This is a genomic window from Leifsonia sp. 466MF (assembly GCF_900100265.1).
Classification (GTDB): domain Bacteria; phylum Actinomycetota; class Actinomycetes; order Actinomycetales; family Microbacteriaceae; genus Leifsonia.
This window is the reverse complement of sequence record NZ_LT629696.1, coordinates 2,376,277-2,431,148: the sequence shown is the minus strand read 5'-3', so window position 1 is coordinate 2,431,148 and position 54,872 is coordinate 2,376,277. Positions and strand designations below refer to the sequence as shown.

General features: G+C 70.5%; 58 protein-coding genes (2 of these 58 only partly in view). 36 read left to right on the top strand and 22 right to left on the bottom strand.

The genetic code is table 11. The features are described from left to right. The 6 genes in view from atpA to BLR91_RS11585 are tightly spaced (at most 38 nt apart) and all read left to right on the top strand, a layout consistent with a single transcriptional unit that may run on beyond the window. Positions 1–100 carry the 3' portion of a F0F1 ATP synthase subunit alpha gene (gene atpA, locus BLR91_RS11610; RefSeq protein WP_018190351.1) on the top strand. It extends 1,538 nt beyond the left edge of the window, so only the last 100 of its 1,638 coding nucleotides appear in the window; its start codon lies off the left edge, out of view; it ends in the stop codon at positions 98–100. Positions 101–138: 38 nt separating this feature from the next. Next, positions 139–1,038 carry a F0F1 ATP synthase subunit gamma gene (locus tag BLR91_RS11605; RefSeq protein WP_089875228.1) on the top strand — a complete coding sequence of 300 codons (900 nt, stop codon included), beginning with the start codon at positions 139–141 and terminating at the stop codon, positions 1,036–1,038. 25 nt (positions 1,039–1,063) lie between these two features. Next, complete coding sequence (gene atpD, locus BLR91_RS11600) at positions 1,064–2,527, top strand: F0F1 ATP synthase subunit beta (protein WP_026307115.1); 1,464 nt, start codon at positions 1,064–1,066, stop codon at positions 2,525–2,527. Positions 2,528–2,529: 2 nt separating this feature from the next. Further along, positions 2,530–2,790 carry a F0F1 ATP synthase subunit epsilon gene (locus tag BLR91_RS11595; RefSeq protein ID WP_018190354.1) on the top strand — a complete coding sequence of 87 codons (261 nt, stop codon included), beginning with the start codon at positions 2,530–2,532 and terminating at the stop codon, positions 2,788–2,790. A gap of 1 nt (position 2,791) precedes the next feature. Next, positions 2,792–3,352: an AAA family ATPase gene (locus BLR91_RS11590; RefSeq protein WP_018190355.1), complete on the top strand. Its 561-nt coding sequence runs from the start codon at positions 2,792–2,794 to the stop codon at positions 3,350–3,352. Position 3,353: 1 nt separating this feature from the next. Further along, positions 3,354–4,163, top strand: a complete 810-nt coding sequence (locus tag BLR91_RS11585; RefSeq protein WP_089875230.1) for a YaaA family protein — start codon at positions 3,354–3,356, stop codon at positions 4,161–4,163. A 320-nt stretch (positions 4,164–4,483) separates the two neighbouring features. On the opposite strand, the gene BLR91_RS11580 is transcribed toward BLR91_RS11585, so the two are convergent. Together BLR91_RS11580 and BLR91_RS11575 are read right to left on the bottom strand one after the other, a co-directional pair. Next, on the bottom strand, positions 4,484–5,083 hold the full coding sequence (locus tag BLR91_RS11580) for a DNA-3-methyladenine glycosylase I (RefSeq protein ID WP_089875231.1): 600 nt from the start codon (positions 5,081–5,083) through the stop codon (positions 4,484–4,486). Beyond that, positions 5,080–5,577 carry a methylated-DNA--[protein]-cysteine S-methyltransferase gene (locus BLR91_RS11575; protein WP_089875234.1) on the bottom strand — a complete coding sequence of 166 codons (498 nt, stop codon included), beginning with the start codon at positions 5,575–5,577 and terminating at the stop codon, positions 5,080–5,082. Before BLR91_RS11575 ends, BLR91_RS11580 begins: the two co-directional genes overlap by 4 nt. 144 nt (positions 5,578–5,721) lie before the next feature. Between BLR91_RS11575 and BLR91_RS11570 the strand changes: the two genes are divergently transcribed. Genes BLR91_RS11570 through BLR91_RS11555 form a run of 4 tightly spaced genes read left to right on the top strand, consistent with a single transcriptional unit; the run spans position 5,722 to position 11,089 of the window. Then, the gene (locus BLR91_RS11570) at positions 5,722–6,693 is read left to right on the top strand and encodes an aldo/keto reductase (RefSeq protein ID WP_089875237.1); all 972 of its coding nucleotides are present in this window, start codon (positions 5,722–5,724) and stop codon (positions 6,691–6,693) included. A 54-nt stretch (positions 6,694–6,747) separates the two neighbouring features. Next, complete coding sequence (locus BLR91_RS11565; RefSeq protein WP_231918893.1) at positions 6,748–7,380, top strand: TetR/AcrR family transcriptional regulator; 633 nt, start codon at positions 6,748–6,750, stop codon at positions 7,378–7,380. Beyond that, on the top strand, positions 7,371–9,104 hold the full coding sequence (locus BLR91_RS11560) for an ABC transporter ATP-binding protein (protein WP_089875239.1): 1,734 nt from the start codon (positions 7,371–7,373) through the stop codon (positions 9,102–9,104). The genes BLR91_RS11565 and BLR91_RS11560 overlap by 10 nt, the downstream gene beginning before the upstream one ends. Positions 9,105–9,115: 11 nt before the next feature. Further along, positions 9,116–11,089: an ABC transporter ATP-binding protein gene (locus BLR91_RS11555; RefSeq protein ID WP_089875241.1), complete on the top strand. Its 1,974-nt coding sequence runs from the start codon at positions 9,116–9,118 to the stop codon at positions 11,087–11,089. Between the two features lie 13 nt (positions 11,090–11,102). Here BLR91_RS11555 and BLR91_RS11550 read toward each other — a convergent pair whose 3' ends face one another. Further along, positions 11,103–11,894 carry a DUF1206 domain-containing protein gene (locus BLR91_RS11550; protein ID WP_018190363.1) on the bottom strand — a complete coding sequence of 264 codons (792 nt, stop codon included), beginning with the start codon at positions 11,892–11,894 and terminating at the stop codon, positions 11,103–11,105. Between the two features lie 108 nt (positions 11,895–12,002). Here BLR91_RS11550 and nusA point away from each other — a divergent pair, with 108 nt between their 5' ends. The 5 genes from nusA to BLR91_RS11525 all read left to right on the top strand — a co-directional run bounded on the left by nusA (position 12,003) and on the right by BLR91_RS11525 (position 17,111). Then, complete coding sequence (gene nusA, locus BLR91_RS11545; RefSeq protein WP_018190364.1) at positions 12,003–13,010, top strand: transcription termination factor NusA; 1,008 nt, start codon at positions 12,003–12,005, stop codon at positions 13,008–13,010. Positions 13,011–13,025: 15 nt separating this feature from the next. Beyond that, positions 13,026–13,352, top strand: coding sequence for a YlxR family protein (locus BLR91_RS11540; RefSeq protein WP_331710720.1), 327 nt, complete (start codon positions 13,026–13,028; stop codon positions 13,350–13,352). A 103-nt stretch (positions 13,353–13,455) separates the two neighbouring features. Further along, the gene (gene infB / locus BLR91_RS11535) at positions 13,456–16,230 is read left to right on the top strand and encodes a translation initiation factor IF-2 (protein ID WP_020075214.1); all 2,775 of its coding nucleotides are present in this window, start codon (positions 13,456–13,458) and stop codon (positions 16,228–16,230) included. A 57-nt stretch (positions 16,231–16,287) separates the two neighbouring features. Next, on the top strand, positions 16,288–16,788 hold the full coding sequence (gene rbfA / locus BLR91_RS11530) for a 30S ribosome-binding factor RbfA (RefSeq protein WP_089875243.1): 501 nt from the start codon (positions 16,288–16,290) through the stop codon (positions 16,786–16,788). Positions 16,789–16,820: 32 nt separating this feature from the next. Further along, positions 16,821–17,111 (top strand): YciI family protein, encoded by a 291-nt coding sequence (locus BLR91_RS11525; RefSeq protein WP_089875245.1) that lies wholly within the window; start codon positions 16,821–16,823, stop codon positions 17,109–17,111. Between the two features lie 13 nt (positions 17,112–17,124). Here BLR91_RS11525 and BLR91_RS11520 read toward each other — a convergent pair whose 3' ends face one another. After that, positions 17,125–17,988 (bottom strand): A/G-specific adenine glycosylase, encoded by an 864-nt coding sequence (locus BLR91_RS11520; RefSeq protein ID WP_089875247.1) that lies wholly within the window; start codon positions 17,986–17,988, stop codon positions 17,125–17,127. Positions 17,989–18,027: 39 nt separating this feature from the next. Between BLR91_RS11520 and BLR91_RS11515 the strand changes: the two genes are divergently transcribed. Then, positions 18,028–18,612, top strand: a complete 585-nt coding sequence (locus BLR91_RS11515) for a hypothetical protein (RefSeq protein ID WP_089875248.1) — start codon at positions 18,028–18,030, stop codon at positions 18,610–18,612. A 9-nt stretch (positions 18,613–18,621) separates the two neighbouring features. On the opposite strand, the gene BLR91_RS11510 is transcribed toward BLR91_RS11515, so the two are convergent. Next, positions 18,622–19,626, bottom strand: a complete 1,005-nt coding sequence (locus tag BLR91_RS11510; protein WP_089875249.1) for a ketopantoate reductase family protein — start codon at positions 19,624–19,626, stop codon at positions 18,622–18,624. 96 nt (positions 19,627–19,722) lie between these two features. Beyond that, complete coding sequence (locus BLR91_RS11505) at positions 19,723–21,210, bottom strand: DHA2 family efflux MFS transporter permease subunit (RefSeq protein ID WP_089875250.1); 1,488 nt, start codon at positions 21,208–21,210, stop codon at positions 19,723–19,725. A 75-nt stretch (positions 21,211–21,285) separates the two neighbouring features. Here BLR91_RS11505 and BLR91_RS11500 point away from each other — a divergent pair, with 75 nt between their 5' ends. Genes BLR91_RS11500 through BLR91_RS11475 form a run of 6 tightly spaced genes read left to right on the top strand, consistent with a single transcriptional unit; the run spans position 21,286 to position 26,015 of the window. Further along, entirely contained in the window at positions 21,286–22,011 is a 726-nt protein-coding gene (locus BLR91_RS11500; RefSeq protein ID WP_089875251.1) for a TetR/AcrR family transcriptional regulator, read from the top strand. Continuing rightward, positions 22,008–22,919, top strand: a complete 912-nt coding sequence (gene truB, locus BLR91_RS11495) for a tRNA pseudouridine(55) synthase TruB (RefSeq protein ID WP_089875252.1) — start codon at positions 22,008–22,010, stop codon at positions 22,917–22,919. Before BLR91_RS11500 ends, truB begins: the two co-directional genes overlap by 4 nt. Further along, a complete protein-coding gene (locus BLR91_RS11490) occupies positions 22,916–23,284 on the top strand; it encodes a hypothetical protein (RefSeq protein WP_089875253.1) in 369 nt (122 codons plus the stop codon). The genes truB and BLR91_RS11490 overlap by 4 nt, the downstream gene beginning before the upstream one ends. Positions 23,285–23,314: 30 nt before the next feature. After that, positions 23,315–23,836, top strand: a complete 522-nt coding sequence (locus tag BLR91_RS11485; protein WP_089875254.1) for a hypothetical protein — start codon at positions 23,315–23,317, stop codon at positions 23,834–23,836. Further along, positions 23,833–24,795: a bifunctional riboflavin kinase/FAD synthetase gene (locus tag BLR91_RS11480; protein ID WP_089875255.1), complete on the top strand. Its 963-nt coding sequence runs from the start codon at positions 23,833–23,835 to the stop codon at positions 24,793–24,795. Before BLR91_RS11485 ends, BLR91_RS11480 begins: the two co-directional genes overlap by 4 nt. Further along, positions 24,795–26,015 carry an MFS transporter gene (locus BLR91_RS11475; RefSeq protein ID WP_089875256.1) on the top strand — a complete coding sequence of 407 codons (1,221 nt, stop codon included), beginning with the start codon at positions 24,795–24,797 and terminating at the stop codon, positions 26,013–26,015. Before BLR91_RS11480 ends, BLR91_RS11475 begins: the two co-directional genes overlap by 1 nt. Positions 26,016–26,105: 90 nt before the next feature. On the opposite strand, the gene BLR91_RS11470 is transcribed toward BLR91_RS11475, so the two are convergent. After that, on the bottom strand, positions 26,106–27,080 hold the full coding sequence (locus BLR91_RS11470; RefSeq protein ID WP_089875257.1) for an ROK family protein: 975 nt from the start codon (positions 27,078–27,080) through the stop codon (positions 26,106–26,108). Between the two features lie 91 nt (positions 27,081–27,171). On the opposite strand from BLR91_RS11470, the gene BLR91_RS11465 reads away from it, so the two are divergent. From BLR91_RS11465 to BLR91_RS11445, 5 genes are all read left to right on the top strand, one after another. Beyond that, complete coding sequence (locus tag BLR91_RS11465; RefSeq protein ID WP_018190379.1) at positions 27,172–28,140, top strand: sugar-binding transcriptional regulator; 969 nt, start codon at positions 27,172–27,174, stop codon at positions 28,138–28,140. Between the two features lie 29 nt (positions 28,141–28,169). Then, complete coding sequence (gene deoC / locus BLR91_RS11460) at positions 28,170–29,207, top strand: deoxyribose-phosphate aldolase (protein ID WP_089875258.1); 1,038 nt, start codon at positions 28,170–28,172, stop codon at positions 29,205–29,207. A 14-nt stretch (positions 29,208–29,221) separates the two neighbouring features. Next, complete coding sequence (locus tag BLR91_RS11455; RefSeq protein WP_089875259.1) at positions 29,222–30,727, top strand: aldehyde dehydrogenase family protein; 1,506 nt, start codon at positions 29,222–29,224, stop codon at positions 30,725–30,727. Continuing rightward, positions 30,724–31,584, top strand: a complete 861-nt coding sequence (locus BLR91_RS11450) for an aldehyde dehydrogenase family protein (RefSeq protein ID WP_089875260.1) — start codon at positions 30,724–30,726, stop codon at positions 31,582–31,584. The genes BLR91_RS11455 and BLR91_RS11450 overlap by 4 nt, the downstream gene beginning before the upstream one ends. 73 nt (positions 31,585–31,657) lie before the next feature. Then, positions 31,658–32,251 (top strand): SGNH/GDSL hydrolase family protein, encoded by a 594-nt coding sequence (locus tag BLR91_RS11445; RefSeq protein ID WP_089875261.1) that lies wholly within the window; start codon positions 31,658–31,660, stop codon positions 32,249–32,251. Positions 32,252–32,354: 103 nt separating this feature from the next. Here BLR91_RS11445 and BLR91_RS11440 read toward each other — a convergent pair whose 3' ends face one another. The 9 genes from BLR91_RS11440 to BLR91_RS11400 form a co-directional block, all read right to left on the bottom strand. Continuing rightward, positions 32,355–33,869, bottom strand: coding sequence for a PucR family transcriptional regulator (locus BLR91_RS11440; RefSeq protein WP_089875262.1), 1,515 nt, complete (start codon positions 33,867–33,869; stop codon positions 32,355–32,357). Further along, on the bottom strand, positions 33,866–34,894 hold the full coding sequence (locus tag BLR91_RS11435) for an S-methyl thiohydantoin desulfurase domain-containing protein (RefSeq protein ID WP_089875263.1): 1,029 nt from the start codon (positions 34,892–34,894) through the stop codon (positions 33,866–33,868). Before BLR91_RS11435 ends, BLR91_RS11440 begins: the two co-directional genes overlap by 4 nt. Before the next feature lie 38 nt (positions 34,895–34,932). Then, on the bottom strand, positions 34,933–36,078 hold the full coding sequence (locus BLR91_RS11430; protein ID WP_089875264.1) for a DUF917 domain-containing protein: 1,146 nt from the start codon (positions 36,076–36,078) through the stop codon (positions 34,933–34,935). Further along, positions 36,075–37,169 carry a DUF917 domain-containing protein gene (locus BLR91_RS11425; protein ID WP_089875265.1) on the bottom strand — a complete coding sequence of 365 codons (1,095 nt, stop codon included), beginning with the start codon at positions 37,167–37,169 and terminating at the stop codon, positions 36,075–36,077. Before BLR91_RS11425 ends, BLR91_RS11430 begins: the two co-directional genes overlap by 4 nt. Further along, the gene (locus BLR91_RS11420; RefSeq protein WP_089875266.1) at positions 37,166–38,719 is read right to left on the bottom strand and encodes a hydantoinase/oxoprolinase N-terminal domain-containing protein; all 1,554 of its coding nucleotides are present in this window, start codon (positions 38,717–38,719) and stop codon (positions 37,166–37,168) included. Before BLR91_RS11420 ends, BLR91_RS11425 begins: the two co-directional genes overlap by 4 nt. A 44-nt stretch (positions 38,720–38,763) precedes the next feature. Then, positions 38,764–40,149 (bottom strand): purine-cytosine permease family protein, encoded by a 1,386-nt coding sequence (locus BLR91_RS11415; protein WP_089875267.1) that lies wholly within the window; start codon positions 40,147–40,149, stop codon positions 38,764–38,766. A 264-nt stretch (positions 40,150–40,413) separates the two neighbouring features. Then, positions 40,414–41,739 carry a M20/M25/M40 family metallo-hydrolase gene (locus tag BLR91_RS11410; protein WP_089875268.1) on the bottom strand — a complete coding sequence of 442 codons (1,326 nt, stop codon included), beginning with the start codon at positions 41,737–41,739 and terminating at the stop codon, positions 40,414–40,416. After that, positions 41,736–42,272: an O-acetyl-ADP-ribose deacetylase gene (locus tag BLR91_RS11405; RefSeq protein ID WP_018190391.1), complete on the bottom strand. Its 537-nt coding sequence runs from the start codon at positions 42,270–42,272 to the stop codon at positions 41,736–41,738. Before BLR91_RS11405 ends, BLR91_RS11410 begins: the two co-directional genes overlap by 4 nt. A 9-nt stretch (positions 42,273–42,281) precedes the next feature. Then, complete coding sequence (locus tag BLR91_RS11400; RefSeq protein WP_018190392.1) at positions 42,282–42,560, bottom strand: metal-sensitive transcriptional regulator; 279 nt, start codon at positions 42,558–42,560, stop codon at positions 42,282–42,284. Positions 42,561–42,753: 193 nt separating this feature from the next. On the opposite strand from BLR91_RS11400, the gene BLR91_RS11395 reads away from it, so the two are divergent. The 3 genes from BLR91_RS11395 to BLR91_RS11385 all read left to right on the top strand — a co-directional run bounded on the left by BLR91_RS11395 (position 42,754) and on the right by BLR91_RS11385 (position 45,970). Continuing rightward, positions 42,754–43,182: an RbsD/FucU domain-containing protein gene (locus BLR91_RS11395; protein WP_018190393.1), complete on the top strand. Its 429-nt coding sequence runs from the start codon at positions 42,754–42,756 to the stop codon at positions 43,180–43,182. Between the two features lie 110 nt (positions 43,183–43,292). Further along, positions 43,293–43,640 (top strand): DUF6804 family protein, encoded by a 348-nt coding sequence (locus BLR91_RS11390; RefSeq protein ID WP_020075192.1) that lies wholly within the window; start codon positions 43,293–43,295, stop codon positions 43,638–43,640. A gap of 170 nt (positions 43,641–43,810) precedes the next feature. Continuing rightward, complete coding sequence (locus BLR91_RS11385) at positions 43,811–45,970, top strand: DEAD/DEAH box helicase (RefSeq protein ID WP_020075191.1); 2,160 nt, start codon at positions 43,811–43,813, stop codon at positions 45,968–45,970. Between the two features lie 85 nt (positions 45,971–46,055). On the opposite strand, the gene BLR91_RS11380 is transcribed toward BLR91_RS11385, so the two are convergent. Further along, positions 46,056–46,256, bottom strand: a complete 201-nt coding sequence (locus BLR91_RS11380; protein WP_018190396.1) for a hypothetical protein — start codon at positions 46,254–46,256, stop codon at positions 46,056–46,058. A 43-nt stretch (positions 46,257–46,299) separates the two neighbouring features. Further along, the gene (locus BLR91_RS11375; RefSeq protein WP_020075189.1) at positions 46,300–46,692 is read right to left on the bottom strand and encodes a DUF3224 domain-containing protein; all 393 of its coding nucleotides are present in this window, start codon (positions 46,690–46,692) and stop codon (positions 46,300–46,302) included. Positions 46,693–46,768: 76 nt separating this feature from the next. On the opposite strand from BLR91_RS11375, the gene BLR91_RS11370 reads away from it, so the two are divergent. The 4 genes from BLR91_RS11370 (at position 46,769) to BLR91_RS11355 (ending at position 49,964) form a co-directional block, all read left to right on the top strand. Further along, positions 46,769–47,383: a CYTH domain-containing protein gene (locus BLR91_RS11370; RefSeq protein WP_089875269.1), complete on the top strand. Its 615-nt coding sequence runs from the start codon at positions 46,769–46,771 to the stop codon at positions 47,381–47,383. A 117-nt stretch (positions 47,384–47,500) separates the two neighbouring features. Continuing rightward, the gene (locus BLR91_RS11365; protein WP_018190399.1) at positions 47,501–48,529 is read left to right on the top strand and encodes a 6-phosphofructokinase; all 1,029 of its coding nucleotides are present in this window, start codon (positions 47,501–47,503) and stop codon (positions 48,527–48,529) included. 87 nt (positions 48,530–48,616) lie between these two features. Beyond that, positions 48,617–49,540, top strand: a complete 924-nt coding sequence (locus BLR91_RS11360; RefSeq protein ID WP_018190400.1) for an NADP-dependent oxidoreductase — start codon at positions 48,617–48,619, stop codon at positions 49,538–49,540. A gap of 16 nt (positions 49,541–49,556) precedes the next feature. Beyond that, entirely contained in the window at positions 49,557–49,964 is a 408-nt protein-coding gene (locus BLR91_RS11355; protein ID WP_018190401.1) for a hypothetical protein, read from the top strand. Here BLR91_RS11355 and BLR91_RS11350 read toward each other — a convergent pair. From BLR91_RS11350 to BLR91_RS11340, 3 genes are all read right to left on the bottom strand, one after another. Continuing rightward, positions 49,961–50,437 carry an acetyltransferase gene (locus tag BLR91_RS11350; RefSeq protein WP_089875270.1) on the bottom strand — a complete coding sequence of 159 codons (477 nt, stop codon included), beginning with the start codon at positions 50,435–50,437 and terminating at the stop codon, positions 49,961–49,963. The two genes, BLR91_RS11355 and BLR91_RS11350, sit on opposite strands and share 4 nt — an antisense overlap. A gap of 36 nt (positions 50,438–50,473) precedes the next feature. After that, positions 50,474–51,772 (bottom strand): alpha-hydroxy-acid oxidizing protein, encoded by a 1,299-nt coding sequence (locus BLR91_RS11345; protein WP_089875271.1) that lies wholly within the window; start codon positions 51,770–51,772, stop codon positions 50,474–50,476. A gap of 117 nt (positions 51,773–51,889) precedes the next feature. Then, on the bottom strand, positions 51,890–52,537 hold the full coding sequence (locus BLR91_RS11340) for a LysR family transcriptional regulator substrate-binding protein (RefSeq protein WP_089875272.1): 648 nt from the start codon (positions 52,535–52,537) through the stop codon (positions 51,890–51,892). 33 nt (positions 52,538–52,570) lie between these two features. Between BLR91_RS11340 and BLR91_RS11335 the strand changes: the two genes are divergently transcribed. Beyond that, positions 52,571–52,963, top strand: coding sequence for a DUF5997 family protein (locus BLR91_RS11335; RefSeq protein ID WP_018190405.1), 393 nt, complete (start codon positions 52,571–52,573; stop codon positions 52,961–52,963). A 15-nt stretch (positions 52,964–52,978) separates the two neighbouring features. Here BLR91_RS11335 and BLR91_RS11330 read toward each other — a convergent pair whose 3' ends face one another. Beyond that, positions 52,979–53,404 carry a DUF1622 domain-containing protein gene (locus BLR91_RS11330; protein WP_018190406.1) on the bottom strand — a complete coding sequence of 142 codons (426 nt, stop codon included), beginning with the start codon at positions 53,402–53,404 and terminating at the stop codon, positions 52,979–52,981. Positions 53,405–53,433: 29 nt separating this feature from the next. Between BLR91_RS11330 and BLR91_RS11325 the strand changes: the two genes are divergently transcribed. Continuing rightward, positions 53,434–54,872, top strand: partial view of an SDR family NAD(P)-dependent oxidoreductase gene (locus BLR91_RS11325; RefSeq protein WP_018190407.1) — the 5' portion only. Its footprint extends 64 nt past the window's final position; the window shows 1,439 of its 1,503 coding nt (coding positions 1–1,439); its start codon is at positions 53,434–53,436; its stop codon lies beyond the right edge, outside the window.

Here is a 54,872-nt window from a genome sequence, read left to right as displayed (position 1 = left end):
CGGTGAGGGCAAGCCGCTCGCCTCGGTCGGACGCGAGGAGTTCCAGGCCATCGACGAGGACGAGGTCGACCAGGAGCGCATCGTCAAGGCCCGGCGCTGAGCGCTGAGGCCCTGAGAGACTAGGTAACAAGGAGAGACATGGGAGCACAGCTTCGGGTCTACCGGCAGAAGATCAGATCTGCCCAGACGACCAAGAAGATCACCCGTGCGATGGAGCTGATCTCCGCCTCCCGCATCCAGAAGGCGCAGGCGCGGGTCGCCGCCAGCTCGCCGTACGCCCGCGCGATCACGCGCGCGGTGTCGGCGGTGGCGACGTACTCGAACGTCGACCACGTCCTGACCACCGAGCCGGAGAAGATCGAGCGCGCCGCGATCGTTATCTTCTCCTCCGACCGCGGTCTCGCGGGCGCGTTCAACTCGAACGTGCTCAAGGAGTCCGAGAAGCTCGCGGAACTGCTGCGCGGCCAGGGCAAGGAGGTCGTGTACTTCCTCGTCGGCCGCAAGGCGCAGGGCTACTTCAGCTTCCGCCGCCGTGCGTTCGAGCGGGTGTGGACCGGCAACACGGATGCCCCGGAGTTCGAGCAGGCCAAGGAGATCGCCGACGCGATCCTGGAGTCCTTCCTGCGCGATGCGTCCGACGGCGGTGTGGACGAGATCCACATCATCTACAACCGCTTCATCAGCATGCTGACCCAGGAGCCGCAGGTCGTCCGCCTGCTGCCGCTGGAGGTCGTCGAGGGCGTGGAGGAGCCGGACCGCACGCAGGTCCTGCCGCTCTACGAGTTCGAGCCGGATGTGGGGACGGTGCTCGACTCGCTGCTCCCCGTCTACATCGAGAGCCGCATCTTCAACGCGATGCTGCAGTCGGCCGCCTCCAAGCACGCCGCGACGCAGAAGGCCATGAAGGCTGCGAGCGACAACGCCGACAAGCTCATCACCGACTACACGCGTCTGGCCAACAACGCCCGTCAGGCGGAGATCACTCAGCAGATCTCCGAGATCGTCGGCGGCGCGGATGCGCTGAGCTCGTCCCACTGATCGTCCAACGAGAGAGATAACAATCATGACTACCGCTACCGCCGAAGCCCAGGCTTCGACCGCGCAGCCGGCCGGTGTGGGACGAATTGCCCGCGTGACCGGTCCGGTCGTCGACATCGAGTTCCCGCACGATGCGATCCCGGGCATCTACAACGCCCTGAAGACCACGATCACGATCGGCGAGGAGTCGACCGAGATCACGCTCGAGGTCGCTCAGCACCTCGGCGACGACCTGGTGCGCGCGATCGCGCTGAAGCCGACCGACGGCCTGGTCCGCGGCGGCGAGGTGCGCGACACCGGTGCTCCCATCAGCGTGCCCGTCGGCGACGTGACCAAGGGCAAGGTGTTCAACGTCACCGGTGACATCCTGAACCTCGAGCCGGGCGAGAAGGTCGAGATCACCGAGCGCTGGCCCATCCACCGCAACCCGCCAGCGTTCGACCAGCTCGAGTCCAAGACTCAGCTGTTCGAGACCGGCATCAAGGTCATCGACCTGCTCACCCCGTACGTCCAGGGTGGAAAGATCGGCCTGTTCGGCGGCGCCGGTGTCGGCAAGACCGTCCTCATCCAGGAGATGATCCAGCGTGTGGCGCAGGATCACGGTGGTGTGTCGGTGTTCGCCGGTGTCGGCGAGCGCACCCGTGAGGGCAACGACCTCATCCACGAGATGGAGGAGGCGGGCGTCTTCGACAAGACCGCGCTCGTCTTCGGCCAGATGGACGAGCCGCCGGGGACGCGTCTGCGCGTCGCCCTGTCCGCTCTGACGATGGCGGAGTACTTCCGCGACGTGCAGAACCAGGACGTGCTGCTCTTCATCGACAACATCTTCCGGTTCACGCAGGCCGGTTCCGAGGTGTCCACGCTGCTCGGCCGTATGCCGTCGGCCGTGGGTTACCAGCCGAACCTCGCCGACGAGATGGGTCAGCTCCAGGAGCGCATCACCTCGACCCGCGGTCACTCGATCACCTCGCTGCAGGCGATCTACGTGCCGGCCGACGACTACACCGACCCGGCGCCGGCGACCACGTTCGCCCACCTCGACGCCACGACCGAGCTCTCGCGTGAGATCGCGTCGAAGGGTCTGTACCCGGCGGTCGACCCGCTGACCTCGACCTCGCGCATCCTCGACCCCCGCTACCTGGGTGAGGACCACTACCGCGTGGCCACGACGGTCAAGCAGATCCTGCAGAAGAACAAGGAGCTGCAGGAGATCATCGCGATCCTCGGTGTCGACGAGCTGTCGGAGGAGGACAAGATCACGGTGTCGCGTGCGCGCCGGATCCAGCAGTTCCTCTCGCAGAACACCTACATGGCGAAGAAGTTCACCGGCGTGGAGGGCTCGACCGTCCCGCTGAAGGACACCATCGAGTCGTTCGACGCGATCGCCAAGGGCGAGTTCGACCACGTGGCCGAGCAGGCCTTCTTCAACGTCGGACCGATCTCCGACGTCGAGGAGAAGTGGGCGCAGATTCAGAAGGAGAACGGCTAACAATGGCTGTCCTCAACGTCAGCGTCGTCGCCGCCGACCACGAAGTGTGGTCGGGCGAGGCGAGCATGGTCGTCGCGCGCACCGTGGAAGGGCAGATCGGTATCCTGCCCGGCCACGAGCCGCTGCTGGCCATCCTCGCGCAGGGCGAGGTGCGCGTGACCCTGAACGGGGGCGAGTCGATCACGGCCAACGCCGATGACGGCTTCCTCTCCGTCGAGAACAACACGGTCACCATCGTGGCCCGTCAGGCCGAGCTGGTCTGACATGTCCGGGCAGCAGGGAGCCCCGCTGGAGCGCCAGTTCGGAGACGTCCGCGTCCCGATGCTGGTGGCGATGGCGGGGCTTCCTGGTTCCGGGAAGTCCACCATCGCGGAGATCCTGGCCGGGCGCATGGGCGCGACGGTGATCTCGGTGGATCCGATCGAGGCGTCGATCATCCGTGCGGGGATCGATTCCGACCAGCCGACCGGGCTCGCGGCCTATCTGGTGGCAGAGACCATGGCGGAGCAGGTGCTGCTCTCGGGCCATTCGGTCGTCGTCGACGCCGTCAACGCCGTGGAGCCGGCGCGTCTGCAGTGGCGCGATCTGGCGGAGCGGTGCGACGTGAAGCTCCGCGTGATCGAGACGGTGTGCTCCGACCCTGAGCTCCACGAGGAGCGGCTGGGCAAGCGCAGCGGCCTGGTCGCAGCGTACGCCGTCGAGCAGAGCACCGACGAGTACGACGAGTGGCGCGGCGCGTGCGGCACGCTGCCCCGGGTGACTCTGGACACTGCGGCGCCGCTGGGCGAGAACGTCAATACGGCACTGAACTTCGTGGAGGGCTAGCGTGCTCATCCTGCTCCCGCCCTCCGAGACGAAGAGGGACGGGGGAGCGGGGTCTCCGCTCGCCGTGGAGCGGTTGCGCTTCCCCTCACTGAACCCTGTCCGCCGCGAGGTGGTGGATGCGGTGGTCGAGCTCGCCGCGGACCGCGATGCGGCGATCCGCGCGCTCAAGCTGGGGCCCAAGCAGGCCGGCGAAGTGGAGCGGAACCGCGGCATCCCGTCGGCTCCCACCATGCGCGCGCTGGAGCGTTACACGGGCGTCCTGTACGACGCCCTCGATGCCGAGTCGCTCTCCTCTGCGGACTGGGAGGTCGCCGCAGAGACGGTCGCTGTGCAGTCGGCGTTGCTCGGTCTGGTCGGTGCGGGCGATCCGGTGCCGGCGTACCGGCTGTCGTTCGACTCGCGCCTGTCGCTGCATCGTGGCGCGGCGTCGCTGAAGAAGCGGTGGTCGCAGGCAGGGGCCGCGGCTCTGGCGGAGCGGAACGACCTCCTGCTCGATCTCCGCTCCGAGGGCTATGCCGCTCTGGCGCCGCTTCCCGAGCGCGACGGCGCCCACTACGTGCGCGTGCTCGCTCGCGACGAGTCTGGCCATGTCCGCGCGCTGAACCACTTCAACAAGCAGGCGAAGGGGCTGCTGACGCGCGCTCTGATCGAGGCGGGAGCGGGGTTCGAGACGACCGCGTCGCTTCTGGACTGGGCGGGCGCCGAGGGCTACGAGCTGCGGCCCGCGGGGGATGGCTCCGCCGACCTGGAACTCGTCGTCCCGGAGGTGCGCGGTGCTCCTGGCAAGCTCATGGCGGCGCTGCGGGTCTGACGACACTCCCGGCCAACTTTCAGTGGTGCAGGAGTGAAAAGTGAGATAAGCTCACAACCAAGAGAGAGGATCAACTGATCCGAGGCGTGCGCGCACTGGTTGTGTGTCACTGTCTCAACAAGTCGGGCCGACGTGTGGTGGCCGACGCGTCATCCCCATGCGTCGTTTCCTTCGCCGGAGTGTGAGGCACCAAGATTCCGCCTGCGGTCGGGCACGAGCGGTACGCCCTCACCAGCGAGAATCCGGTGTCGGAGTCCATATCCGCCGTCGGCCCGACTCTCTCGGTCCTCTCTCGAGTTCCTTGACCGCGCCTGCATCGCTCACGCCGCGCGGAAGCAGCCTTCGAAATGGTCGTCGACCATCCCGGTCGCCTGCATGAGTGCGTACATCGTGGTCGGGCCCACGAATCGGAAGCCCCGGCGCCGGAGTTCCTTGCTGAGTGCGGTCGACTCGGCTGTCACGGCGGGGATCTCGCCCCATTCCCGTGGTCGGTGATCGGCACGCGGCTCGGGGGCGAAGCTCCACATGAGTTCTTCGAGCGGCACGTCGAGCTGCAGCACGGCGCGCGCGTTCGAGATGGTCGCCTCGATCTTGCCGCGGTGACGGATGATCCGTTCGTCCTGCAGCAGGCGCTGCACGTCGGCCTCCGTCATGGCGGCGACCTTCTCGGGGACGAAGCCGAGGAAGTCCTCGCGGAAGGCCGGCCGTCGCCGCAGGATGGTGATCCACGAGAGGCCGGCCTGGAATCCTTCCAGGCAGAGCTTCTCGTAGAGCGCTCGCGGGTCGTGCTGCGGGGTGCCCCACTCCTCGTCGTGGTAGCGGCGGTACTCCGTGTCGCTCGCCGACCAGGAGCATCGGGCGATGCCGTCCTCGCCGACCACGAGAGCGGAGCGGGCGGGGGTCGTCGTCGTGTCGCTCATGCGGCCAGCAGGATCCCCTCGTGCTCGAGGAGCCAGATCTTGGTAGGGATGCCGTCGCCACCGCTGTATCCGGTCACGCGACCGCTGGAGGAGAGCACGCGATGGCAGCCCACGATGATCGGCACCGGGTTCGCGCCGACCGCACCGCCGATCGCGCGGCCGTAGCCCGCATGGCCGAGCGAGGCGCCGAGTTCGCCGTACGACACGAACGTGCCGAACTCGAGCGACGACAGCCTCTCCCACACCGCCTGGCGGAACGGGGTGCCCTGCAGCCGGACCGGGACGTCGAACGCGCGCCGCGACCCGGAGAAGTACTCCTCCAGCTGCGCGGCCGCGTCATCGAGCACCGGCGTGCTGCGTTCGGGATGGTCTTCGAGCGGGAGATGCCCCGACCGTTCGATGGAGAGGGACGTGACGGCCGTGCCGTCACTGGTCAGTTCGAGCCGCCCGATGGGGCTCGCGGTGCGGAGGAGATAGGCGAAGGAACTGCTCATGGGACGACTCTAGGGCGCGCCACCGACGCGCACTCGCGGGAATCGGACATCGGGGGATAACTCGCTCCGGTCTCGGCCTGTGGACGGTTTCACCCCGTCGCCGTCGCATCCGCAGCCGTCCTCCGCCCTGCCTAGACTCGAGGCATGGCGAACATCGAATACCGCACTCTCGGCCCCTCCGGCCTCGTCGTCTCCACGATCGGTCTCGGCTGCAACAACTTCGGCCGGAAGGACACGCTCACCGAGACGCAGGAGGGCACCGACGCGGTGATCGGCGCCGCGATCGATGCCGGCGTCACGCTGTTCGACACCGCCGACATCTACGGCTCCGAACGCGGGCTGTCCGAGACGCTGATGGGCAAGTCGCTCGAAGGCAAGCGCGACCGCATCGTCCTCGCCACGAAGTTCGGGATGGACATGGCCGGTCTCAACGGGCCCGACTGGGATGCGCGCGCCTCCCGCCGCTACATCCGCCTCGCGGTCGAGAGCTCGCTCCGCCGGCTCCGCACCGATTGGATCGACCTCTACCAGCTGCACCGTCCCGACCCGGTGACACCCATCGAGGAGACCCTCGCGACGCTGGACGACCTGATCACCGAGGGCAAGATCCGCTACATCGGGCACTCCAACCTGTCGGGGTGGCAGATCGCCGAGGCGGAGTTCACCGCTCGCCTCAGCGGGCATCCGAAGTTCATCTCGGCGCAGAACGAGTACAGCCTTCTCGCGCGTGATGTCGAGCGGGAGGTGCTCCCGGCCGTGAACCGCTACGGCCTCGGCTTCCTGCCGTTCTTCCCGCTCTACAACGGCCTGTTCACGGGCAAGTTCACGCGCCAGGGCGGCCCCGCCGACAGCCGGATCATGCACCTCCGCCGTCACCTGCTGGACGAGGCGCCGTGGGACAGGATCGAGCGCTACCAGGCGTTCTGCGACGACCGCGGGGTCACGATGCTCGCGGCGACCTTCGCCTGGCTGCTCGCTCAGCCGGGACTGTCGAGCGTCATCGCGGGGGCGACGAAGCCGGAGCAGATCGTCGCCAACGCCGAGGCGGCCACCGCGTGGAAGCCGACGGCGGAGGAGGTCGCCGAGATCGGGGAGATCTTCGCTCCGGCGGGCTGAAATCGCCCACGAAAGACCTTGTGAGTGAGCACTCACTCCGGGTAGAGTCGCCGCGTGACGAACGACGCAGCGACCGAAACCCAGTCGCGCTCGCGCGCGCAGCCGATGGCGGTGGACGACCGTAAAGCGATGATCATCGACGCGGTCATCCCGCTGCTGCTCGAGCACGGGCGCGCGATGACGTCACGCCAGATCGCCGAGGCCGCCGGCATCGCCGAAGGCACCATCTTCCGCGCCTTCGGTGACAAGGAGACACTCGTGCAGGCGGCGATCGAGAAGTACCTCGATCCCGAGCCGCTGCGCGAGGCGCTCCGCAACATCGACCCCGCGCTCCCGCTGGAGAACAAGATGCGCGCGATCCTGTACCTGCTGCGTGAGCGCTTCCAGAGCGTCATGCGGATCATGCCGGTCATCGGCGCACAGCGTCCGCCCGTGCCGCAGGAGCGCGGGGAGTTCGCCCGCATCATCGCCCAGATCCTGGAGCCGGAGGCCGGTGAGCTCAACTGGCCGCCGGAGCGCGTCGCCCACCTGCTGCGGCTGATCAGCTTCTCCTCCGCGTTCCCCGCGCTCAACGAGGGCATCGAGTTCAGCATCGACGACCTCGCCCGGATGACGCTGGTCGGCGTCGCCGGGACCTCGCCCCACGTTCTCTTCCCGTCATCCGACACGGAGGCATCATGCTCCTGAGACTGCTCGGCCGGTTCCTGCGGCCGCACTGGCCGCTCCTGATCGGGGTGATCGTCTTCCAGCTGGCGCAATCGCTGCTCTCGCTGTGGCTGCCGACCCTGAACGCCGACGTCACCGACAACGGCATCGCCAAGGGCGACACCGGCTACATCATGGCCGTCGGCGCCGAGATGCTCGGCGTGACGCTGGTGCAGGTCGCCTGCGCCATCACCGCCGTCTACTTCGGCGCCAAGGTCGCGATGCTGGTCGGACGCGACCTGCGCGAGGCGATCTTCCACCGGGTCGGGGAGTTCTCCGAGCGCGAGGTGTCGTCCTTCGGCGCGCCCTCGCTGATCACCCGCAACACCAACGACGTCCAGCAGGTGCAGATGCTGGTGATGATGACGTGCACGCTGCTCGTCTCGGCGCCCATCCTCGCGGTCGGCGGCATCGTGCTGGCGATGCAGCAGGACATCGACCTGTCGTGGCTCATCGCCGTGAGCGTCCCCGCACTGCTGGTCGCGGTGAGCATCATCATCGCGCGCATGGTGCCGCTGTTCCGGCGGATGCAGGACAGGATCGACCGCGTCAACCGCGTGCTCCGCGAGCAGCTGACCGGCCTCCGCGTGGTGCGCGCGTTCGTGCGCGAACGCGTCGAGACCGACCGGTTCCGGGTGGCGAACGACCAGGTGACGGAGACGGCGCTGAAGGCGGGCCGGTTGTTCGCGCTGATGTTCCCGATCGTGATGCTCGTGCTCAACGTGTCGAGCGTCGCCGTGATCTGGTTCGGGTCCTTCCGGGTGCAGGACGGCACACTCCAGGTGGGCACGCTCACGGCGTTCCTGCAGTACCTCATGCAGATCCTCATGGGCGTGATGATGTCGACGATGATGGCCGTGCTCGTGCCGCGCGCGTCGGTGTGCGCCGACCGCATTGGCGAGGTGCTCGGTACGGAGCCGTCCGTTCGCGCGTCCGACACCCCGGTCACCGAGGTGGAGACGCACGGAACGGTGGAGTTCGTCGACGTCGGCTTCTCGTATCCGGGAGCCGAGCATCCCGTGCTCACCGACATCACCTTCCTCGCCGAGGCGGGGCGGACGACCGCCATCATCGGCAGCACCGGCGCAGGCAAGACGACGCTGGTGAACCTCATCCCGCGCCTGTTCGATGCGACCAGCGGGATCGTGCTGGTCGACGGTGTGGATGTGGCCGACCTCGACCCGGAGGTGCTGTGGTCCCGCATCGGGATCGTGCCGCAGCGCCCCTACCTGTTCTCGGGCACGGTGGCGTCGAACCTGCGCTACGGCAATCCGGATGCCACCGACGACGAGCTCTGGCACGCGCTCGAGGTGGCGCAGGCGCGCGACTTCGTCGAGGCGATGCCGGAGGGTCTCGACGCGCCGATCGCACAAGGCGGCACCAACGTCTCGGGTGGTCAGCGGCAGAGGCTCGCGATCGCTCGCGCACTGGTCAGGAAGCCGGAGATCTTCGTCTTCGACGACTCCTTCTCGGCGCTCGACACCGCGACCGACGCGCGGCTCCGTGCGGCGCTCGCGCGGGATGTGACCGACGCGACCATGATCGTGGTCGCCCAGCGGGTGTCCACCATCGTGGATGCCGACCAGATCATCGTCCTCGACGACGGCCGCGTGGTCGGTCGCGGGACGCACGACGAACTCCTCGAGAGCAACGAGACCTACGCCGAGATCGTCTCGTCGCAGCTCGCGGCTCAGGATGCGGCATAGGGAGAAGCGGGATGAGCGACAAGACGACGACCCCCGAGCGGCCGGCCGGCCCTCCGATCCGGCGCGGACCCGGCGGGGGAGGGCCGTTCGCCGGTTTCGGCATGCCCGTCCAGAAGTCGATGAACTTCGGCCCGAGCGCGAAGCGCCTGCTGGGCCGTCTCCGCCCGGAGTGGCTGCCGCTCGCCGCGGTGACGCTGCTCGCAGTGGTGTCCGTGACGTTCGCGGTGCTCGGGCCCAAGCTGCTCGGCAACGCGATCAACCTGGTGTTCGCCGGTGCCCTCTCCCTGCAGTTCCCGAAGGGCGAGACCCAGGCGCAGGTCATCGCCGGTCTACGGGCGCAGGGCCAGAACCAGTACGCCGACCTGCTCTCCGGTACGACCTTCACCCCCGGTGCGGGCATCGACTTCACCGCGGTCGGCCAGACCCTGCTCTGGGTGCTCGCGCTGTACGTCCTCTCGTCGGTGTTCAGCTACCTGCAGGCCTACGTGCTCAACGGCGTCACGCAGCGCACCGTGTACCGTCTGCGCTCGGATGTGGAGGACAAGCTGCACCGTCTCCCGCTGAAGTACTTCGACGGGATGCAGCGGGGCGAGCTGCTCAGCCGGGTCACCAACGACATCGACAACATTTCGCAGTCGCTGCAGCAGACGATGAGCCAGTTGCTGACGTCCCTTCTGACGGTCGTCGGAGTGGTCGTGCTGATGTTCGTCATCTCGCCGCTCCTCGCGCTGATCGCGCTCATCACCATCCCGCTGACCCTCGTCATCACGACGGTCATCGCGAAGCGCTCGCAGAAGCTGTTCGTCGCCCAGTGGCGGCACACCGGCGAGCTGAACGGCCAGATCGAGGAGGCGTTCACCGGCCACTCCCTGGTCAAGGTGTTCGGCCGCCACCGCGAGGTCGAGGCCCGGTTCCGCGAGAAGAACCAGGAGATGTACCGGGCGAGCTTCGGCGCCCAGTTCATCTCGGGCATCATCATGCCGGCGATGATGTTCGTCGGGAACCTGATGTACGTCGCCATCGCGGTGGTGGGTGGACTGCAGGTGGCGAGCGGCGCGATGCAGCTCGGTGACGTGACGGCGTTCATCCAGTACTCCCGTCAGTTCACGCAGCCGCTCACCCAGCTCGGGTCGATGGCGAACCTGTTGCAGTCGGGTGTCGCGAGCGCCGAGCGCGTGTTCGAGCTGCTGGACGCCGACGAGCAGTCGCCCGACCCGCGCGAGCCGGAGAGCCCAGCCGGCACCAAGGGCCTCCTGACGTTCGAGGACGTCTCGTTCCGCTACGTCGAGGACACCCCGCTGATCGAGGACCTGTCGCTGGTGGCCCAGCCCGGGCAGACCGTGGCGATCGTCGGACCGACGGGCGCCGGCAAGACCACGCTCGTGAACCTGATGATGCGCTTCTACGAGCTGGACGGCGGACGCATCACCCTCGACGGCGTCGACATCGCGTCGATGAGCCGGCACGACCTGCGGAGCCGGATGGGGATGGTGTTGCAGGACACCTGGCTGTTCAAGGGCACCATCCGCGACAACATCCTCTACGGCCGCCCGGACGCGACAGAGGAGGAGGTGCTGGATGCGGCGCGCGCGACCTACGTCGACCGCTTCGTCCACTCGCTGCCCGACGGCTACGACACCATCCTCGACGACGAGGGGTCGAACATCTCGGCGGGGGAGAAGCAGCTGCTCACGATCGCGCGGGCCTTCCTCGCGCGGCCGAGCGTGCTCATCCTCGACGAGGCGACCTCGTCCGTTGACACCCGCACCGAGCTGCTCGTGCAGAAGGCGATGAGCGCACTGCGGGCGGACCGGACGTCGTTCGTCATCGCACACAGGCTCTCCACGATCCGCGACGCCGACCTCATCCTGGTGATGGAGGCGGGCCGGATCGTCGAGCAGGGCACGCACGCCGAGCTGTTGGCGCGCGGCGGAGCGTACTACTCGCTCTACAACGCGCAGTTCGCCGGGGCGGCGGACGAGTAGGAGCCTCTGCCGATCACGGCTCGGCGAGGCGGGACGCGTACGCGCGCACGCACCAGAAGACGCCGTACGCGATCAGGCCGAGCGCGATGAGGATGAGGAGGACGACGCCGAACGGGACCTCGGTGAGCGCCTTCAGGCTGCCGTCGAGTCCGCCCGCCTTCTCGGGGTCGGATGTGAAGGCGCCGAAGACGACCAGACCGCCGACGATCACCAGGGCGACCCCCTTGGAGACGTAGCCGACGCGGCCCAGCGTCGTCGTGACGGTCGCCCAGCGGTTCGGTGGGAGGCGCAGGTCGCGCTCGAACTTGTGGGTCAGGCCGTTCACGGCGAAGACGACGCCGACGACCACGATCGCGATCCCGATGCCGGCGAGGAGGAAGACTCCGCCGGGCATCGCGAGAAGCTTCGCGCTCATCGACTTCTCGGAGGTGGACGCATCCTGCCGGCCGCCGGACGCGATGGAGATCGCGATACCGGCGAGGGCGGCGTACACGACGCACTTGGCGACCTCCGTCACCTTCTGGCCAGGCTTGTGCGCCGTGATCGCCTGCAGGATCTGCCAGGCCGCCAGGAAGATGAGTCCGACGATCACGGCCCACAGCACGAAGAGGCCGCCCGGCACGGCGACGAGCGCCTGCAAGGCACCCGACTGGTCGGCATCCCCGCCCGACCCGAACGCGACGGCCAGCGCGATGACGCCGATCAGGATGTGCAGGATGCCGATGGCGGCGAGGCCGACCCGGGCGAGGCCGCGCACGAGCGGATGGCGTTCGACCCGGGAGGCGACGCGGCTGGGGGAGGTCATGGCGTGAACGGTACGCGGCGTTCACGCGTTCGGGAATCTCGGGTACCGTAGAGGACTGAGTCCGCCGCGCCGTCACGCGGCGGCGAGATCTGAATAGAGGAGGCCGGCATGGACATCGACCTCAGCGTCTTGCGTCTCATGGAGCGCGAGAAGGAGATCCCCTTCGATGAACTGGTGCAGATCATCGAACAGGCCATCCTGACCGCTTACCTGAAGCACACGAACCAGGCCGATCACCGCCACGGTCACAGCGACCAGCCGCCGGCCGCACGGGTGCACCTGGACCGCAAGACGGGGCATGTCACGGTTTACGTGCCCGAGCGCGACGAAGAAGGCAACGTCATCGGCGAGGCCGAGGACAGCCCGAGCGACTTCGGCCGCATCGCGGCCTTCGCGGCCAAGCAGGTGATCAACCAGCGGCTGCGCGACATCGCGGACGACGCCGTGCTCGGCGAGTTCCGCGGACGCGAGGGCGACATCGTCGCCGGCGTCATCCAGCAGGGCCCGAACCCGCGCATGATCCACGTCGACCTGGGAACGGTGGAGGCCATCCTCCCGCCGGAGGAGCAGGTGCCGGGCGAGGAGTACACGCACGGTTCGCGCATCCGCGTCTACGTCACGAGCGTCACCAAGGGACCGAAGGGTCCGTCGATCACCGTGTCGCGCACGCACCCGGCGCTCGTCCGGAAGCTGTTCGCGCTGGAGGTCCCGGAGATCGCCAGCGGCGTCGTCGAGATCGTGTCGCTCGCCCGCGAGGCCGGGCACCGCACGAAGATGGCGGTCCGGGCGACCGAGCCGGGAGTGAACGCCAAGGGCGCGTGCATCGGCGAGCTGGGTCAGCGCGTCCGCGCGGTGACCGCGGAGCTCAACAACGAGAAGATCGACATCGTCGACTACTCGCCAGACCTCGCGACGTTCGTGTCGAGTGCGCTGTCGCCCGCGAAGGTGACCAGTGCGTTCGTCATCGACGAGTCGCTCAAGGCCGTCCGCGCGCTCGTGCCCGACTACCAGCTGTCGCTCGCGATCGGCAAGGAGGGTCAGAACGCGCGTCTCGCCGCGAAGCTGACGGGCGCGAAGATCGACATCCAGCCCGATTCGATCCTCGACCGCGATTGAGTTCGGCAGAGCGGAATGCCCAGGCATTCCGCGGCGTTGAGTACGACGCGGGTTCCTGTCCGTTCGGCGCGCGCCGTCGGGAGGAGTAGGATGGAACCCGTCAGAACGTGCGTCGGATGCCGTTCTCGCGCTCCCCGGTCCTCTCTTCTGAGGATCGTCGCCCAGGATTCGGAACTCGTGGTGGACCCGTCCGCCACCCGGCCGGGGCGAGGTGCGTGGCTGCATCCGGTCGAGGAGTGTCTCGAACTCGCACTGAAGCGCCGGGCCTTCGGGCGGGCGCTTCGGGTGGAGGGGACGCTCGACACCGCGACCATCCGGTCGCAATTCATTAGAACAGGCTGAAGAAGTTGACTTCACATGAGTGACAACCGATGAGTGTCTCGAAATGAGATCCGTCCGCTATTAACGCCTGCCCCTGTCTGGGGTGGGCCCAGACAGGAGAATTGTGGCTGCAAAACCACGCGTACATGAGGTCGCGAGCGAGCTCGGCGTCGACAGCAAGGTCGCGCTCGCGAAGCTCAAGGAGATGGGCGAGTTCGTCAAGGGACCGTCCTCGAGCATCGAGCCCCCGGTAGCACGCAAGCTGCGTGCCGCGCTGGAGGCCGAGGGTGCGAAGCCGTCCGCCGAGAAGGCGACCGCTACCGCCCCGAAGGCGCCGTCCCAGGCGCCGCGTCCGGCCGCTCCGCGTCCGCCGCAGGCGCCCGCCGCCGCGACCGAGACGGATGCCGGGCCCAAGCCGCAGGCGCCGATGTCGGTCGCCGAGCGTCAGGCCGCGGCCGAGAAGGCCGCCGCCGAGAAGGCCGCTGAGAAGGCGGCGGAGAAGGCTGCTTCGAGCACGCCCGCCGCGGGCGCCCCGGCGACCCCGGACGCCGTCAAGCCGAGCTCCGCACCCCGCCCCGGCGGCGGTGGCATCCCGCGCCCGAGCGCCCCGCGCCCCGGCAACAACCCGTACTCGTCGAACCAGGGCATGGGCCAGCGCACGCCGCGTCCGGGCAACAACCCGTTCTCGTCGTCGCAGGGCATGGGACAGCGTCCCTCGCCCGGCAACATCCCGCGTCCGACCCCGCCGCGTCCCGGTGCCCCGCGCATCGGCGCACCCGGTCAGGGTGGCGGCAACCGTCCCGGCCCGCGTCAGGGCGGCGGCGGTCGTCCCGGCTTCCAGCAGCGCCCCGGCACCGGTGGCGGTGCGGGAGCAGGCGCAGGCGGCGGCTTCCAGCGTCCCGGCGGCGGCTTCGGCGGCCCGCGCCCCGGTGGTGGCGGCGGTCGTGGTCGTGGACCGGGCGGCGGCACGGCCGGTGCGTTCGGCCGCGGTGGCGGCAAGAGCAAGGCCCGCAAGTCGAAGCGCGCGAAGCGTCAGGAATTCGAGATGCGGGAGGCCCCGTCGCTGGGCGGCGTGACCGTTCCCCGCGGCAACGGCGACACCGTCATCCGACTGCGTCGCGGCTCGTCCATCTCGGACTTCGCCGACAAGATCGACGCGAACCCCGCGTCGCTGGTCACCGTCCTCTTCCACCTGGGCGAGATGGCGACCGCGACCGAGTCGCTCGATGAGGCCACCTTCGAGGTGCTCGGCGAGGAGCTCGGCTACAAGATCCAGGTCGTCTCGCCCGAGGACGAGGACAAGGAGCTCCTGGAGGGCTTCGACATCGACCTCGACGGCGAGCTCGCCGGCGAGTCCGACGAGGACCTCGAGATCCGTCCCCCGGTCGTCACCGTCATGGGTCACGTCGACCACGGTAAGACGCGCCTCCTCGACGCCATCCGCAACGCGAACGTCGTCGCGGGCGAGGCCGGCGGCATCACCCAGCACATCGGTGCGTACCAGGTGTGGACGGAGCACGAGGGCATCGAGCGTGCCATCACCTTCATCGACACCCCGGGTCACGAGGCGTTCACCGCCATGCGTGCCCGTGGTGCGCAGGTCACCGACATCGCGATCCTCGTGGTCGCGGCGGACGACGGCATCATGCCGCAGACCATCGAGGCGCTGAACCACGCTCAGGCGGCGAACGTGCCGATCGTGGTCGCGGTGAACAAGATCGACAAGCCGGAGGCCAACCCGGCCAAGGTGCGCCAGCAGCTCACCGAGTTCGGCCTGGTGGCGGAGGAGTACGGCGGCGACGTCATGTTCGTGGACGTGTCCGCGCGCAACGACATCGGCATCCAGGACCTGCTCGACGCGGTCCTGCTGACCGCCGACGCCGGTCTCGACCTCCGCGCCAACCCGAACAAGGACGCCCGCGGTGTCGCCATCGAGGCGAAGCTCGACAAAGGCCGCGGCGCCGTGGCGACCGTGCTCATCCAGTCCGGAACGCTCCGGGTGGGCGACGCGATCGTGGCGGGCACCGCCTACGGCCGCGTGCGTGCCATGGCCGACGAGAACGGCGAGGCCGTCTTCGAGGCAGCCCCGTCGCGTCCGGTCCAGGTGCAGGGTCTCTCCAGCGTCCCGCGCGCCGGTGACGTGTTCCTCGTCACCGAGGAGGACCGCACCGCCCGCCAGATCGCCGAGAAGCGTGAGGCCGCGGAGCGCAACGCGCAGCTGGCGAAGGCCCGCAAGCGCATCTCGCTCGAGGACTTCACCCGGGCCCTGGAGGAGGGCAAGGTCGAGGCGCTCAACCTCATCATCAAGGGCGACGTGTCCGGTGCCGTGGAGGCGCTGGAGGAGTCGCTCATGAAGATCGAGGTCGACGATTCGGTCTCCCTCCGCATCCTGCACCGCGGCGTCGGCGCGATCACCGAGTCGGACATCGACCTGGCGACCATCGACAACGCGATCGTGATCGGCTTCAACGTCCGCCCGGACGTGAAGGCGCGCGAGCGTGCGGCCCGCGAGGGTGTGGATGTGCGCTTCTACTCGGTCATCTACAACGCGATCGAGGACATCGAGAACTCGCTGAAGGGCATGCTCAAGCCCGAGTTCGAAGAGGTCCAGTCCGGTGTCGCCGAGATCCGCGAGGTGTTCCGCTCCTCGAAGTTCGGCAACATCGCCGGTGTCATCGTCCGCTCCGGGACGATCACGCGAAACGCCAAGGCGCGGGTCATCCGCGACGGCGTCGTGGTGGGGGACAACCTCGCCATCGAGTCGCTGCGCCGGTTCAAGGACGACGTCACCGAGGTCCGTACGGACTTCGAGGCCGGTATCGGTCTCGGGAAGTACAACGACATCCAGATCGGCGACGAGATCGAGACGACCGAGCTTCGCGAGAAGCCTCGAGTCTGATTCGAGAGATGGCCGGTGGCTTCGCCACCGGCCATCTTGTCTGAAAGGAGCACAACCATGGCTGATCCGGCACGCGCGAGGAAACTCGCGGACAGGATCAAGGAGATCATCGCGAAGCGGCTCGATCGCGGTCTCCGCGACCCGCGCCTCGGCTTCGTCACGATCACGGACGTCCAGGTGACCGGCGACCTGCAGCACGCCACAGTGTTCTACACGGTGTACGGCACCGAGCAGGAGCGCGACGACAGCGCTGCCGCACTCAAGGCCGCCACCGGCATGCTGCGCAGCGAGGTCGGCAAGAACATCACCGCCCGGCTCACGCCGACGCTGGAGTTCCAGCTCGACGCGATCCCCGAGAACGCCGCGCAGATCGAGAACCTGCTCCGCGAGGCGCGTCAGCGGGATGAGGAGGTCGCGGGACTCGCGGCCGGCGCGAACTACGCCGGCGACGAGGACCCGTACGTCAAGCCCCGCGAGTTCGAGGACGACGACGAGGACTTCGACGACGCCGAGGATGACGACACCGAGGACGCCGACGAGGCGGACGACAAGCACTGACCGCCGCGCCGGGTCGGCTCTAGGCTGACGGCATGTTCGCCGTCACGTTCTACGATGCCGACCCGGACGCGTCTCCGGAGCACTTCCAGCGTCTCGTCGAGACGTACCCCCGTCACCGCGCCTACCTCGACGAGTTCGCCGCGGGAGGCGAGGTGCTGATGATCGGCACCTTCGGCGACCCGGCCACCCAGGGCTCGATGGCGATCTTCCGCAGTCGGGAGGCGGCGGAGCGCTTCCTGGAGGGCGACCCGTTCGTCACGGAGGGCCTGGTGTATCTGGTGCGCATCCAGGACTGGGACCCGCTCGTCTTCTCCGAGAGCTGACGCCCGACCAGACTTACGGCAGCGTGTACCCGCCCTCGGCCGTGACGGCGAGACCGTCGGCGAGCAGCCCGGCCAGCGCACGGTCCCGCTGGGCGGCATCCGGCCACACGGTCTCGAGCTCGGCAGCGGTCACCGGGATGTGCGACGCCCGCAGCTCGGCGAGGATGCGTCCGCGCACCTGCCGGTCACTGCCCTCGTAGCGCTTCTGCACGGCCTTCTTCGGGCCGTCGTACGCGGGGTAGCCGGCCTGGCGCCACGCGCAGCGCGACGCGACCGGGCACTCGTCGCAGCGGGGCGATCGGGCGACGCAGACGATCGCGCCGAGCTCCATCATCCCGGCGTTGAACGCCGCGGCGGCCGGCCGATCCTCCGGGAGCAGCGCCTCCATCGCGGCGAGGTCGCGCTTGCCGGGCGGGCCGGGCTCCGCCTGCCCGCCGATCGCTCGGGCGATGACGCGGCGGATGTTCGTGTCGACCACCGGGTGCCGGTTGCCGTATGCGAAGACCGCGACGGCACGTGCGGTGTAGTCGCCGATGCCGGGGAGCGCGAGCAGCGCATCCACGTCCTCCGGCACCACCCCGTCGTGCTGCTCGGTGATCGCGACGGCGGCCGCGTGCAGCCAGAGGGCACGGCGCGGGTAGCCGAGCGACTGCCAGGCGCGCACCGCCTCGCCGGGCGGCACAGCGGCGAGGGCGGCCGGGGTCGGCCAGCGGGTCAACCACTCCTCGAGGCGCGGGATGACGCGGGAGACCGGCGTCTGCTGCAGCATGAACTCGCTGACGAGGGTGCCCCAGGCCGTGAAGCCGTCGCGTCGCCACGGGAGGTCGCGCCGGTTGGCGTGGTACCAATCCACCACCGTCCCGGCGAAGTCGTGCATGCATCGAGGCTAACCGGTGCGACGGCCTATGCTCGTCGCATGATGCTTCCTCCGACGCCGCGGGTGCTGTTCCTGCGTTCGCTGGTCGGCGACATCCGTGCGGTCTCGCCGGTCGGGCGGGTGATCGTGGTGGTCGACGGGGGAACCGTGGGAGGCCCGTTCGCCGACGACCTCGCGGCGGTGTTCCGGGAGTCCGGTGCCGACACGTTCCGGGCGCGGCTGGCGGACTTCCACAACTCGCGGTCGTACCGCACGCGCCTCGGCCCCGAGACGGAGGAGAGCTACTACCGCGACTCCTACGACTACGTGACGCTGCGGCGCGTGCTGCTCGATCCGTTCCGCCTCGGCGGCAGCGCCGGGTTCCAGACCGCGGCCTTCGACGAGGAGCGGGACCAGCCGGTCGAGGCCCGCTGGCTGACGGCCGGACAGGATGCGGTGCTCGTCGTCGACGGGGAGTTCGCCCTGCGTCCGACGCTGCGTGACGCCTGGAACGCCTCCATCCTGCTCGTGAACGCGCTGCAGGAGACCGTGTACCTCGACGATGCCCGTCCGCTCGCCCATGCCGACCACCTGGTCGACGACTCCGAGCCCGAGCTGCCGTTGCGGGTCGACCGCGCGCTCTGAGGCGGCCTTTCAGGCCAGCAGGGGACGCATCCGTTCGGCTACCTGGTCGGGCGTGAGGAAGGCGACGGTGCGCTCCACCTCGTGCACGAGCGCGGTGATCGCCGCGTTGACCGGCGCATCGACTCCGGCGGTGCGGGCTTCGTCGACGACGGCGCCGTTCAGGTAGTCGATCTCGGTGAGCTGACCGCGGCGGATGCTCTGCAGCGTCGAGCCCGGGTTGGGCGTCGACCCCATCCTCCGCTTCATCAGCAGGGGGACGGCCTGGGCGGCCCAGCGCGGAGCCCGCGCGACCACGCGGAGGATGCGATCGTCGAGGCCCTGGATGCTCCCGTAGCGCACGCCGCGCGCGTAGCCGACGCGGGTGGCCTCCTGGAGGCTCGCGGTCACGATGGGCCGCAACCGCCGGTCGCCGAGCACCTGCTGCGCACTCAGCCCGGTGATGGCCGGGAGGGCGTTGATCTGGTTGACCATGAGCTTCGTCCACTGGGCGCCGGTGAAGTTGTCGATCGCGAAGGCGGGCATCGCGGCGTCGAGGATGCGGGCGGCCTCGACGGCGGCGGCGGGCGGTGGGCCGTCCCCGGCGCCGAGGTAGGTGTTCGCGGTCGTCGTGACCGAGACGCGGCCGGGGGAGAGGTAGCTCGCGGCGTACAGCGCGAGGGCGCCGACGCAGTCGGATCCGGGCAGCAGTTGCTCCGCCTCGCGGAGGCCGGCGAGGCCGTTCTGCACGATCACGACGGTGATGCCGTCGAGGGCGGCCGCGTTGGCGCGGATCGCGGCGGGCGCATCCTGGGCCTTGGTGGTGACGAAGGCCAGCTCCGGGCGGGTCTGGAGGGTCTCCGCGGCGGCGACCCGCGCGGTGTGGACGCCCCAGCCGCCGTCGAGCCGGAGGCCGTCGTCGCGGATGGCGGCCAGCTGCTCGCCGCGGGCCGTGACCTCGACCAGGTGGCCGACGCGATCGAGGAGCGCCGCGATCGTTCCGCCGATGGCTCCTGCTCCGATCACGCCGATACGCACGCGCTCCAGCCTAACGGCGGCGACCCCCCTGACGATTCGTGCCGAATGTGCGTTATCGCAGGGCGATAACGCACATTCGGCACGAATCTGTGGTGGTCAGTCGGCGAGGACGGGGATGGGCTCGGCGTCGGCGAGGGCGGAGGCGGCCGACTCCGGCGCGGCGGCGGCGCGGGCCGCTGCCCGGCGGCCCGGCAGCGCCAGCGAGATCAGGGCCGCGGCGCCGAGCACCCCGGCGCCGACCCAGACGGCCGGGATCGCCGCATCCACGTATCCGGTCGGAGTGAGCGTCCCGCCCGCGCCGGTGAACACGGCGGTCAGGACGGCGACGCCGAGGGCGACCCCGACCTCCCGGAGTGTGGAGTTCGTGCCGGACGCCTTGGCGTGGTCGGCCGGCCGCATGTTGGCGAGGACGGCCGTCGAGCTGGGGGCGAAGACGAGGCCCATGCCGATGCCGGCCAGGAGGAACGGGGGCCACATCGCGGAGTAGGGCAGCGTCGCCGACAGCGTCAGAGCGATCCAGCCCATCGACACCGCGAGCAGGGTCAGGCCGACGACCACCGGAAGGCGCGTCCCAGTCCGCGACGACAGCAGGCCGGTGAGCGGAGCGACGACCATCGGGGCGAGCGTCCATGGCATGGTCATCACACCAGCCTCGAGCGGGGTGTGGCCCTGCACGACCTGGAGGAACTGGATGAGGATGAAGATCGCCCCGAAGATGCCGAAGCTGAACGTCACACCGACGAGGTTCGCCACCGTGAAGCTGCGGTCGCGGAACAGCCGGAGCGGCAGCAGCGGCGCCGACGTGCGCGACTCCCAGAAGACGAACGCCACGAGCAGGACCGCGCCGGCGATCAGGGGGATCAGGACTTCGGCGCTGCCCCATCCCGCGTCGTTGCCGCGGACGATCGCCCAGACGACCCCGAGCACACCGGGGGCGGCGAGCAGCAGGCCGACGACATCGGCGCGGACGCGTGCTCCGAAGCTGTTCGGCAGGGCGAGGAGCACCAGCGGGACGGCGATGACGCCGAGCGGGACGTTGAGCCAGAAGATGGCCTGCCAGTTCCATCCCTCGACCACGGCGCCACCGATGAGCGGGCCGAGCGCGACGCCGAGGCCGGAGATGCCGCCCCAGATGCCGATGGCGGCGGGACGCAGACGCTCGCTGACGCTACCGGCGAGCAGGGTCAGCGACAGCGGCAGGAGGGCCGCGGCGCCGGCGCCCTGGAGCGCACGGGCGCCGATGAGCTGCCACGGCTCGGTCGAGAGGGCCGCGGCGGCGCTTGCGAGCGTGAAGATCGCGATGCCGCCGAGGAAGACGGAGCGGCGGCCGAGCCGGTCTCCGAGACCGACGGCCATCAGCATGAGCGTCGCGAAGGTGAGGGTGTACGCGTTGACCACCCACTGGAGCTCTTCGATGGAGGCGCTGAGGTCTTTGGCGATCACGGGCAGCGCGCTGGTGACGACGAGGTTGTCGAGGGTGGCCATGAACATCGGCAGCGAGGCGGCGACGATCGCCAGCCAGATCGGGATGCGCCGCGACCGGGCGGTCGTGCCGCCGGCGTCGCGGGTGAGGGGAGCGGACATGCACGCCTCCAGGAAGTGTGGTTATCGGATGATTACAAGAGCTGACACTAGTAATCGGCTGATAACCTGTCAAGCGTGACAGACAAGATCAGCGAGAGGATCCCGTCGGCCGAGCGCCGCGAGCAGATCCTCGAAGCCGCCAGCCGCGTGTTCGGAGAGCGCGGCTACTTCGGCGCGACGACGGATCAGATCGCCAAGGCCGCGGGGATCAGCCAGCCCTACGTTGTGCGGATGTTCGGCGGCAAGGAGAACCTGTTCGTCGGCGTGCTCTCGCGGTCGCTCGACCGTCTGCTCGTCGCCTTCACCCGCACGCTGGAGGAGTGGAAGGCGGAGGGCTCGCCCGCTGCACCGACTGGCGCCGTCGTCGCGGACGGCACGCCCGTCGCCGGTGGACACGGCGAGATCGGCCGTCGCCTGGGCCTCGCGTATGTGAACCTGATCGAGGACCGCGGCCTGCTGCTGTCGCTGATGCAGGCGTTCAGCATGGGGCAGGACCCGACCATCGGCGCGAAGGCGCGCGACGGGTTCCTCGCGATCTACCGGCTGCTGCGCGACGAGGCCGGCTTCACGCCCGAGCAGGTGCGCTCCTTCCTCGCCGAGGGGATGCTGCTGAACACGCTCCTGGGGCTCCGGCTGCCCGACGAGTACGGCCGGGACGAGGCCGCGACGGAGCTGCTGGAGTGCACGTTCCGGACCAAGCTGGCGCTGGTGCTGGATGTCGCGGCCGAGAGCGGCGGAGGCGTCGCCGTGTCGTCCGCCGCCTCCGTGCCCGTGGCGACGGCGAAGGCTCAGGGCGCATGACGGGCAGCGGTCTCATCCTCGTCGACAAGCCGGCGGGCATGACGAGCCACGACGTCGTCTCGCGCGTTCGGCGCGCGGCGGGAACCCGGAAGGTCGGGCATGCCGGGACGCTGGATCCGATGGCGACCGGGCTCCTCATCCTCGGCATAAACTCGTCCACGCGCCTGCTGACCTACATCGTCGGCGCCGACAAGGAGTACTTCGCGACCATCCGGCTCGGGGCGTCGTCGACGACCGACGATGCCGAGGGCGAGCTGGGGGAGCCGGCGCCGCGGGCCGCGCTCGACGCGGTGACCGCCGAGGCGATCGCCGCCGGGATGGCCGAGCTGACCGGCGAGATCGAGCAGATCCCCTCGTCCGTCAGCGCGATCAAGGTCGACGGCAAGCGCGCGTACGCCCGGGTGCGTGCGGGCGAAGCGGTGGAGCTGAAGCCGCGCGCGGTCACCGTCGCGGAGTTCGAGCTGATCGGCACCCGCCGTGACGCGGGCGCGATCGACCTGGACGTGCGGGTCGTCTGCTCCTCCGGGACGTACATCCGCTCGCTCGCCCGCGACCTCGGCGCCGGTCTCGGCGTCGGCGGTCACCTGACCGCGCTGCGGCGTACCCGAGTGGGCGCCTACGATGTGCGCGACGCCCACGACCTCGCTACGCTCGACGCGGAGGCCGCGCTGATCCCGGCGGTGGATGCGGCCGTCCGGCTGTTCGAGCGGCTCGACCTCACCGAGCAGCAGGCGATCGACCTCACCCACGGCCGTCGCATCCACGTCGCCGACCGGGAGGATGGCGGCGGTGTGCCGGTCGCGGCCGTCGCCCCGAACGGAGCGCTGATCGGACTCATCGAGTTCCGCGGAAAGGAAGCACGGACCCTGGTGAACTTCCCGACGGACGAAGCGGTCGGTCCCGCATGATCGAGTGGTTCGTCACACTCCAGGTGATCGTCGCGTGCGCTGCGGGCATCCTGTGCATCGTCCTCGGACTGGTCGGGCGCCTGCCGGGCGACGTGTCGATGGGCGCTGTCGCGCTGGTGGAGGTGCTGCTGCTCGTGCAGCTGGTCATCGCGATCGTCGCGCCCGCTGCGGGCAATCCGCCGTCCGGCAGCCTCGCCGAGTTCTACATCTACCTGATCTCGGCGATCATCCTGCCCCTGGCGGGCGGATTCTGGGCCCTCGTGGAGCGCAACCGGTGGAGCACCGTCATCCTCGGCGGCGTCTGTCTCGCGATCGCGGTCATGGTGTACCGGATGGGCCAGATCTGGTTCGTGCAGGGCGCGTGACCGCCTCCGCGGGCAAATAGAATCGAAGCGATGTCCCACCACACCATGTCCGCGCGCACCGACTCCGATCCGTCCTCCCCGAGGCGGCGGATGACGGGGGTGGGCCGGGTGCTCGTCTTCGTCTACGGCGTCCTGGCGCTGGCGGCGACCGGCCGCAGCGTCTTCCAGATCATCGACCGCTTCCACGAGGCGCCGGTCGCGTTCACGCTCTCCGGGCTCGCCGCCGTCGTGTACATCGTCGCGACCGTCGCCCTGATCGCGCCGGGCCGTGTCTGGTACCGCGTCGCCTGGGTGACCATCAGCTTCGAGCTCGCCGGCGTGCTCATCATCGGAACGCTGAGCCTGTTTGCCCCCGCCGTGCTCGGCCTGCACGACATCGACCCGTTCGGCCGCGACGCCACGGTGTGGTCGGTGTACGGGATGGGGTACCTGTTCATCCCGCTCGTGCTCCCGGTGCTCGGGATGCTGTGGCTGCGGAAGCACCATCCGGTCGATGCTCCTGCGGATGGTGCACAGGCGGCGGCCGGGGCCGAGTCGGGGGCCGCCTCGTGAAGGTCTTCCATTCCGTCTCGGAGGTTCCCGACGGGTGGGGGCCTAGCGCCATCACCATCGGCAAGTTCGACGGGGTGCACACCGGCCACCGCGCGGTGATCGACCGGTTGCGCGCCGTCGCCGCGGGGCGCGGGCTCGTCTCGACGATCATCACCTTCGACCGCAACCCGCTCGAGGTGCTCGCCCCCGCGAAGTGCCCGCCGTCGCTGGTGAGCAACGCGCAGAAGCTCGACCTGCTCGCGTCGACCGGCGTCGACGCGACCCTCATGGTGGCTTTCGACCGTGCGCTCGCCGCGCTCGAGCCCGAGGAGTTCGTGCACCACATCCTCGTCGACCGGCTGCATGCCGCGGCGGTGCTCGTGGGCAGCGATTTCCGGTTCGGTGCGCGCGGCGCAGGTGACGTCGAGCTGCTGCGCCGGCTCGGCGAGACGTACGGCTTCACCGTCGAGCTCATCGACGACGTGCGGCCGGAGTACGGCCGGCGCGTCTCATCCACCTGGATCCGGGAGCTGCTCGCCGACGGCGACGTCGCGCACGCGACCCAGCTGCTCGGCGCCCCTCCGACCGTGCGCGGGCTCGTGGTGCACGGTGCGGCACGCGGGCGTGAGCTGGGCTTCCCGACCGCTAACCTCTCGCCGGAGTCGGAGGGACTCATCCCCGCCGACGGCGTCTACGCCGGCTGGCTGACCGACGCGGGCGAGCGGTACCCGGCCGCGATCTCGGTCGGCAACAACCCGACCTTCGAGGGCGTCCCCCAGAAGCAGGTGGAGGCGTACGTGCTCGACCGCGAGCTCGACCTCTACGACCACACGGTCGAGGTCGCCTTCGTCGAGCGCATCCGCGGGATGGTCGCGTACACGGGCATCGAGCCGCTCATCGCGCAGATCGCGGACGACGTGGAGCAGGCGCGGCGCATCCTCGGCGTCGTCCCGGCGGCCGACGCCGACGAGCGCTCCTGATGACGGGCGCGAACCCGGCCGCCGACCGGCGGCCGCTCTGGCACGGGCGCGCGATCGCGCTGCTCGGCATCCTGCTGGTCGCGGCGAACCTCCGCACCGCCGTCGCCGCGCTGTCGCCGATCTTCGCCGAGATCCGCACCGAGTTCGACGTGTCGAGCATCGGCGTCGGACTGCTCGGGATGCTGCCGCCGGTGTGCTTCGCAGTGTTCGGCCTGGTCGCGCCGACCTTCACGCGGAGGCTGAGCCTCGAAGCCGTCGTCGTGCTCGCGCTCGGCGTCATGCTGGGCGGCCACCTCATCCGTGCGGCCGCCCCGTCGTTCGCGGTGCTGGCGATCGGGTCGGCGGTGACCTTCGCGGGCATGGGCGTCGGGAACGTGCTGCTGCCCCCGCTGGTCAAGCGGTACTTCCCCGACCGGATCGGGCTGGTCACCTCGCTGTACGCGACCATCATGTCGGTGTCGACGCTGCTGCCGCCGCTCGTCGCGGTGCCGGTGGCGGATGCGGCCGGATGGCACGTCTCCGTGGGGATGTGGGCCGTGGTCTGCGCGCTCGCGATCCTGCCGTGGCTGCGCATCCTCATCACCCACCGGCCGGCGCACCCGGACCCCGACGTGGAGGTCGAGAAGGCGCAGCCGGCGATGGCCGGCCGGGTCTGGCACTCGCCGCTGGCCTGGGCGATGGCCGTGCTGTTCGCCGTGTCGAGCCTCAACGCGTACGCGATGTTCGCCTGGCTTCCGGAGATCCTGCACGACGTGGCCGGGCTGACTCCGATCGAGGCGGGGGCGCTGCTGTCGGTGTATGCCGGGATGGGCATACCGGCGGGGCTGCTGGTTCCGATGCTGGCCGCGCGGATGCGGAACGTCGCCTGGCTGATCTACGCCGGCGTCGCGTTCTTCGTCGTCGGGTACCTCGGTCTCATCCTCGCGCCCGGCGTCGCGACGTGGCTGTGGGTGGCGCTGGCCGGGCTCGGGCCGCTGCTCTTCCCGCTGTGCCTCGTGCTGATCAATATGCGGACGCGGACGCACGCGGGGTCTGTCGCGCTCAGCGGGTTCACGCAGGGCCTCGGCTACACGCTCGGTGCGCTCGGCCCGCTGGCGGTCGGCGTGCTCCACCAGCTCACCGGCTCCTGGACGCTCGCCCTCGTGGTGCTGACCGCGACAGCCCTCGCGGCCGCCGCGGCCGGCGCCGTCGCCGCCCGCCCCAAGTACCTCGAAGACTGACCCCCCTCACGTAGCCAACAGCTCCTGAGTTTTTCCGCGAATCCGGCTGAAATCGGCGGAAAAACTCAGGAGCTGTTGGCGGGGGTGGGGTTACGGGAGGAGGGCGGCGCGGTGGATGAGGGCGGCGGCCCCGATGAGCGGACCCTCGGAGGAGAGGGCGGACGGGACGATCCGCACCTTTCGCACGAACGGGAAGTAGTGGTGCTCGATGACGTCGCGCATGTGGTCGAAGAGGTCCGGCGTCGAGTGCGAGAAGCCTCCGCCGATCGCGACGAGCTCCAGGTCGAGCAGTGCGGTCGCCGACGCGATCGCGCGGCCGACGGCCTCGCCGGTGCGGGCGATCGCCTCGCGCGCCACGAGATCGCCCGCGACGTACGCCGCCGCCAGCTCCTCGCCGGTGGCGCCCTCGAAACCCTGCTGCCGCGCCCACGCGACGGTGTGCGGCCCGGACGCCATGGCCTCCAGCGCGTACGGGTTGCCGAACGTGTCCTCGCCCTTGATGTCGCCGACCTCGACGTGCCCGATGTGGCCGGCGTTGCCGGTCGGACCGGTGATCACGCGGCCGCCCACGATGAGCCCGCCGCCGATCCCGGTCGAGATGACCATCCCCATGACGTTGTCGACGCCCTGCGCCGCACCCACCCAGTGCTCGGCCATGGTGATCGCCACGCCGTCCATCTCGAGGGTCACGGGCACATCGAGGGAGAGTTCGGCGGCGACGCCGGCGACGAAGTCGCGCATCGGGTAGTCGCGCCAGTGCGGCACGTTGAGCGGCGAGACGAGCCCGCGCTGCCGGTCGATCGGGCCAGCACTGCCGATTCCGACGCCGATGATGGCGGCGTCGGCGGGGAGGGATGCGGCGGCCGCGCGTACGACGCCGCCGACCGACTCCTCGAGCTCCGGGACGGTGGCGTTCCGCCCGGTCGGACGGCGGTGCCGGGAGCCCTCGACGAGGCGGCCCTCCGCATCCACCAGGGCGGCTTCGACCTTCGTTCCGCCGAAGTCGACGGCCAGGACGTAGGGGGTGGGGGCGGTGGCGGCTGTCAGCGAGGGGTCTGTGGGCACGACCCAACGATAAACGAAACGGCCTCTGCTCATTTGAGCATCCACCACACACATGTTGCTCAGGCGCGCACGCCCTTCCTAAGCTGGAGGGGTGGCCCTGAACGATTCGGACGAGATCCTCGCCGTCAAAGCCGCGGAACTGTACTACGAGGCCGGCAAGACGCAGGACGAGATCGGTGTCGCCCTCAACGTCTCGCGCTGGAAGGTCGGCCGCCTGCTCGTCGCCGCCCGTGAGCACGGTTTCGTGCGCATCGAGATCGTGCACCCCAGCGCCCGCCGGTTCTCGCTCGAACGCGAGCTCTGCGGCTTCTACGGCCTGATGGATGCGGTCGTCGTGCCCGCGGCGGAGTCCGACTCCGAGGTGCAGGGCCGGGTGGCGCAGGCCGCCGCCGACTACCTGACCACGCTCCGTCCCGTCCCGCGCACCCTCGGCGTGAGCTGGGGCCGCACGCTCCACGCCGTCGCCGCACGCTTGCGGCCGGGCTGGGCCGTCGGGGTCAACCCCGTCCAGATCAACGGCAGCGTCTCGTCCACCCGCCAGGCCACCGCCGCCGCCGACACGGCCGTCGTGATCGCGCGCAAGGCGCAGGGCACCGCGACCCTGCTCCCGAGCCCGGCGATCTTCGAGCACGCCGCCACCCGCCGGGCGATCGAGGCCGACCGCTCGGTGCAGAGCGTCCTCGAACTCGCCCGCGACGCCAGCGCCTATCTGTTCAGCGCGGGCGTCGTCGACACCAGCTCCGTCCATGTCGACTCCGGCTATCTCTCGGTGGAGGATGTCGCCGCACTCGCCGAGAAGGGCGCGGTCGGCGACGTCGTCGGCCGCTTCATCACCGACGACGGACAGGTGGCCGACCCGGAGCTCAACTCGCGGACGCTGGGGCTCAGCCTCGACGAGCTCCGCTCGGCCCGCACCTCCATCGCCGTCATCGCCGGGGAGGCCAAGCACCGCGTCGCCCACGCCGTCGTCGCGAGCGGACTCTGCACCACGCTCATCACCGACGAATCCACCGCCAACGACCTGCTCGGGCGCGCGGCGCCCGGCACCACCGCTCCGTAGCATCCGAGCTGCACCACCTGGAGGAACACGTGACCATCGAGACAACGCCGCCCGTGCGCACCCTCGCACCCGCGGCCCGCGCCGTCGAGGTGCTCGGCGGCGACCTGACGGAGGGATCGCTCCGGCGGTACCTCAACGGCATCCCCGGAGTGGATGCGGTGGGCCTGGAGCAGCGCGCGGCCGGCCTCGGCACGCGCTCCATCAAGACCACCAGCAAGAAGTGGGCTCTCGACACCGTCATCGAGCTGATCGACCTCACCACCCTGGAGGGCGCGGACACCCCCGGCAAGGTGCGGTCGCTCGCGGCCAAGGCGCTCACCCCCGACCCGTCCGACCCGTCCACTCCGCGCCCCGCCGCGGTCTGCGTCTACGGCGACATGGTGCCGTACGCCGTCGAGGCGCTGGGCGCCGCGCACGCCGGCGCCGTCCGCCGGGCCGGAGGCACCGGGGGCGTCAACGTCGCCGCCGTCGCGACCGCCTTCCCGAGCGGACGCGCCTCGCTCAAGGTCAAGCTCGCCGACACCGCGGACGCCGTTGCGGCCGGCGCGGACGAGATCGACATGGTCATCGACCGCGGCGCCTTCCTCTCCGGCCGCTACGGGCTCGTCTTCGACGAGATCGTCGCCGTCAAGGAGGCGTGCCGCCGCGAGGACGGCACCTACGCCCACCTCAAGGTGATCCTGGAGACGGGCGAGCTGAACACGTACGACAACGTGCGCCGCGCCTCCTGGCTGAGCATCCTCGCGGGTGGCGACTTCATCAAGACGTCCACCGGCAAGGTGTCGCCCGCCGCGACGCTTCCGGTGACCCTGCTGATGCTGGAGGTCGTGCGCGACTGGCACCTGCTCACCGGCGAGGAGATCGGCGTCAAGCCGGCCGGCGGCATCCGCTCGTCGAAGGACGCCATCAAGTACCTCGTGACCGTGGCGGAGACGGTCGGCGAGCGGTGGCTGCAGCCGCACCTGTTCCGGTTCGGCGCCTCCAGCCTCCTGAACGACGTGCTCCTGCAGCGCCAGAAGCTGGCCACCGGGCACTACTCCGGCGCCGACTACGTGACGATCGACTGAAAGCTGACCAGACCATGAGTTTCCTCGAATACGCACCGGCTCCCGAGTCGCGGTCGATCCTGAACCTGCGCGACCAGTACGGCCTGTTCATCGACGGCGAGTTCGTCGACGGGCACGGTACGCCGTTCCAGACCATCTCTCCCGCGACGGAGGAGCGCCTGGCGACCATCGCCACCGCCGACTCCTCCGATGTGGATGCGGCCGTCGCCGCCGCCCGCCGCGCCTACGACCGCGTCTGGTCGCGGATGAGCGGCAGCGACCGCGGCAAGTACCTCTTCCGCATCGCCCGGCTCGTCCAGGAGCGCGCCCGCGAGCTCGCCGTGGCCGAGAGCCTCGACAACGGAAAGCCGATCAAGGAGAGCCGGGATGTGGACGTCCCGCTCGTCGCCGCGTGGTTCTTCTATTACGCGGGATGGGCGGACAAGCTCGAGCACGCCGGCCTCGGCCCCGCGCCCCGCGCGCTCGGGGTCGCCGCGCAGGTGATCCCGTGGAACTTCCCGCTGCTGATGCTCGCGTGGAAGATCGCTCCGGCCCTGGCCGCGGGCAACACGGTCGTGCTGAAGCCGGCCGAGACGACCCCGCTGACCGCGCTGCTGTTCGCCGAGATCGTGCAGCAGGCCGACCTCCCGGCGGGTGTCGTGAACATCGTCACCGGCGCGGGGGAGACCGGGCGCGACCTGGTCGCCCACCCGGACGTGAACAAGGTCGCCTTCACCGGCTCCACCGCCGTCGGGCGCGAGATCGCCCGCACGGTCGCCGGAACGTCCAAGAAGCTGACGCTGGAGCTCGGCGGCAAGGCCGCCAACATCGTCTTCGACGACGCGCCCATCGACCAGGCGGTCGAGGGCATCGTCAACGGCATCTTCTTCAACCAGGGCCACGTCTGCTGTGCCGGAAGCCGCCTGCTGGTGCAGGAGAGCATCCACGACGAGGTCGTCGATCGGCTGAAGAGCCGCCTGTCGACGCTGCGCCTCGGCGACCCGCTCGACAAGAACACCGACATCGGCGCGATCAACTCGGCCGAGCAGCTGCAGCGCATCCGCGAACTGTCCGACATCGGAGAGGCGGAGGGTGCGGAGCGCTGGACGGCGGACTGCGAGATCCCCGAGAACGGCTTCTGGTTCGCGCCGACCATCTTCGACAACGTGTCGACCAGCCACCGGATCGCCCGCGAGGAGATCTTCGGCCCTGTGCTGTCGGTGCTGACCTTCCGCACACCGGCCGAGGCGATCGCAAAGGCGAACAACACGCCGTACGGGCTGTCGGCCGGTATCTGGTCCGAGAAGGGCAGCCGCATCCTGGCCGTTGCCGACAAGCTGCGGGCCGGCGTCGTCTGGGCCAACACCTTCAACCGCTTCGACCCCGCGAGCCCGTTCGGCGGCTACAAGGAGTCCGGCTACGGCCGCGAGGGCGGTCGCCACGGTCTGGGCGCGTACCTCGTGCCCGGCCGCTCGCTGGCGCCCGCGTCGCCGCTCCGCATCCCCGCCGTCCGCCCGACCCGCAAGGGAGCCTCCAAATGAGCCGCCTGGCTGTTCCGAAGACCTACAAGCTGTACATCGGCGGGAAGTTCCCGCGCAGCGAGTCCGGCCGCACCTACGAGGTCGTCTCCGCGAAGGGCGCGTTCCTGGCGAACGCGGCCAAGGCGTCCCGCAAGGACGCCCGCGACGCGGTCGTCGCCGCGCGCGCGGCCGTGTCCGGCTGGTCCGGCGCCACCGCCTACAACCGCGGCCAGGTGCTGTACCGGATCGCGGAGCTGATGGAGGGGCGTCGCGCTCAGTTCATCGACGAGATCCAGAAGTCCGAAGGCGTGTCGACGTCTGCGGCGACCGCACAGGTCGACGAGGCCATCGACCGCTGGGTCTGGTACGCGGGATGGGCCGACAAGTTCGCGCAGGTCGCGGGCAACGCCAACCCCGTCGCCGGCCCGTACTTCAACATCTCGGTCCCGGAGCCGACCGGCGTCGTCGCGATCGTCGCAACGCAGGACTCCAGCCTTCTCGGGTTCACGAGCGCGGTCGCCCCCGCGCTCGTCGCCGGCAACACGGTCGTCGTGATCGCGAGCGAGCGCTTCCCGCTCTCGGCGATCAGCCTCAGCGAGGTGCTCGCGACGAGCGACGTGCCGGGCGGAGTCGTCAACATCCTGACCGGGTCGCCGGCCGAGATCGCGCCGTGGCTGGCATCGCACGCCGACGTCAACGCCCTCGACCTCGTCGGCGCGGGCGACCTCGACTGGGTGGACCTGCAGATCGCGGCGGCCGACACCCTCAAGCGCGTGCTGACGCCCGAGAACGGCCCGGACGCGGCAGCGCCCTCGCTCGACCGGATCGCCTTCTTCACCGAGACGAAGACGGTCTGGCACACGAAGTCGCTGCTCTAGCCCGCCCGAGCCCGCTTTCCTTCCCCTTGTCGCGGATGTGGGGGAGGATGGGGGCGAGGAACGGGGACACGGTATGACGGATGAGTGGAGACCGGAACGCGGTGAGCTGGCCCTCGTCGGCGACAGCCTGACGCAGGGAGGCGACTGGGATGCGCTGCTTCCGGGCGAGGCGGTCCGCAACTTCGGGATGGCCGGCGACACCACGGACGACGTGCTCGCACGGCTCGGAGACGTGATCGACACGCGGACCGCTCTCGTGGCGCTCCTCATCGGGACCAACGACCTGGCCTGGCGCCGCTCGGTGGAGCACGTCGTGCGCAACGTCGAGACGATGCTGGTCACGCTGCGCAAGGAGTTGCCGGAGACGCGCATCCTTGCGCAATCGGTGATGCCGCGGGGGCACGAGTTCGCCGACCAGATCCGCGACATCAACCGGCACCTCTGGCAGTTCGCGCCGACCGTGCACGCGGGCTGGCTCGACCTGTGGCCGGCGATGGCGCTGGAGGACGGCGAGCTGAATCCGGCGTACACCGAGGACCGCCTGCACCTGAACGCCGAGGGCTACCGCGTGTGGGCCGGCGAGCTCATCCCGGCGCTGGAGCGCCTCCGCGAACTGCCTCCGTCGAGCCGCGCCATCACCCTGCCCGACCTCGGCGGCGCCGCCTAACCCCTCCCGCCTCTCCGCCCCTCCGCCCACCGTCGAGTCCGCAAACTTTGCACACGATGCGGCGCGTGAGCGTGCAAAGTTTGCGGACTCGACGGTGGGCGGATCAGCGGCGCAGCGCACGGCACGCGAGGTGCACGGCGAGGCGGGTCTCGGGGTCGGCCAGGTCGAGACCGAGCAGCTCCTGGGCCCGGGCCACGCGGGTGGAGACCGTGTTGCGGTGGAGGCCCAGGGCTTCGGCGGTCGCCGCGATGCCCGATTCGTGATCCAGATACGCGGCGAGCGTCTCGACGAGCTCCGGCCCGCGCGCGATCAGCGGCGCCAGCAGGGATTCGGCGGCCGGCACGAACGTGTCGCTCTCGGTCCACGACAGCAGCAGCTGCTCCAGTCCGAGCGCGTCGATCCGCACGAAATAGCCGGTCGCCGAGCGGCCCGCTGCGATGCGGGCGGCGTCCGACGCTCCGTCGATGGTCGCGACGAGGCCGGTCGCGCCGCTCTCGAGTGTCCCGACACCGGTCGCGACGTTGAACACGCGGCGGGCGGCGGTGTGCACCGCCAGCAGCGCCCGCACGCTCTCCTCGACGCGGCTCGGCGGGGGAGGCGTGGCGAAGCTGAGCCAGCCCGTCACCCCTCGGCCGCTGGTGGCGGCATGCGAGTCGACGGGAAGTGCCGTCAGCTCCCGCGCCACCAGCCGCAGCAGCTGGAGTGTGTCGACGCGGGACCGCCCGGCGAGCCGGAACCCCAGGTGGTATCCGGTCGTGCGCCAGCCGCGCTCCAGCATCCGCTGCTCCAGATCGGAGTCACGGCTGTCGCGCAGCTCGAGGAAGTCGCGGAGCAGTCCGGAGGCGACGGCGGCATCGTTCACGTCGGCCACTTCGTCGATGAGGATGCGCGCGGCCACCGCCGGCATGGCGACCTCCGCCGCGACCGCAAGGGCGCTCAGCTGGACGGCCCCGAGCCCCTGCCCGAAGACGGCCAGCCGCAGGCCCGCCCGGCTGGGGCTGTCGACCCGCACCGAGGCCGCGGACCCCTCCGGCAGCTCGACCGTGCTGATCCAGGGGCCGAAGTCGATCGCGGCGTGCACGACCGCCGGAAGCGATTGCCCGGCCTCCAGCAGCACGCCTTCGCTGTCGATCAGCGCGACGCCGTGGCCGACGCTGGCGGAGAGGTGTCGCAGCAGGTCCGCGAGGTTGTCGGCGTGGTACTCGATCGACTGCGCGACGCGGCGCACGTACCCGAGGGTCAGCGCATCCCGGCCCTCGCGGAGCTCCCACCCCGCACGCGCGAGCGCCATCGGGTCGGTCGCGCCGAGGAGCGCGAGACCGAGACGCTCCGCGAGCGAGCGGGTGCCGGCGCCGAATCCGTCCGCCTCCGGGAGCACCAGCCCCCGGTAGCCGCGGTCGCGGACGCGGCGCACCAGCGCATCCTGCTGCCAGGGCGTCGCCGGTGGCGCGACCGTGAGCACCGCGAGCCGTCCGTCGCCGTCGGCCGGCAGCCCCGATTCGTCGGCCGCGACGACGAGCTCCCGCCAGACGACCGAGGGATGCGCTCCGGCGATCCCGCGCAGCCCGCCGTTCGCGGGATGCGCGAACAGCGCGGCGAGGTCGAGTCCGTCGCTCACGCGGGCACCTCCAGCCCACGCAGCCCGAACCCGGCGGGGGTGATGTGCCGTTCGCGGTCGGGGGAGGACGTCCACCACGCCGGGGCCTCCAGCGCCAGCACGATCACGTTGCGGGCGAGGGTGATCTCGTCGACCTGGAGGACGTCGCCCGAGACCGAGTCGAGCGCCACGATGATCTCGGGGCTCGCGGCGGTGGTCACGCCGTCGCGCACGACGGCCAGCAGCTCCGACCGCGCCACCAGCCGAAGGAGCGCGCCGCCGTCGTCGTCGAGCTGGATGGCGCTCACGTACGGGTCGTCGATCGAGGCCTCGACTCCGGCCACACGGCCCGTGCCGAGGAGCCGGGCGCCGAGCGCTTCCGCGAGTGCGGCCGGTGCCAGGCTCCGGTCGGCGCCGCCCCGGCCGAGACGGAGGGCCCGCGTCGGGGTGCCGAGCACGCCGTGCTCGGTGAGGTCGTCCACGGTGAACCCGGCGATCAGCACCGCTCCGGCGCCCCCGGCCTGCACGATGGCGGCGCGCACCTGGCTCTCGACGTCGGCCGGGCGGGCGGTGTCGATCACGACGACGCCACCGCCCGTGTCGCAGACCGCCACCACGCCGGGGACGGCGTCCACCAGCAGCGAGATCTGATCGAGCCGGGGGAGCGCGCGTCCCATCAGGTCGGCGTCGACGAGGTCCAGGCGGTCGGCCAGGAGGAGCGGGCTGAGCCCGTTCATCCCGGCTCCTTCCAGCCCGCACACGGCCCGGGCGCGCACGCCCGTCCAGCGCTCGGCGGCGGCCAGAAGCGGCCCGAACGCGTCTGCGGCGGGGAGGCGCTCGGTCAGCAGGTAGGTCGACCCGGCGAACGCCACCGCGACGCACGGGGTGGACGGGTCGAACTCCTCCGGCCCCCGCAGGGCGATCGGCCAGATCGGGGCGTCCTGCACCATGAGCTCCAGCATCGTGGTGGCCCCGCCGCCTCCGGAGCCGAGCAGGGAGAATCCTCGGGCGAGAGCAGGCAGGCTCTCCTGTCCGAGAGTTCTCATGCCCTCCAGAGTAGGCGGAGACCGCCGCGGCGACGGCGTCAGACCAGCGCCTGCGCCGTCTCGACGGGGATGAACTCCTCGGTCAGCCCGAACGCGCGCGGGCCGAAGGCGGCGAGCGCCGCGGGAGTCCGCATCATCTCCGGGGTGGAGATGCCGAGCACGCGCACGCGCTGTCCGTAGCGCAGACCCTCGGTGGTGATCGGCTCTCCCGACTCGATGTCGGTGACGCAGATCAGGTCGGGCACGATCGCGACCAGCTCGCCGTCGCGGTGCGCCGTGAGGTTCTCGTTCTGGAAGCGGATCTCGAGCGTGCTGCCGGAACCACCGGGACCGCCCGGGCCGCTCGTCCCGTCGAGCGACGAGATCGTGGCCCGGCCCTTGGCGAAGCCCTCTGTGGTGCGGCGCTCCACGTCCGCCACCTTGCCGGCGAACAGCTCCCGCACCTCCGAGTACAGCGTGGTGGACAGGGTCTGCGCGATCGCCTCGAAGGGCGAGCGGTGCTGCTCCCGTGCCTCCCGGATCGCCCGGCCGAGGGCGAGCGCCATCGAGAGCGTGCGCGGGACGGCGGTGCGCTTCACGTCGGCGCCGCTCATCGCGTACTCGGCGATGTGCCCGACTCCGCCCAGCCGGATGGTGATGCCGCGCGCCAGCCACTCCATCTGCCGGTCGTCGTCGCCGGTGTCGATGATGACGGTCTCGCCCCGCTCTCCGGCGAGCGCCAGAGGAGACCCGTGCACGCCGTACACGGCGAACGTCTCCATCGACAGCTCGGGGAACGCGCGGCCCATGCCGTCCGCATCCACGACCGGCAGTCCGGTCTCGGCGGCGACGATCAGCGGGATCATCGAGTTGATGCCACCACACTCGATCGGCATGGTGGCGTCGGCCGACCGGCCGAGGTGCGCCTCCAGCGTCCGCAGCGCGAGGGTCGGCTCCGTACCCGCCGGGATCTTCTCGATCATCACGGTCGGAGCGCCCATCTGCGCCGTCGGGATGACGAACGTGTCGTCCGCGAGGTCGTCCGGGTCGAGGATGGTGATGCCGCGCTCGCCGAGGCCGCTCTCGCTCAGCACGCGGGCGACGAGCATCTGACCGATGTAGGGATCGCCGCCGCCGCCCGTTCCGAGCAGCGTCGCGCCGCGGGCGAGGTCCGGGAGGTCGGCCGCCGTCAGCGTCCAGCTCACGCGGTCACCCCCTCGAGGGCGCGCTCGACGGTTCCGTCGAAGCGGTGCGACGGCAGGTCGTAGCCGAAGTATCCGGGGCCGACCATGGCGAGCGCCTCGGCGCTGTGCCAGCGCGGGTCGCTGGGTGCGGCGATCACCCGCACCCGCTGGCCGTACCGCAGGCCCTCGGTGGTGATCGGCTCCCCGCTCTCGGCGTCGAGCACGATGGTCAGGTCGGGAGTGGTCACGAAGACCTCGTCGCCGGACCGCGCGATCAGATGCTCGTTCTGGAAGGCGAGGTCGAGCGACGACTCCGCGCCCTCGATGCGGGCGCGCCCGCGGGCGAACCCGGCGGTGGTGCCGCGTTCCACATCCACCACCTTGCCGGAGAAGAACTCGCGGCCGCCGAGCAGCTCGACGGTCGCCGCGACCGCGTCGGTCTTCGCCGCGCGGGCCGCGGTGATCCCGGAGCCGATGGCGAGGCAGTGCGTCAACGAACCCGGGACGAGCGCCTCCCGCGCGACGGCGCCGCTCATCGGGAAGCCGGAGATCATGATCGAACAGCCCATCTCGACGCATGCGACGCGGGCGATCCGCTCGGTCCAGTGGTTGTCGGCGGTGTTCAGCACGCCGACGTTGCCCTTCTCGTCGCCGAAGGCGAGCGGGGACGCCGTGACGCCGTACAGCGTCGGCAGCACCATCTGCAGTTCGGGGAACGCGCGGCCCATGCCGTCGGCATCCACCAGCGGCAGCCCGAGCGCAGCGGCCGCGGCCACCGGGATCGTGGAGTTGACCCCGCCGATCTCGGCGCACGCCACGTGGGTGACCGGCCGGCCGAGGTAGGTGCCGAGGGCGTGGACGGGCGCGATCACCTCCTCGAGGCTGGGCAGCTTCTCGACCATGACGGTCGGGGCGCCCATCATCGCGACGGTGAGCACCAGGGCGTCGTCGGGCACCTCATCGAGGGAGACGACGGTCACCGGTCCGTGCTCGGCGAGCGCCTGCGCGGCCAGCAGCGACCCGATGTACGGGTCTCCGCCTCCTCCCGTACCGAGCACGGCGGCGCCGCGCGCGAGCTCGGCGATGCGGTCGGCGGTCAGCGTCCAGCTCATACGCGCACCTCCATCGCCAGGTCGCCGACGGCCTTGACCCGGATCCGGGTCGCGTTGCCGGGCAGGTACGGGATGGGCACCTCGTCGAAGTCGACGATCGCGACCGACGTGGGGGAAGCGCCGGCCGCGATCGCCTTGTCCACCGCCTCCGCCCGAACGGCGGCGATGGCCTCCTCGCGGCGGCCGGGCTCGACGGCGTACACCTTGTCGATCTCGCCCCCGACCTGTGCGATGGATGCGCCGATCGCGTTGGCGACGGCGTAGTTGTCGGGGCGATGCACGGCTCCGAAGATCGGCAGCTCGTCCGGCAGCAGGATCGAGCCGCCGCCCACCGCGACGACGGGGATGGGGTCGGGGGAGGTGCGCATCCGGTCGACGGCCTCCGCGACGCGTTCGGCGATGCGGTCGAGCACCCGCTGCACGAAGGCGGGGTCGAGGTGGGCGACCTTCGCGGGGTCGCCGATGTCGGCGCGGCCGGCCGCGACGGCGATGTCCGTCGCGGTCAGGGTCGAACCGCCGAAGACGAGGGCCTCGGAGGTCAGCCGGTAGCCGACCGACTCGGGCCCGACCTCCGCCGTCTCGGTGTCGACGATGGACCCGCCGCCGATGCCGATCGACAGCACGTCCGGCATCCGGAAGTTGGTGCGGACGCCGGCCACCTTGACCTCGTTGGCGGTCTCGCGCGGGAAGCCGTTGACGAGCAGGCCGATGTCGGCCGTCGTTCCGCCGATGTCGACCACCGCGCAGGTCTCGAGGCCGCTGGTGAGGGCGGCGCCGCGCATGGAGTTGGTCGGACCGGAGGCGAAGGTCGCCACCGGGTAGAGGCGCACGTAGTCCTCATCCATCAGCGTCCCGTCGTTCTGGCTCAGGAAGATCGGCGCGTCGATGCCCTGGGCGCGCACCGCCGACGTGAGGCCGTCGACGATCTCGGAGGCGAGCTCGCGCAGCGCCGCGTTGATGATCGTGGCGTTCTCGCGCTCGAGCAGCCCGATGCGCCCGATCTCGTGCGACAGCGAGATGGCGACGCCATCGCCCAGCTCGTCCGCGAGGATGGCCGCCGCCTGCGTCTCGACATCGTGGTTCACGGGCGAGAAGACGGATGAGATGGCCACCGACCGCACGCCGTTGGCCGCCATGTCGGCCGCGATGCCCTTGAGCTCGGCGACGTCGATCGGCGAGATGGGACGACCGTCGAACTCGTAGCCGCCGTGCGCCAGATAGCTCCGGCCGCCGATCGCGGCGATGAGCGGCTCCGGCCAGTCCACCAGCGGAGGAAGGGCCCGGGTGGCGGGCAGGCCGAGGCGGAGGGCCGCGGTGGGCGCGAGCCGCTTCGCCTCGACGAGCGCGTTGATGAAGTGCGTGGTGCCGATCATCACCGCCTGGATGTCGTCGCCCCGGAAGTCCCGCGCCGCCCGCAGCGCTTCGATCGCGCTCACGATGCCGCTGGTGACATCCGGGCTCGTCGAGTTCTTGACGCCGGCCAGGGTGGTCCGGCCGTCCATGAGCACTGCGTCGGTGTTGGTGCCGCCGACGTCGATGCCGATATGCATGTTGTGTCGCTTTCTGTGGTGATGGGGCGGTTCGGGAGCAGGGCTCAGTTGGAGGCGACGGCCTCGGGGCCGGAGGGGGCGTCCGCCGCGGGTGCCGTCGTTGCGCCGTCCACACCGGCCGGAGCCTGGATGGTGGTGGCACGGCCGACGCCGCGGACCCAGCCGAGCTTGCCGGCGACCGTGTAGAGCACGATCGAGAGCAGCAGCGACCAGATGGCGGGGATGCCCCAGGTCACGAAGTAGCCGACCAGCGAGGAGACCAGCCACACGAGGAGGGTGACGGGGACGATCCGCGGGGCGTGCTCCGGGAGGCGGCCGGAGGCCCGGGTGGCGTCGAGGTCGCCGCGCCAGCGGCGGACGAAGAAGTACTCGGCGACCATGATGCCGGCGATCGGCGGGAATGCGACGCCGAGGATCGTGAGGAAGCCGGTGAACTGGGCGAGGATGCCCGCGGCGGCGAGCACCGAGCCGACGATGCCGAGCACGATCGTCGTGGTGACGCGGTGCAGGTTCTTCGAGAACGCGGTGGAGATGAAGTTGACCAGTCCGAGCGTGGACGAGTACAGGTTCCAGTCGTTGATCTTCAGCGTTCCGGTGATGACGATGATCAGGCCGACGAAGCCGATCGACGAGGTCACGATCGCGACGATGTCGCCGCTGGCCGCCGCGTGGGCGAGCAGCACGCCGGCGAGGCCGATGACGAACTCGCCCAGGGTCACGCCGAGAACGGTCTGCTTGACGACGTCGGCCCGGCTGCGGTTGAACCGCGTCATGTCGGCGGTGATGATCGCGCCGACGATGAGGCCGCCCGCGACGATCCCGGTGCCCTGCCAGACCGACATCGTCGGACCGGGCGCGGGCGACGTCATCAGCTCGCCGAGCGAGTGCTTGCTGAGCTCGCTGATGATAGACCAGCCGACGAGGATGAGGAACAGCGGGACGGTGATGTTCGCCAGCCACTGCATCCCGACGAAGCCGTACGCGACGATGGCGGTGACGGCCAGGCCGAACAGCAGGCTCCACACCCACACCGGCATAACGCCGGGCATGAGCACGTTCAGGGACTGGGCGGAGATGGCGGACTGGATGCCGAACCAGCCGATGAGGCTGATGCCGATCGCGAGGCCGACGAGGGAGGCGCCGATCTCGCCGAAGCCGGTCCAGCGGGCCAGGAGGGCTGTGTTCAGCCCCTCCTTCTGCCCGATGATGCCGACGATGCACATGATCACCTCGAGGATGATCGAGCCGAGGAGCAGCGCGAGCGCCGCCTCGCCGAAGGTCATGCTGTAGCCCAGGGTCGCCCCGAGCAGGAACTGCGAGAGAGCCGAGACCTGACCGAAGCGCTGCACCGCGATCCCGAACCACGGCTTGCGCGCGTCGGGGGTCACACGGGAGAGGGCGAAGTCGTCGGCATGAGCTGTGCGTGCCATTGGGTGTCCTTCATACGGGTGGAGGGGGACGGTTGCCCGAAACCGTAGCCAGCGCCCCCACCCGCACGGAATGTGCACCCCGCACGACTTCGCCCCCGCCCTGTGCACTTCGCACACTCCGGCTCATCTCTCCCGCCGCTCCGCCCCAGCCGTCGAGTCCGCAAACTTTGCACGCGCCGCGCCGTCGCGGCGTACAAAATTTGCGGACTCGACGGAGGGCGGAGTGACGGAGGGGCGGAGGGCGGAGTGGTGGGGGGCGGCGGGTCAGGAGGCGCGGAGGAGGTGGGCGTAGACGGCGATGCCGCGGCGCCAGGTGGCGACATGGATGCGCTCGTCGCGCGCGTGCAGCGCGCCCCGCTCCTCGGCGCTCAGCTCGAACGGGGTGAACCGGTAGACCGCGTCGCAGATGCCGGTGAAGTGCCGGCTGTCGCTCGCGCCGAGCATGATGTACGGCGTCACCACGGCGTGCGGGTGCACGGCTCCGATCGCGGTCGCGAGGCGGTCCCACTCGGGACCGTCGGCGGGGGAGACCGGGGACGGCTCGCTCGCGTCGACCGCCTCCACGCGGACGGCGTCGTCGCGGATCGCCCGGCGGATGTGATCGAGCGTCTCGGCGACCGACGACCCGACCGCGATCCGGGTGTTGACCACGGCCTCCGCCGTCTCCGGCAGTGCGTTCGCGGCGAGGCTCCCGCGCAGCTGCGTCACGGCCGTGGTGGTCCGCACGATCGCGCGCGTCTCGTCGCTGAGCCGGCCGAATACGACGCGCAGCGCGGGCTGCAGCCGGCGGGCACGCGTGAAGACGGCGCGCAGGGGTCCGGTCGCGTGCGCGCCCAGCGTCTCCACCATCCGCAGGTTCGTCTCGGTCAGCCGGGCGGGGAACGGCCGGTCGTTGAGGCGGGTGATGGCGCGGGCGAGCCGGACCGTCGCGGTCGTCTTCGGGGGAGTGGACGCGTGACCGCCGTTCTGCTCGACGGTGAGCCGCACGCTGGTGATGCCCTTCTCGCTCACGCCGATCACCGCGATGGGCTTGCTCACGCCCGGGAAGATGCGTTCGACGACGGCGCCGCCCTCGTCGAGGACGAGTGCCGGGCGGATGCCGCGCCCGGCGAGCACCGAGACGATCGCCCGCGCTCCCGAGCCGACCGTCTCCTCGTCGTGTCCGAAGCTCAGGTATACGTCGTTGGCCGGCTGGAAGCCGTCCTGCACGAGCGCCTCCACCGCCTCCAGGATCGCGACGAGCGCCCCCTTGTCGTCGATCGCCCCGCGCCCCCACAGCACCTGCTGCTCGCCCGAGCCGGTCAGTTCGGCGGCGAAGGGCGGATGCGTCCAGCCCTCCGCGGTCGCGGGAACCACGTCGTAGTGCGCCATCAGGACGGTGGGCGCCTCGTCGCTCCGGCCGCGCCAGCGGTAGAGCAGCGAGTGTCCATGCCGCTCCTGCTCCAGGGCGCTGTGCATGGCCGGGTAGAGCTGTGGCAGCGTGGCGACGAACTCGTCGAACACCGCCCAGTCGGTCTCCTCGACGGCGTTGCGGGACATGGTGGGGATGCGCAGCAGAGCCCGGAAGCGGTCGAGCGCCTCCGCCGTCACTCGCCGGCCGCTTCCCGGAACGCGTCGAACGCCTCGTCGGAGAACAGGACGAAGCGCACGTGCTCGACCGAGCCGACGCCGGAGGACAGCACGGCGCGGACGGTACTGATGGCGATGCGCGCAGCGTCATCCATCGGCCAGCCGTAGACGCCGGCCGAGATCGCGGGGAAGGCGACGGTGCGGGCACCGAGCTCGCGGGCGACGCGGAGGGACGAGCGGTAGGCGTTCTGCAAGAGAGGGGTGCGGTCCTCGCTGCTCGACCAGACCGGCCCGACCGCGTGGATGACCCATTTCGCCGCGAGGTCGCCCGCGGTCGTCGCGACGGCCTGGCCGGTGGGCAGGCCGTCCGGGAGGGTCGTCGCGCGGAGCTCGCGCGTGGCCTCCAGGATCGTGGGCCCGCCGCGGCGGTGGATGGCGCCGTCGACCCCTCCGCCGCCGAGGAGCGAGCTGTTGGCGGCGTTGACGATCGCATCGACGGTCTCGTCGGTGATGTCGCCGCGGACGATGTGGATGAGCTCTTCGCGGTCACTCATGCGCTACGCCTAGCCGCGGTTGTTGGAGAGCTCGTACACCTTGAGCAGCTCGACGATCGCGTCGTCCCGTGCGCTGCCGCCCTCCTCGAACATCTCGGAGACGTGCGTGCGGAGGTGGTTCTCGACCAGCAGCTTGTTGAGCGAGCCGAGCGACTTCTGGATGGCGAGGGACTGCGTGATGATGTCGATGCAGTAGTCCTCGTTCTCGATCATCTTCTCGAGGCCCCGGAGCTGGCCTTCGAGGATGCGCGTGCGGTGCAGCGCCCGTTTCTTGATGTCTGCGATCACCCCCTCAGGATAGTCCCGGAAGGCTCATACCCGGCGGGGGTACGCCATCCCGTTCGCGCAGAGCATCTCGACTGCGTGTGCGCACGGTGGACAGACAAGTATCCCCCTAATAGGGGGCGTGTGTGGACATACCGGTGGGTCTATCCTCCACGTAGGGGTTGAGAAATATTCGTTTAACAGGAAAGGCCCGACTTTGCTGAAGAACCTCAGCCCGCTGCTGTCCGGTGCGCTCTTGAGCGCGCTCGACGCGATGCATGATGGCGCGACGCTTACCCTCGTCGGCAGCGGCTACCCGGAGGACAAGATAACAACGCCCGTCGTTCACCTCGGTGACGACGTCACGACTGAGGCCGCCGCCGAGGCGATCCTCTCCGTGTTCCCGCTCGACCAGGACGACGCATCGCCGATCGTGTTCCTCGATCTCGCTGACGAACCCTACGACGTACCCGACGTCGCGTTCGCAGTGAACGGGATCGCATCCGACGCCGAACTCCGTCGAGTCCCGATGACCCGCCTCGAGCTCGAACCGTTCCTCGAGCTCGCCCGAAACTCCAGCGTCACGGTCCGTGTCGGATCCGACGCCCCGCCCTGCGCATTCCTGTTCCGCCGCGGAGTGCTGTAACCGACAGCGACCCGCACCACACAGCGTCGCCCGCCCGACCGGAGAGAACGTCTCCGCCATCGGGCGGGCGCACCATTTCCGGCATCCGGACTGCGTAGAGTGGACTCCCGATGCCCGCACCTCACACTCCGCAGCAGCCCGCCTTCAACCGCGCCGCGCTGGTCCCCGGCCTGCTCGGAGCGATCGTGCTCCTCGCCGGTCTCGCCCTGATCGGCGGCGACTGGTACCTGTACGTGCGCTACGCGGTCAGCATCCTCGCGCTCATCCTCTGCGTCTTCGCCGGACAGGCGCGGATGTGGTGGTGGTTCGCGGGCCTCATCCCGCTCGCGGTGGTCTGGAATCCGGTCTGGCCGCTGCCGCTCGGCGGCGTCGCACTGCAGGGTCTGTCGATCGCGGGAGCCGTCGTGTTCGTCGCCGCGGCGGTCACGATCAAGATCCCCGCAGACACGCGTCGCTGAACGGCCGCACATCCGGTAAAATGGGTGTTGCGCGGCCATCCTGCGTCGCGCTCCCGGCGTCACTCGCGGCGAACACGGTCCACTCGGTACCCGACCTCCCCGCCCCGCCGGCCTCACGCCCAAACGGCGTCGCACCCTCCGGCAGTGCGCGACGCCTCTCCTGGAGGACCATGTCTCGTTCCGGTCAGCGCACCAGCCCGACCAGGCCGCAGCAGCGGAAGAACCGGCACGCCAACAACGACGGACTCATCCCCGTCCTCGCCCGTAAGGTGCGCGAGGTCGAGGCGAAGGCCGCCGACGGCAAGAAGCTCGGGCCGACGAACCGCACCAAGTTCCAGGTGATCGCGTTCCTGATGCGCGAGGAGCGCGCCAGGGCGAAGTCCGACCCCGACCTCAGCGACGCCGCCCGTGCGGAGCAGCTCAAGCGCCTCGACGGCATCGCGACCATCCTGGCGAAGACGGCGGCGCGCGACACGTCCCTGATCTCGCTGCTCGAGAGCGAGTCGCCCTCGACGGCCACCGCGCAGAAGATGCGCCGTGACTGGCTCCTGGAGTCGGGAACCGAACTCTCGCCCGACGACCTGATCATCACGATCGAGCGCCCGGTCACCAAGCAGGACAGCGTCATCCCGCCGGAGCTGGCGGAGAAGCAGGTCGTCCCGCCGTCGGTGAAGGCGCGCCAGCTGTCCAACCCGTTCCTCGCGCCCGACTTCTCCCGCCTCAGCGCATCCGCGCCGACGCCGCGCCGCCGGCTCGACTCGTGGGAGCTGCTCGGTCCGCTGTTCAAGTCGTTCGAGTACGGCGCAGGAGGCCAGGCGGCCAGCATGGAGCTGCCGCCCGCCCCGCTGCTCGACCGCTACTCCCCGCAGGGACTCGAGCTGATGCACCACCAGTCGCGCTTCATCGAGAGCGTGCGCCTCGGCCACCGCAGTTTCCTGCTCGCGGATGAGCCGGGTCTCGGCAAGACGGCGCAGTCCGTGCTCGCCGCCTCGGTCGCCGGGGCGTATCCGCTGCTCGCCGTCGTGCCCAACGTCGTCAAGATGAACTGGGCGCGCGAGGTCGAGCGCTGGACTCCGCAGCGTCGCGCCACGGTCATCCACGGCGACGGCGAGGGCCTCGACGCCTTCGCGGACATCGTCATCGTCAACTACGAGGTGTTGGATCGGCACCTCTCCTGGCTGAGCACGCTCGGCTTCAAGGGGATGGTCGTCGACGAGGCGCACTTCATCAAGAACCTGCACTCGCAGCGTTCGCGCCTGGTGCTGGGGCTGGCCGACGCCATCCGCTCGACCACGCCCGACCCGCTGATGATCGCCCTGACCGGTACCCCGCTGATCAACGACATCGACGACTTCAAGGCGATCTGGCAGTTCCTCGGCTGGATCGACGGCAACAAGCCGACCGCCACCCTCATGGAGCACCTGGAGGAGACCGGGCTGACCCCCGCCGACTTCGGTTTCTACGCAGCCGCCCGCGAGGCCGTCATCGACATGGGCATCGTGCGCCGGCGCAAGCTCGACGTCGCGGCCGACCTGCCGAGCCGTCGCGTCGTGGACCTGCCGGTCGAGCTGGACGACGAACTCGGGCGTTCGATCCGCCAGGCGGAGAAGGACCTCGCCGCCCGGCTCGTCACGCGCTACCAGCGCGCGGCGGCCGCCGGTCGGCCGGACGGCTTCGAAGGCGACGACGAGGCGCACAAGAAGCACCTCATCCGGCTGGTCGCGCAGTCCGAACTGGAGGACTCGAAGTCGGCCAAGTCCGGCGAGAACGTCTTCACGATGGTCCGCCGGATCGGCCAGGCGAAGGCCGGCCTCGCGTCGGACTACACGGCCCAGCTCGCCCGCTCGGTCGGCAAGGTGGTGTTCTTCGCCAAGCACATCGACGTGATGGATGCGGCGGAGGAGGCCTTCGCGGCCCGCGACCTGAAGACGATCTCGATCCGCGGCGACCAGTCCGCGCTGTCACGGCAGAAGGAGATCGACGCGTTCAACAACGACCCGGAGGTCGCGGTCGCGGTCTGCTCGCTCACGGCGGCGGGCGTCGGCCTGAACCTCCAGGCCGCGTCGAACGTCGTGCTCGCCGAGCTGTCGTGGACGGCGGCGGAGCAGACGCAGGCGATCGACCGCGTTCACCGCATCGGTCAGGAGGAGCCGGTCACGGCGTGGCGGATCATCGCGGCGCAGACGATCGACTCGAAGATCGCCGAGCTCATCGACGCCAAGCAGGGACTCGCCGCGCGCGCCCTCGACGGCAGCGATGTCGAGGTCGGCTCGGCCGACTCCGTGCAGCTCGACGCCCTCATCCACCTGCTGACGGACGCCCTCGCCTGACCTCACACCGCCGGATCACACCGCCGGCTCCTGAGTTTTTCGCGTCCCAGACGCCGATTCGCCCGAAAAAGTCAGGAGCTGTCGGCTAGGCGATCTCGGCGTCGTCGGGGTCGATCGGCACCGGGCGGTCGTCGTCGGGGAGCAGTTCGTCGTCCTCGTCGTCGACGACCGGCACGTCCTCCGGATCATGGATGACGGGCTCCGGCTCGTAGTCGGTCTCCTGCGCCTCGCGGAAGTCGTCGAGGTCCTCGTCGTCTCGGTACTCACGTCCTCTGGGGTCGCTCATGCCCCCACGGTACAGCGGCCTGCTGCGGGCGTGAAGGGTGGTCTCACTCCAGCTCGAAGACGAAGAACGCGCCGCGGTCGTCGTGCTCGATCCTGGCCGCTCCCCGAAAGTCGGCGAAGTCGTCCGTCCCCGTGCCCGGCACGATGTTCCCGAAGGCCGAGCTGTCTCCGGGATGCTGCAGCGCGCCGTGGTGGACGGTGAACGAGCCTGCCCTCCCGTCCTCCAGCCGGCCGGTGATCCGCTCGGCGGCGAGGTAGCCGCGCCCGCCCTCCTCGGTGCCGGAGGAGACGAAGTGCGCGACGGACTCGCCCACCAGTCCCTCGGTGTAGGTCTTCCGCATGACGACGGCGCCCACCCAGTCGCCGTCGATGCCCGGCAGGTCGGCCGGCTCCCAGCCGGTGACGTCGAAGCGGGCGGTGATCGTCTCTGAGGTCATGCGTTGACCGTAGGGGCTGCGGCGGACGGCCCGCTTGAAATTTCGCGACAGACGAATTGTGGGCTAGACAGGGGATATGCCCCACCACTCCCAGACCGAGATCGAGCGCAAGTACGACGTCGAGGCCGAGGCACAGCATCCTCAGCTCGTCGGCGTCGGCACGATCGCGGTGCAGGGGGAGCCCGAGCGGCACGAACTCGTGGCCACCTATTTCGACACGGCCGATCTGGCGCTCGCGCAGCACAGGACCGCGGTCCGCGTGCGCCGTGGCGGCCACGACGCCGGCTGGCACGTCAAGCTGCCCGCCGAGGAGGGCCGCACCGAGCTGCACTGGGATCTCACGGAGGGCGACGAGCCGCCCGCCGAGCTGCGGCATCACCTGCGCGAGCTGATCGGCGACGAGCCGCTCGTCCCGATCGCCCGGGTCACGAACGAGCGCGACAGCGTCCTGCTGCAGGATGCCGCCGGCTTCGAGGTCGCCGAGCTCACCGACGACCATGTCCGGAGCGAGAACCTCCGGACCGGCGCGACGCAGGAGTGGCGCGAGTGGGAGGTGGAGCTCCTGAGCGGGGCCCCCGACACCCGTCAGCGCCGCAACGCCCTCCTCGACGAGATCGAGGAGCACCTGCTCGCGGCGGGAGCGCGGCCGTCGGCCAGCTCGTCCAAGCTGCAGCGCGCCCTCGGCCTCTGACACCCGAACGGTCTACCCGGCCCGTTTACCACCCGCCGCGCTCAGCGTCCAGTGCGATTTTGTGCAGGCCGGGGCATCCGGGCATGATTCAGGGAACGCCTTGAGAAACGGAGCAGCATGAAGATCGGCATCCTCACCAGCGGCGGCGACTGCCCGGGCCTGAACGCGGTGATCCGCGGCGCGGTCCTGAAGGGCGACCGCGTGTACCGCTCCGAGTTCGCCGGCTTCCGTTACGGCTGGCGCGGTGTGGTCGACGGCGACATCATGCCGCTCGACCGGCACAGCGTCCGCGGCCTGTCCCGCCAGGGCGGCACCATCCTCGGCTCCAGCCGCACCAACCCGTTCGAGGGCGACAAGGGCGGCCCCGAGAACATCCAGCGGATGATGGATGAGAACGGCATCGACGCGATCATCGCCATCGGCGGAGAGGGCACCCTGACGGCCGCACGCCGTCTCACCGACGCCGGGCTCAAGATCGTCGGCGTCCCGAAGACCATCGACAACGACCTGGCCGCCACCGACTACTCGTTCGGCTTCGACACGGCCGTCGAGATCGCCACCGAGGCGATCGACCGCCTCCGCACCACCGCCGAGTCGCACCAGCGCTGCATGGTCGTCGAGGTCATGGGCCGTCACGTCGGCTGGATCGCCCTGCATTCGGGCATGGCGGGCGGCGCCCACGCCATCCTCATCCCGGAGCAGCCGCAGTCGATCGAGCAGATCTGCGAGTGGGTCGAGTCGGTCCGCGACCGCGGCCGTGCGCCCGTCATCGTCGTGTCGGAGGGCTTCCACCTCGACACGATGGAGGAGGCGCACTCGCACAAGGGACTGGACGCGTTCAACCGGCCGCGTCTCGGCGGCATCGGCGAGATGCTCGCCCCGATGATCGAGGAGCGCACCGGCATCGAGTCGCGGGCGACCGTGCTCGGCCACATGCAGCGCGGCGGCGTCCCGAGCGCGTACGACCGCGTCCTCGCCACCCGCCTCGGCATGGCGGCGGTGGATGCGGTGTACGAGGGTCGCTGGGGCTCCATGGTGTCGCTGCGCGGCACCGACGTCGTCAACGTCTCGATCGCCGACGCGACCGGCGGTCTGAAGACCGTGCCGCCCGCGCGCTACGAGGAGGCCGCGCTCCTCTTCGGCTGAGCGCTCGCTGCACCTGTGGGCTCTCTCCCTGCTGTTCCGGGGGTGTCGGGGCTAGGCTCCGTGCTACCAGAGGGAAGGAGCCCGTCCGTGCCGCGTTTCGTCCAGTTCGATGAGTTCGGCTCCCGCGACTACCTGCACGTGGTGGAGCGGGAGAGACCGTGGCCGGGTCCCGGCCAGGTGCTGGTCCGCGTGATGGCGGCCGGGCTCAATCCGATGGATGTGAAGGCGTACCGCGACGAGCGGGCCGCCGCGCACATGGGAGTGACGCTGCCGAGCGGGATCGGACAGGACTTCGCCGGGTTCGTCGAGGAGATCGGCGACGGCGTGACGCGGTTCGAGCTCGGTCAGGCCGTGCTCGGCACGGCGCCGTTCTCCTCCATCGCCGACTTCGTGGTGGTGCCGGAGGACGGGCAGGTGATCGCGAAACCCGATCCGCTGACGTTCGAGGCGGCTGGTTCGCTCGGCGTCGTCGGCCGGACGGCGTTCGCCACGGTGCGCGCTCTGGGCATCCGCGAGCGCGACACGGTGCTGGTGAGCGCTGCAGCGGGCGGGGTCGGCGTGCTCGCCGCCCAGCTGGTCGTCCGCGCGGGGGCGACGGTGATCGGCACGGCGAGCGAGGAGAACCACGAGTTCCTCGAGTCGCTCGGCGTCATCCCGGTGACCTACGGCGACGGTCTCGCCGAGCGCGTGCGCGACGTCCTCGACGACGACCGTGTGACCGCGGTGCTCGACAACCACGGCCCGGAGACGATCGAGGCGGCGCTGGAACTCGGTGTGCCGATCGAACGCGTCAACTCCATCGCGGTCTTCGGGCCGGAGGCGCGGGGAGCGCAGAACGTCGGCGGGCACGCCGCGACCAACGACGACCTCGCCGAGCTCGCCGACCTGCTCGCCGAGAACGAGCTGGTGCTGCCGATCGACTCGATCTACCCCATCGAACGCACGGTGGAGGCGTACGCGCGGCTCGAGGGCGGCCACGTGCGCGGCAAGATCGTCATCGTCACCGACTGACCGCAAAGGAGCATCCATGATCGCAGAGGACATCGCCCGGCAGCTTCGCACGGCGGGGCTGCGCTGGCAGCCGGCGTCGGGCGACACGTTCGCCATCGACCGACCGGGCATGGAGGGGGAGCGCTTCACCGTCAGCGAGATGACGATCGAGCCGCACCACTTCGACACCGGGACCATCCTCGGCTTCAACGGCACGACCGAGTGGGCGCTCGACTCGCTCGCCGTCGAGGACGCCCTGTGGATCCCGCGCGAGGACCAGCTGCGCGAACTGCTCGGCGGCACCTTCCGCCACCTGGCGCGCACGCCCGACGGCTACCGGGTGACCGTGCTGATCGAGGGGGAGGAGCGGTACTTCGAGCACGACGACGCCGCCACCGCCTATGCGCAGGCGCTGCTGTCGCTGATCGGGGCGTCGGTCTCCTAGCGGGGCCGGTTCGCCGGTGCGAGCTCGAGGTGGAGCAGCGGATACGGACGACCGGCCTCGTCGGTCGCGCTCCGACCGACGACCGCGAAGCCGCGGGAGCGGTAGAAACCGGCGGCTGACGCGTTCTGCTCGTTGACGTCGACGCGGACGACGCCGTGGTCGCGGATCGCGTGATCGAGAAGCGCCGTGCCGATCCCGCCGCCGCGCTCGGCCGCATCCACGAAGAGCATCTCCAGGGTGCCGTCGAGCACACCAGAGAAGCCGACGGGACGGCCGTCCCGGTCGGCGACCGACAGCGTGACGGCGGGGAAGTAGTCGGATGCCAGCCGTGCCTCGATCCCGTCGCGGTCGGTCGCCGAGAGGAAGTCGTGCGTCGCATCCACGGCTCGTCGCCAGATCGCCACGAGAGCCGGGTACTCGGCTACCCCGACGGAGGCCCGGATGCTTACAGGCGCCGCGGTGGATTCGGACATCAGCAGGCTCCCTTCGGCCGGTACCGATCTTCCAGCCTAGTGAGCGACCGCCGCAGCGTAAGGAGACAGGATGCCCGCATCCAGCTCGGCGACGCTGCGGACGCCCGCGAGACCGAGGGTGATGTCGAGCTCGGCGATCGTGTTGCGCAGCAGCTCCCGCACGCCCGCCTCGCCCGCGACGGCGAGGGCGTAGGCGTACGGCCGGCCGGTCGCGACGGCCCGGGCGCCGAGCGCGAGGGCGATCACCGCATCCGCACCGCCGCGGATGCCGCTGTCGAAGATCACCGGCACCCGTCCGTCGACCGCCGCCACGACAGCGGGAAGAGCGTCGAGCGCCGCCACTTCGCCGTCGATCTGGCGGCCGCCGTGGTTCGAGACCTGGATGGCATCCACCCCGGCGTCGAGGGCACGGCGCGCGTCGTCGGGATGCAGCACGCCCTTCAGCACGATCGGCAGCCGGGTGCGCTCGCGGAGGAACGCCAGGTCGTCCCAGGTCAGCGACGGGTCGGCGAACACGTCGAGGAACGTCTCGACCGCGGCGAGCGGCTCTCCCGACCGCAGCTTCTCGCGCAGCGGCCCGGGATGGTGGCGCAGGATGCTGGCGAAGGCCGCGACCGCAGCCGGGGTCGGCGTCGGGCGCGGCCCGGACGCGACGGCCGCCCGCTCGCGCACCAGCTGCTGGAACACCGGATCGGAGGTGTACTGCGCGATCCCCAGACCCCGGCTGAACGGAAGGTAGCCGAGGGCGAGGTCGCGCGGCCGCCAGCCCAGCACATGAGTGTCCAGCGTGACCACGATCGCTTCGCATCCCGAGCGCTCCGCCCGCTCGACGAGGCTAGCCACCAGGTCGCGCGACGAACTCCAGTACAGCTGGAACCAGCGGGATGCGGCGGGCGCCACGTCCGCCATGGCGCCGACGACCTCCTCCATCGGCTGCGACGCCTGGTTCGAGAGCACGGCCGGCACGCCGAGGGCGGCGGCGGCGCGGGCCGCGGCCGCATCCCCTCCGCGCCGGGCGAGCTCCAGCACGCCGATCGGGGCGAGCAGCAGCGGGGTCGCCCGCCGGACGCCGAACAGTTCGACGGAGAGGTCGCGCGCCGACACGTCGCGCAGGACGCGCGGGACGATGCGCCGCCGCCGGAACGCCTCCGTGTTGGCGTCCGCCGTGCGCTCCAGGCCGGCGGAGCCGGCGATGTACGCGAACGCCGCGCGACTCAGCCGTCGCTGCGCCGCCCGCTCGAGCTGGGCGTATCCCACGGGGATGCGCGGGCGACGGCCGGCGACACCGTCGCGGTAGATCTCGGACTGGGCGTCGCGCCCGGCGCTGGAGCTCATCCCCCCATCATGCCCCTCCCGCCGGGCGAGGCATCCGTGGGGCGCGACGCGCCGTTATGCGGGGCGGATAACGGCGTGTTGCGACCCCTGGACGCAGGTGGGCGAGCGCGGGGCGGGTCAGCGGCGGCGGGGGCGCTTGCGGGAGGGCGGCGTGCGCTTGGCGGAGGAGGGGCGGCCGCCGGGCGCGCGGCCGCTCGCCTTGCGGCCGTCCGCCGCCTCGCGCGCGGCGACCTCCGGGTTGCGCGAGCTGTGCGCCGTGCGCCCCCGCACGATGCCGATGAAGTCGTCGACCATTGGATGCTGCCCCTCGCGCGGCCAGGTCAGGCCGATGCGGCTCTGCGGGCCGTCTTCGAGGGGGAGGGCCACCACGTCCTTCCGGCGGAGGGCCTTCGCGACCGATGCGGGGAGCAGCGCGATGCCGTCGCCGGCGGCGACACTGCGCATGAACGCCTCCGACGGCTCGCCGGTCACCCGGGGCTCGCCGTCGAGGTCGGCGAGGTGAAGGTGCTCCTCGAGGGTGAGCAGGTGCTCGTGGTGCACGACGACGACCACCTCCTCCGCGTACAGGGGGATGAGGTGGCGGTCGTCGTCCGACTCGGCGTCGCGGGCGAACACCATGTCCGCTTCTCCGGCCGCGAGCACGCCGAGCGGATCGTCGCTCGGCCGCACCACCAGCTCCACATCGGGGTGGCGCTGCTCGAACGCGCGCGTCCACTTGCCGACGGTGACACCGAGCGGGAAGGCGATCGCGAAGCGGGAGGACACCTGACGAGGGTAGCGAACGGTAGCCTGGAGCACATGAAGGCGCAGACCATGAAACCGGCCACAGCGGCCAAGAAGCTCGGCATCTACCTGCCGGCGGCGCCCGACGACTTCCGCGACCGCGAGATCAGCCGGACCGAGCTGGATGCGCTGAACGCCGAGCCGCCGGAGTGGCTGCAGACCCTGCGCGCCGAGGGTCCGCATCCCCGCGACGTGGTGGCACGCAAGCTCGGCGTCTCGAACTCGGGCCTCGCCCGCGGCGGGGTGACCGAGGCCCTGACCACCGCCCAGATCAAGGACCTGCTGGCCGATCCGCCGCAGTGGCTGGTCGACGAGCGGGCGACGCAGGCGGCCGTTCGCGCCGAGAACGCGCGGGTCAAGCAGCGCGACGCCGAGCGGGCGGCCCGGCGCGCGGCCGAAGAGGAGTAGGCGGAGCGGCGACCGTCAGGCCCCGCGCGGCTCCGGGGTGCCGTCCGGTGTGCGGTTCGCCGAGCGGGCGGCACGCGCGATCGTCTCCGGCCCGGTGACCAGCGCGCGCCGCCACGGCGCGACACCATCGATCTCGACCTGCAGCGAGAAGCTGAGGATGGTGCGGATCAGCACGATGATCCCGAGCACCACCGCATCCGTCAGCGACGGCGTCGATGTCACGGTCTTCACCAGGTCGGCTGCGACGAGGATCTCGAGACCCAGCAGGATGACGCCGCCGAAGCTCTCCCGCAGCGTCCGGAACGCCGCAGCGCCGCTGCGCTGACGCCGCCAGGCGACCAGCGACAGCCCGATCGCGACCACCAGGCCGATCGCCATCGCGGCGACACCGGCGAACTCGAACGCCGTGCCGGTCGCTTCGAACAACGCGTGCGCATCCATGTGCTCATGGTGCCACGTAGAATTCTCCGGTGCCTCCCGAAACCCCGGCGTCCTCCGGCCTCGACCCCGACGAACTCGCCGTCACCCTCCGCGTCCTCGGACAGCTGCACGAGCTGGACCAGGAGCATCCCGACTACGTGACCGTCCGCCGGGCGACCGCGCACATGTTCAAGGCGTCGAAGCAGGCCAGGAAGCGGCAGCTCCGCGAGCAGGTGCAGGCGGCCGACCGCGCCGTCATCGCCGCGACCGCCACCGGTGCTCCCGACCGCATCGACGACGAGACGCGCGGGCGCGAGTTGACCTCCGGCACGACCGCATCCCACACCGCCGGAACCCTCATCACCCCGCGCGCCTGCTACATCTGCAAGCAGGACTACACGCAGGTCGACTGGTTCTACCACCAGCTGTGCCCGTCGTGCGCCGCCTTCAGCCACGCGAAGCGCAACGCGACCACCGACCTGACCGGCAAGCGCGCGCTGCTCACCGGCGGCCGGGCCAAGATCGGCATGCACATCGCCCTGCGGCTGCTCCGCGACGGCGCCCACCTCACCATCACCACCCGGTTCCCGCGGGATGCGGTGCGCCGGTTCTCGCAGCTGCCCGACGCCGGGCGCTGGATCGACCGGCTCCGGGTCGTCGGCATCGACCTCCGCGACCCGGCGCAGGTCATCGCGCTGGCCGACTCGGTCGCCGAGCGCGGACCCCTCGACATCCTGATCAACAACGCGGCGCAGACCGTGCGTCGCTCGCCCGGGGCGTACTCCCTGCTGGCCGAGGCGGAGACGCAGCCGTTGCCCGACGGTCCGCTGCCGGAGCTCGAGACGTTCGGGCACACCGCGGATCCGCATCCCCTCGCCCTGGAGCGCTCGGTCGCGGCGCACCCGCTGCTGTCGGCGGCTGACGTCCGCGGCACGATCGCCGAGGTCGCCGGTGCGGCCGCGCTCACAGCGGACGACCTGGCGGCGGTCGCGATGGCCGCCGGTTCGTCGTCGCTCGAGAAGCACGCCGACGGCACGGCCATCGACGCGGGCGGGCTCGTCCCCGACGTGGCGCACGTGAACAGCTGGACGCAGAACATCGGAGCGATCGACGCACTGGAACTGCTCGAGGTGCAGCTGTGCAACCAGACCGCTCCCTTCATCCTGATCGACCGGCTGCGTCCCTCCCTCGCCGCCGCCGGGCGGTCGTACATCGTCAACGTGTCGGCGATGGAGGGTGTTTTCGGCCGCCGCTACAAGGGTCCGGGTCACCCGCACACGAACATGTCGAAGGCGGCGCTGAACATGCTCACGCGCACGAGCGCCGGCGAGATGTTCGAGACCGACGGCATCCTCATGACGAGCGTCGACACGGGATGGATCACCGACGAGCGCCCGCACCACACGAAGGTGCGGCTCGCGGAGGAGGGCTTCCACGCCCCGCTCGACCTGGTCGACGGCGCCGCCCGCGTCTACGACCCGATCGTCCG

Excerpts from the sequence above, each read along its gene's own strand:
- BLR91_RS11605 (WP_089875228.1), top strand. The coding sequence starts at position 139 with ATGGGAGCACAGCTTCGGGTCTACCGGCAGAAGATCAGATCTGCCCAG.
- BLR91_RS11445 (WP_089875261.1), top strand. The coding sequence starts at position 31,658 with ATGACGGATGAGTGGAGACCGGAACGCGGTGAGCTGGCCCTCGTCGGC.
- BLR91_RS11475 (WP_089875256.1), top strand. The coding sequence starts at position 24,795 with ATGACGGGCGCGAACCCGGCCGCCGACCGGCGGCCGCTCTGGCACGGG.
- BLR91_RS11380 (WP_018190396.1), bottom strand. The coding sequence starts at position 46,256 with ATGAGCGACCCCAGAGGACGTGAGTACCGAGACGACGAGGACCTCGAC.
- BLR91_RS11490 (WP_089875253.1), top strand. The coding sequence starts at position 22,916 with ATGATCGAGTGGTTCGTCACACTCCAGGTGATCGTCGCGTGCGCTGCG.
- nusA (WP_018190364.1), top strand. The coding sequence starts at position 12,003 with ATGGACATCGACCTCAGCGTCTTGCGTCTCATGGAGCGCGAGAAGGAG.
- BLR91_RS11505 (WP_089875250.1), bottom strand. The coding sequence starts at position 21,210 with ATGTCCGCTCCCCTCACCCGCGACGCCGGCGGCACGACCGCCCGGTCG.
- BLR91_RS11390 (WP_020075192.1), top strand. The coding sequence starts at position 43,293 with ATGCCCGCACCTCACACTCCGCAGCAGCCCGCCTTCAACCGCGCCGCG.
- truB (WP_089875252.1), top strand. The coding sequence starts at position 22,008 with ATGACGGGCAGCGGTCTCATCCTCGTCGACAAGCCGGCGGGCATGACG.
- BLR91_RS11420 (WP_089875266.1), bottom strand. The coding sequence starts at position 38,719 with ATGCATATCGGCATCGACGTCGGCGGCACCAACACCGACGCAGTGCTC.
- BLR91_RS11385 (WP_020075191.1), top strand. The coding sequence starts at position 43,811 with ATGTCTCGTTCCGGTCAGCGCACCAGCCCGACCAGGCCGCAGCAGCGG.
- BLR91_RS11525 (WP_089875245.1), top strand. The coding sequence starts at position 16,821 with ATGTTCGCCGTCACGTTCTACGATGCCGACCCGGACGCGTCTCCGGAG.
- BLR91_RS11485 (WP_089875254.1), top strand. The coding sequence starts at position 23,315 with ATGTCCCACCACACCATGTCCGCGCGCACCGACTCCGATCCGTCCTCC.
- rbfA (WP_089875243.1), top strand. The coding sequence starts at position 16,288 with ATGGCTGATCCGGCACGCGCGAGGAAACTCGCGGACAGGATCAAGGAG.
- BLR91_RS11455 (WP_089875259.1), top strand. The coding sequence starts at position 29,222 with ATGAGTTTCCTCGAATACGCACCGGCTCCCGAGTCGCGGTCGATCCTG.
- BLR91_RS11595 (WP_018190354.1), top strand. The coding sequence starts at position 2,530 with ATGGCTGTCCTCAACGTCAGCGTCGTCGCCGCCGACCACGAAGTGTGG.
- BLR91_RS11560 (WP_089875239.1), top strand. The coding sequence starts at position 7,371 with ATGCTCCTGAGACTGCTCGGCCGGTTCCTGCGGCCGCACTGGCCGCTC.
- BLR91_RS11345 (WP_089875271.1), bottom strand. The coding sequence starts at position 51,772 with ATGAGCTCCAGCGCCGGGCGCGACGCCCAGTCCGAGATCTACCGCGAC.
- atpD (WP_026307115.1), top strand. The coding sequence starts at position 1,064 with ATGACTACCGCTACCGCCGAAGCCCAGGCTTCGACCGCGCAGCCGGCC.
- BLR91_RS11375 (WP_020075189.1), bottom strand. The coding sequence starts at position 46,692 with ATGACCTCAGAGACGATCACCGCCCGCTTCGACGTCACCGGCTGGGAG.
- BLR91_RS11520 (WP_089875247.1), bottom strand. The coding sequence starts at position 17,988 with ATGCACGACTTCGCCGGGACGGTGGTGGATTGGTACCACGCCAACCGG.
- BLR91_RS11355 (WP_018190401.1), top strand. The coding sequence starts at position 49,557 with ATGATCGCAGAGGACATCGCCCGGCAGCTTCGCACGGCGGGGCTGCGC.
- BLR91_RS11330 (WP_018190406.1), bottom strand. The coding sequence starts at position 53,404 with ATGGATGCGCACGCGTTGTTCGAAGCGACCGGCACGGCGTTCGAGTTC.
- BLR91_RS11350 (WP_089875270.1), bottom strand. The coding sequence starts at position 50,437 with ATGTCCGAATCCACCGCGGCGCCTGTAAGCATCCGGGCCTCCGTCGGG.
- BLR91_RS11370 (WP_089875269.1), top strand. The coding sequence starts at position 46,769 with ATGCCCCACCACTCCCAGACCGAGATCGAGCGCAAGTACGACGTCGAG.
- BLR91_RS11575 (WP_089875234.1), bottom strand. The coding sequence starts at position 5,577 with ATGAGCAGTTCCTTCGCCTATCTCCTCCGCACCGCGAGCCCCATCGGG.
- BLR91_RS11435 (WP_089875263.1), bottom strand. The coding sequence starts at position 34,894 with ATGAGAACTCTCGGACAGGAGAGCCTGCCTGCTCTCGCCCGAGGATTC.
- BLR91_RS11425 (WP_089875265.1), bottom strand. The coding sequence starts at position 37,169 with ATGAGCTGGACGCTGACCGCCGACCGCATCGCCGAGCTCGCGCGCGGC.
- BLR91_RS11335 (WP_018190405.1), top strand. The coding sequence starts at position 52,571 with ATGAAGGCGCAGACCATGAAACCGGCCACAGCGGCCAAGAAGCTCGGC.
- BLR91_RS11540 (WP_331710720.1), top strand. The coding sequence starts at position 13,026 with ATGCCCAGGCATTCCGCGGCGTTGAGTACGACGCGGGTTCCTGTCCGT.
- BLR91_RS11550 (WP_018190363.1), bottom strand. The coding sequence starts at position 11,894 with ATGACCTCCCCCAGCCGCGTCGCCTCCCGGGTCGAACGCCATCCGCTC.
- BLR91_RS11580 (WP_089875231.1), bottom strand. The coding sequence starts at position 5,083 with ATGAGCGACACGACGACGACCCCCGCCCGCTCCGCTCTCGTGGTCGGC.
- BLR91_RS11450 (WP_089875260.1), top strand. The coding sequence starts at position 30,724 with ATGAGCCGCCTGGCTGTTCCGAAGACCTACAAGCTGTACATCGGCGGG.
- BLR91_RS11415 (WP_089875267.1), bottom strand. The coding sequence starts at position 40,149 with ATGGCACGCACAGCTCATGCCGACGACTTCGCCCTCTCCCGTGTGACC.
- BLR91_RS11515 (WP_089875248.1), top strand. The coding sequence starts at position 18,028 with ATGATGCTTCCTCCGACGCCGCGGGTGCTGTTCCTGCGTTCGCTGGTC.
- BLR91_RS11405 (WP_018190391.1), bottom strand. The coding sequence starts at position 42,272 with ATGAGTGACCGCGAAGAGCTCATCCACATCGTCCGCGGCGACATCACC.
- BLR91_RS11555 (WP_089875241.1), top strand. The coding sequence starts at position 9,116 with ATGAGCGACAAGACGACGACCCCCGAGCGGCCGGCCGGCCCTCCGATC.
- BLR91_RS11365 (WP_018190399.1), top strand. The coding sequence starts at position 47,501 with ATGAAGATCGGCATCCTCACCAGCGGCGGCGACTGCCCGGGCCTGAAC.
- BLR91_RS11570 (WP_089875237.1), top strand. The coding sequence starts at position 5,722 with ATGGCGAACATCGAATACCGCACTCTCGGCCCCTCCGGCCTCGTCGTC.
- BLR91_RS11590 (WP_018190355.1), top strand. The coding sequence starts at position 2,792 with ATGTCCGGGCAGCAGGGAGCCCCGCTGGAGCGCCAGTTCGGAGACGTC.